General features: G+C 66.3%; 61 protein-coding genes, 1 tRNA gene and 1 riboswitch. Of the genes, 30 read left to right on the plus strand and 32 right to left on the minus strand.

Annotation, left to right across the window (positions count from 1 at the left end; genetic code table 11):
• The coding region (locus tag LXM94_RS11070; RefSeq protein WP_235771334.1) for a LysR family transcriptional regulator at positions 1–867 on the minus strand (867 nt) is incomplete at its 3' end.
• 114 nt (positions 868–981) lie between these two features.
• Here LXM94_RS11070 and LXM94_RS11075 point away from each other — a divergent pair.
• A complete protein-coding gene (locus LXM94_RS11075; RefSeq protein WP_235771335.1) occupies positions 982–1179 on the plus strand; it encodes a hypothetical protein in 198 nt (65 codons plus the stop codon).
• Positions 1180–1287: 108 nt separating this feature from the next.
• Positions 1288–1488, plus strand: coding sequence for a hypothetical protein (locus LXM94_RS11080; RefSeq protein ID WP_235771336.1), 201 nt, complete (start codon positions 1288–1290; stop codon positions 1486–1488).
• A gap of 83 nt (positions 1489–1571) precedes the next feature.
• Here the strand turns inward: LXM94_RS11080 and LXM94_RS11085 are convergent, their stop codons facing one another.
• Positions 1572–2174 (minus strand): GNAT family N-acetyltransferase, encoded by a 603-nt coding sequence (locus LXM94_RS11085; RefSeq protein WP_235771406.1) that lies wholly within the window; start codon positions 2172–2174, stop codon positions 1572–1574.
• Between the two features lie 383 nt (positions 2175–2557).
• Here LXM94_RS11085 and LXM94_RS11090 point away from each other — a divergent pair, with 383 nt between their 5' ends.
• Positions 2558–3574, plus strand: coding sequence for a GlxA family transcriptional regulator (locus LXM94_RS11090; protein WP_235771337.1), 1017 nt, complete (start codon positions 2558–2560; stop codon positions 3572–3574).
• 32 nt (positions 3575–3606) lie between these two features.
• On the opposite strand, the gene LXM94_RS11095 is transcribed toward LXM94_RS11090, so the two are convergent.
• From LXM94_RS11095 to LXM94_RS11135, 9 genes are all read right to left on the minus strand, one after another.
• Entirely contained in the window at positions 3607–4848 is a 1242-nt protein-coding gene (locus LXM94_RS11095) for a GGDEF domain-containing response regulator (RefSeq protein ID WP_235771338.1), read from the minus strand.
• 247 nt (positions 4849–5095) lie between these two features.
• A complete protein-coding gene (locus LXM94_RS11100) occupies positions 5096–5923 on the minus strand; it encodes a response regulator (RefSeq protein ID WP_235771339.1) in 828 nt (275 codons plus the stop codon).
• Positions 5924–6163: 240 nt separating this feature from the next.
• Positions 6164–6361 (minus strand): hypothetical protein, encoded by a 198-nt coding sequence (locus tag LXM94_RS11105; protein WP_408015623.1) that lies wholly within the window; start codon positions 6359–6361, stop codon positions 6164–6166.
• Positions 6362–6542: 181 nt separating this feature from the next.
• Positions 6543–9044 carry a DUF3772 domain-containing protein gene (locus LXM94_RS11110; RefSeq protein ID WP_235771340.1) on the minus strand — a complete coding sequence of 834 codons (2502 nt, stop codon included), beginning with the start codon at positions 9042–9044 and terminating at the stop codon, positions 6543–6545.
• A 69-nt stretch (positions 9045–9113) separates the two neighbouring features.
• Entirely contained in the window at positions 9114–9671 is a 558-nt protein-coding gene (locus tag LXM94_RS11115; RefSeq protein ID WP_235771342.1) for a DUF924 family protein, read from the minus strand.
• A 62-nt stretch (positions 9672–9733) separates the two neighbouring features.
• Entirely contained in the window at positions 9734–10741 is a 1008-nt protein-coding gene (locus LXM94_RS11120; protein WP_235771343.1) for a FecCD family ABC transporter permease, read from the minus strand.
• Positions 10742–10812: 71 nt separating this feature from the next.
• Positions 10813–11766: an ABC transporter substrate-binding protein gene (locus tag LXM94_RS11125; RefSeq protein WP_235771344.1), complete on the minus strand. Its 954-nt coding sequence runs from the start codon at positions 11764–11766 to the stop codon at positions 10813–10815.
• Positions 11767–11781: 15 nt separating this feature from the next.
• Positions 11782–12567 carry an ABC transporter ATP-binding protein gene (locus LXM94_RS11130; RefSeq protein WP_235771345.1) on the minus strand — a complete coding sequence of 262 codons (786 nt, stop codon included), beginning with the start codon at positions 12565–12567 and terminating at the stop codon, positions 11782–11784.
• Positions 12568–12580: 13 nt separating this feature from the next.
• Positions 12581–12949: a DUF1636 family protein gene (locus LXM94_RS11135; protein ID WP_235771346.1), complete on the minus strand. Its 369-nt coding sequence runs from the start codon at positions 12947–12949 to the stop codon at positions 12581–12583.
• Positions 12950–13057: 108 nt separating this feature from the next.
• Positions 13058–13274, minus strand: a riboswitch (cobalamin riboswitch).
• 172 nt (positions 13275–13446) lie between these two features.
• Between LXM94_RS11135 and LXM94_RS11140 the strand changes: the two genes are divergently transcribed.
• From LXM94_RS11140 to LXM94_RS11175, 8 genes are all read left to right on the plus strand, one after another.
• Positions 13447–14859 (plus strand): M10 family metallopeptidase C-terminal domain-containing protein, encoded by a 1413-nt coding sequence (locus tag LXM94_RS11140; protein WP_235771347.1) that lies wholly within the window; start codon positions 13447–13449, stop codon positions 14857–14859.
• 112 nt (positions 14860–14971) lie between these two features.
• Positions 14972–15295, plus strand: a complete 324-nt coding sequence (locus LXM94_RS11145) for an ArsR/SmtB family transcription factor (protein ID WP_235771409.1) — start codon at positions 14972–14974, stop codon at positions 15293–15295.
• Positions 15292–15702 carry an SRPBCC family protein gene (locus LXM94_RS11150; RefSeq protein ID WP_235771348.1) on the plus strand — a complete coding sequence of 137 codons (411 nt, stop codon included), beginning with the start codon at positions 15292–15294 and terminating at the stop codon, positions 15700–15702. Before LXM94_RS11145 ends, LXM94_RS11150 begins: the two co-directional genes overlap by 4 nt.
• Before the next feature lie 68 nt (positions 15703–15770).
• A complete protein-coding gene (locus tag LXM94_RS11155; protein ID WP_235771349.1) occupies positions 15771–15992 on the plus strand; it encodes a hypothetical protein in 222 nt (73 codons plus the stop codon).
• Positions 15993–16002: 10 nt separating this feature from the next.
• Positions 16003–16494, plus strand: coding sequence for a DUF1801 domain-containing protein (locus tag LXM94_RS11160; RefSeq protein ID WP_408015624.1), 492 nt, complete (start codon positions 16003–16005; stop codon positions 16492–16494).
• 12 nt (positions 16495–16506) lie between these two features.
• Positions 16507–16944: a DUF1801 domain-containing protein gene (locus LXM94_RS11165; protein WP_235771350.1), complete on the plus strand. Its 438-nt coding sequence runs from the start codon at positions 16507–16509 to the stop codon at positions 16942–16944.
• A 185-nt stretch (positions 16945–17129) separates the two neighbouring features.
• A complete protein-coding gene (locus LXM94_RS11170) occupies positions 17130–17615 on the plus strand; it encodes a hypothetical protein (protein WP_235771351.1) in 486 nt (161 codons plus the stop codon).
• A gap of 91 nt (positions 17616–17706) precedes the next feature.
• A complete protein-coding gene (locus LXM94_RS11175; RefSeq protein WP_235771353.1) occupies positions 17707–17907 on the plus strand; it encodes a hypothetical protein in 201 nt (66 codons plus the stop codon).
• Positions 17908–18962: 1055 nt separating this feature from the next.
• On the opposite strand, the gene LXM94_RS11180 is transcribed toward LXM94_RS11175, so the two are convergent.
• From LXM94_RS11180 to LXM94_RS11195, 4 genes are all read right to left on the minus strand, one after another.
• A tRNA-Lys gene (locus tag LXM94_RS11180) sits at positions 18963–19038 on the minus strand.
• A gap of 119 nt (positions 19039–19157) precedes the next feature.
• Positions 19158–20075, minus strand: a complete 918-nt coding sequence (locus LXM94_RS11185; RefSeq protein WP_235771413.1) for a PhzF family phenazine biosynthesis protein — start codon at positions 20073–20075, stop codon at positions 19158–19160.
• An 81-nt stretch (positions 20076–20156) separates the two neighbouring features.
• Positions 20157–20903: an NUDIX hydrolase gene (locus tag LXM94_RS11190; protein ID WP_235771355.1), complete on the minus strand. Its 747-nt coding sequence runs from the start codon at positions 20901–20903 to the stop codon at positions 20157–20159.
• The gene (locus LXM94_RS11195) at positions 20900–22006 is read right to left on the minus strand and encodes an endonuclease/exonuclease/phosphatase family protein (protein ID WP_235771356.1); all 1107 of its coding nucleotides are present in this window, start codon (positions 22004–22006) and stop codon (positions 20900–20902) included. The genes LXM94_RS11190 and LXM94_RS11195 overlap by 4 nt, the downstream gene beginning before the upstream one ends.
• Positions 22007–22194: 188 nt before the next feature.
• Between LXM94_RS11195 and LXM94_RS11200 the strand changes: the two genes are divergently transcribed.
• Entirely contained in the window at positions 22195–23808 is a 1614-nt protein-coding gene (locus LXM94_RS11200; protein WP_235771357.1) for a hypothetical protein, read from the plus strand.
• Positions 23809–23840: 32 nt separating this feature from the next.
• A complete protein-coding gene (locus LXM94_RS11205) occupies positions 23841–24221 on the plus strand; it encodes a DUF4189 domain-containing protein (protein ID WP_235771358.1) in 381 nt (126 codons plus the stop codon).
• A gap of 12 nt (positions 24222–24233) precedes the next feature.
• On the opposite strand, the gene LXM94_RS11210 is transcribed toward LXM94_RS11205, so the two are convergent.
• Genes LXM94_RS11210 through LXM94_RS11220 form a run of 3 tightly spaced genes read right to left on the minus strand, consistent with a single transcriptional unit; the run spans position 24234 to position 27939 of the window.
• Positions 24234–25268: an ABC transporter ATP-binding protein gene (locus tag LXM94_RS11210; protein WP_235771359.1), complete on the minus strand. Its 1035-nt coding sequence runs from the start codon at positions 25266–25268 to the stop codon at positions 24234–24236.
• A complete protein-coding gene (locus LXM94_RS11215) occupies positions 25256–26950 on the minus strand; it encodes an ABC transporter permease (RefSeq protein WP_235771360.1) in 1695 nt (564 codons plus the stop codon). Before LXM94_RS11215 ends, LXM94_RS11210 begins: the two co-directional genes overlap by 13 nt.
• An 8-nt stretch (positions 26951–26958) precedes the next feature.
• Positions 26959–27939 (minus strand): ABC transporter substrate-binding protein, encoded by a 981-nt coding sequence (locus LXM94_RS11220; protein WP_235771361.1) that lies wholly within the window; start codon positions 27937–27939, stop codon positions 26959–26961.
• A gap of 243 nt (positions 27940–28182) precedes the next feature.
• Here LXM94_RS11220 and LXM94_RS11225 point away from each other — a divergent pair, with 243 nt between their 5' ends.
• Complete coding sequence (locus tag LXM94_RS11225; protein ID WP_235771362.1) at positions 28183–29832, plus strand: M20/M25/M40 family metallo-hydrolase; 1650 nt, start codon at positions 28183–28185, stop codon at positions 29830–29832.
• A 2-nt stretch (positions 29833–29834) separates the two neighbouring features.
• On the opposite strand, the gene LXM94_RS11230 is transcribed toward LXM94_RS11225, so the two are convergent.
• From LXM94_RS11230 to LXM94_RS11245, 4 genes are all read right to left on the minus strand, one after another.
• Positions 29835–31067, minus strand: coding sequence for an aminotransferase-like domain-containing protein (locus tag LXM94_RS11230; RefSeq protein ID WP_235771364.1), 1233 nt, complete (start codon positions 31065–31067; stop codon positions 29835–29837).
• 95 nt (positions 31068–31162) lie between these two features.
• Positions 31163–31495, minus strand: a complete 333-nt coding sequence (locus LXM94_RS11235) for a hypothetical protein (protein WP_235771366.1) — start codon at positions 31493–31495, stop codon at positions 31163–31165.
• Positions 31453–32472 carry a ketol-acid reductoisomerase gene (gene ilvC, locus LXM94_RS11240; protein ID WP_235771367.1) on the minus strand — a complete coding sequence of 340 codons (1020 nt, stop codon included), beginning with the start codon at positions 32470–32472 and terminating at the stop codon, positions 31453–31455. The genes LXM94_RS11235 and ilvC overlap by 43 nt, the downstream gene beginning before the upstream one ends.
• 45 nt (positions 32473–32517) lie before the next feature.
• Positions 32518–33171 carry a TetR/AcrR family transcriptional regulator C-terminal domain-containing protein gene (locus LXM94_RS11245; RefSeq protein WP_235771369.1) on the minus strand — a complete coding sequence of 218 codons (654 nt, stop codon included), beginning with the start codon at positions 33169–33171 and terminating at the stop codon, positions 32518–32520.
• A gap of 277 nt (positions 33172–33448) precedes the next feature.
• Between LXM94_RS11245 and LXM94_RS11250 the strand changes: the two genes are divergently transcribed.
• The 4 genes from LXM94_RS11250 (at position 33449) to LXM94_RS11265 (ending at position 35069) form a co-directional block, all read left to right on the plus strand.
• Entirely contained in the window at positions 33449–33829 is a 381-nt protein-coding gene (locus tag LXM94_RS11250; RefSeq protein ID WP_235771371.1) for a BRA0787 family protein, read from the plus strand.
• 134 nt (positions 33830–33963) lie between these two features.
• Positions 33964–34266 carry a hypothetical protein gene (locus LXM94_RS11255; RefSeq protein ID WP_235771373.1) on the plus strand — a complete coding sequence of 101 codons (303 nt, stop codon included), beginning with the start codon at positions 33964–33966 and terminating at the stop codon, positions 34264–34266.
• 16 nt (positions 34267–34282) lie between these two features.
• Positions 34283–34660 (plus strand): DUF4087 domain-containing protein, encoded by a 378-nt coding sequence (locus LXM94_RS11260; RefSeq protein WP_235771374.1) that lies wholly within the window; start codon positions 34283–34285, stop codon positions 34658–34660.
• Between the two features lie 199 nt (positions 34661–34859).
• On the plus strand, positions 34860–35069 hold the full coding sequence (locus LXM94_RS11265; protein ID WP_235771376.1) for a cold-shock protein: 210 nt from the start codon (positions 34860–34862) through the stop codon (positions 35067–35069).
• Between the two features lie 102 nt (positions 35070–35171).
• Here LXM94_RS11265 and LXM94_RS11270 read toward each other — a convergent pair whose 3' ends face one another.
• Positions 35172–36440 (minus strand): NAD(P)/FAD-dependent oxidoreductase, encoded by a 1269-nt coding sequence (locus tag LXM94_RS11270; protein WP_235771378.1) that lies wholly within the window; start codon positions 36438–36440, stop codon positions 35172–35174.
• 85 nt (positions 36441–36525) lie between these two features.
• On the minus strand, positions 36526–36993 hold the full coding sequence (locus tag LXM94_RS11275) for an Lrp/AsnC family transcriptional regulator (protein ID WP_235771379.1): 468 nt from the start codon (positions 36991–36993) through the stop codon (positions 36526–36528).
• A gap of 166 nt (positions 36994–37159) precedes the next feature.
• On the opposite strand from LXM94_RS11275, the gene LXM94_RS11280 reads away from it, so the two are divergent.
• Both LXM94_RS11280 and LXM94_RS11285 read left to right on the plus strand, forming a co-directional pair.
• Positions 37160–37873, plus strand: a complete 714-nt coding sequence (locus tag LXM94_RS11280; protein ID WP_235771381.1) for an aspartate/glutamate racemase family protein — start codon at positions 37160–37162, stop codon at positions 37871–37873.
• A gap of 57 nt (positions 37874–37930) precedes the next feature.
• On the plus strand, positions 37931–38902 hold the full coding sequence (locus LXM94_RS11285; RefSeq protein WP_235771382.1) for a bifunctional helix-turn-helix transcriptional regulator/GNAT family N-acetyltransferase: 972 nt from the start codon (positions 37931–37933) through the stop codon (positions 38900–38902).
• Here LXM94_RS11285 and LXM94_RS11290 read toward each other — a convergent pair.
• Entirely contained in the window at positions 38884–40134 is a 1251-nt protein-coding gene (locus LXM94_RS11290) for an FAD-dependent oxidoreductase (protein WP_235771383.1), read from the minus strand. The two genes, LXM94_RS11285 and LXM94_RS11290, sit on opposite strands and share 19 nt — an antisense overlap.
• A 7-nt stretch (positions 40135–40141) precedes the next feature.
• Positions 40142–40549, minus strand: a complete 408-nt coding sequence (locus LXM94_RS11295) for a winged helix-turn-helix transcriptional regulator (RefSeq protein WP_235771384.1) — start codon at positions 40547–40549, stop codon at positions 40142–40144.
• 146 nt (positions 40550–40695) lie between these two features.
• Between LXM94_RS11295 and LXM94_RS11300 the strand changes: the two genes are divergently transcribed.
• Positions 40696–41583 carry an SDR family oxidoreductase gene (locus LXM94_RS11300; RefSeq protein WP_235771385.1) on the plus strand — a complete coding sequence of 296 codons (888 nt, stop codon included), beginning with the start codon at positions 40696–40698 and terminating at the stop codon, positions 41581–41583.
• 55 nt (positions 41584–41638) lie between these two features.
• Here the strand turns inward: LXM94_RS11300 and LXM94_RS11305 are convergent, their stop codons facing one another.
• Positions 41639–42391 carry a pyridoxine 5'-phosphate synthase gene (locus LXM94_RS11305; protein ID WP_235771387.1) on the minus strand — a complete coding sequence of 251 codons (753 nt, stop codon included), beginning with the start codon at positions 42389–42391 and terminating at the stop codon, positions 41639–41641.
• A 286-nt stretch (positions 42392–42677) separates the two neighbouring features.
• Between LXM94_RS11305 and LXM94_RS11310 the strand changes: the two genes are divergently transcribed.
• Together LXM94_RS11310 and LXM94_RS11315 are read left to right on the plus strand one after the other, a co-directional pair.
• Positions 42678–43763, plus strand: coding sequence for a hypothetical protein (locus LXM94_RS11310; RefSeq protein WP_235771389.1), 1086 nt, complete (start codon positions 42678–42680; stop codon positions 43761–43763).
• 255 nt (positions 43764–44018) lie between these two features.
• Positions 44019–44702, plus strand: a complete 684-nt coding sequence (locus LXM94_RS11315) for a MerR family transcriptional regulator (RefSeq protein ID WP_235771414.1) — start codon at positions 44019–44021, stop codon at positions 44700–44702.
• A gap of 90 nt (positions 44703–44792) precedes the next feature.
• On the opposite strand, the gene LXM94_RS11320 is transcribed toward LXM94_RS11315, so the two are convergent.
• Entirely contained in the window at positions 44793–45920 is a 1128-nt protein-coding gene (locus LXM94_RS11320) for an ATP-dependent DNA helicase (RefSeq protein ID WP_235771390.1), read from the minus strand.
• A 189-nt stretch (positions 45921–46109) separates the two neighbouring features.
• Between LXM94_RS11320 and LXM94_RS11325 the strand changes: the two genes are divergently transcribed.
• The 4 genes from LXM94_RS11325 (at position 46110) to LXM94_RS11340 (ending at position 48976) form a co-directional block, all read left to right on the plus strand.
• A complete protein-coding gene (locus tag LXM94_RS11325; protein WP_235771392.1) occupies positions 46110–47177 on the plus strand; it encodes an AbrB family transcriptional regulator in 1068 nt (355 codons plus the stop codon).
• Between the two features lie 107 nt (positions 47178–47284).
• A complete protein-coding gene (locus LXM94_RS11330) occupies positions 47285–47653 on the plus strand; it encodes a COG4315 family predicted lipoprotein (RefSeq protein WP_235771394.1) in 369 nt (122 codons plus the stop codon).
• A complete protein-coding gene (locus LXM94_RS11335; protein ID WP_235771396.1) occupies positions 47637–48191 on the plus strand; it encodes an RNA polymerase sigma factor in 555 nt (184 codons plus the stop codon). The genes LXM94_RS11330 and LXM94_RS11335 overlap by 17 nt, the downstream gene beginning before the upstream one ends.
• The gene (locus tag LXM94_RS11340) at positions 48188–48976 is read left to right on the plus strand and encodes an anti-sigma factor family protein (protein WP_235771398.1); all 789 of its coding nucleotides are present in this window, start codon (positions 48188–48190) and stop codon (positions 48974–48976) included. The genes LXM94_RS11335 and LXM94_RS11340 overlap by 4 nt, the downstream gene beginning before the upstream one ends.
• Before the next feature lie 3 nt (positions 48977–48979).
• On the opposite strand, the gene LXM94_RS11345 is transcribed toward LXM94_RS11340, so the two are convergent.
• From LXM94_RS11345 to nthA, 3 genes are read right to left on the minus strand one after another with little or no spacing between them, the layout of a single operon-like run.
• Positions 48980–49348, minus strand: a complete 369-nt coding sequence (locus LXM94_RS11345) for a nitrile hydratase accessory protein (RefSeq protein ID WP_235771399.1) — start codon at positions 49346–49348, stop codon at positions 48980–48982.
• Positions 49335–49994, minus strand: a complete 660-nt coding sequence (gene nthB, locus LXM94_RS11350) for a nitrile hydratase subunit beta (protein ID WP_235771400.1) — start codon at positions 49992–49994, stop codon at positions 49335–49337. Before nthB ends, LXM94_RS11345 begins: the two co-directional genes overlap by 14 nt.
• A complete protein-coding gene (gene nthA / locus LXM94_RS11355; RefSeq protein WP_235771401.1) occupies positions 49991–50629 on the minus strand; it encodes a nitrile hydratase subunit alpha in 639 nt (212 codons plus the stop codon). The genes nthB and nthA overlap by 4 nt, the downstream gene beginning before the upstream one ends.
• Positions 50630–50793: 164 nt before the next feature.
• On the opposite strand from nthA, the gene LXM94_RS11360 reads away from it, so the two are divergent.
• Entirely contained in the window at positions 50794–52083 is a 1290-nt protein-coding gene (locus LXM94_RS11360; RefSeq protein WP_235771402.1) for an SDR family oxidoreductase, read from the plus strand.
• Positions 52083–52562 (plus strand): DUF2269 family protein, encoded by a 480-nt coding sequence (locus LXM94_RS11365; protein WP_235771403.1) that lies wholly within the window; start codon positions 52083–52085, stop codon positions 52560–52562. The genes LXM94_RS11360 and LXM94_RS11365 overlap by 1 nt, the downstream gene beginning before the upstream one ends.
• Here LXM94_RS11365 and LXM94_RS11370 read toward each other — a convergent pair.
• On the minus strand, positions 52554–53147 hold the full coding sequence (locus LXM94_RS11370) for a LysE family translocator (protein ID WP_235771404.1): 594 nt from the start codon (positions 53145–53147) through the stop codon (positions 52554–52556). The genes LXM94_RS11365 and LXM94_RS11370 overlap by 9 nt on opposite strands.
• Positions 53148–53283: 136 nt before the next feature.
• Here LXM94_RS11370 and LXM94_RS11375 point away from each other — a divergent pair.
• Positions 53284–53575: aldo/keto reductase (locus LXM94_RS11375; RefSeq protein ID WP_235771405.1), on the plus strand; the 292-nt coding region annotated here is incomplete at its 3' end.

Raw genomic sequence — 53575 nt, forward strand, 5'->3', positions numbered from 1 at the left:
GGCGGCGCGGATATAGTCCGCGACGGCGAGCGCCGGCGCCTCGGCTTCGTCGGAAACCACCATGCCGATATGATAGTGGCCGAGGTCCGGCAGCCCGTCCTTCTCGCTGAGCGCCACCATGTCGTCGCGCACCAGAAACCGGGCGAGCGGCGCGACCGCGAGGTCCGCGCGGATCGCCGCCTGCTGGCCCATGTGATGGGCGCAGAAATAGGCGACGCGGAACTCGCGGCCGGAACGGCTCAGTTCTTCGAGCGCCTTGCCGCGCCAGATGCAGCCCTCCTCCCAGACCGAGACCGGCAGCGGGTTCTTCAGGTGGGCCGTGCCGCAGTTCTTGCCGACCCAGACGAGCTGCTCCTTGAGCAGGATTTCGCCCGGCACGGTCGCCTCCGGATTGGACGAATTGAAGATCGCGAGGTCCAGCCGCTTTTCGGCGACCGCCCGGCGCAGGGCGTTGCTCGATTCGATCGAGACGTTGACGGCGATCGACGGGAAGCTCTCGGCGAAGCGCTTCAGCACCTCCGGCAGGATCAGTTCGCCGACGTCGTCCGGTGCGCCGAGACGAACGACGCCGTTCATGTCGGGCATCATGAAGCGCGAGACGGCCTCGTTGCTGAGCGCGATGAGGCGTCGGGCATAGGAGAGGAGCACTTCGCCATGATGCGTCAGCACGACGGAGCGCGCATCGCGGCGGAACAGCGTGCAGCCGAGCAGTTCCTCCAGCTTCTTGATCTGCATCGACACCGCCGACGGCGTTCGATGGACCGATTCCGCGGCCGTCGTGAAATTGCCCGTCTCGGCAATCGCCACGAAGGTCTTGAGGATGTCGAGTTCCAGCAGCGGGAGCGATTGGCGCAGCATCAGGTTCATCGGTTCCTCCAAGATCAGATTTTTTGACTTAAAGAGTTATTTCATTTCGTTTGATTGAACCATCCATTGGAGCGATAGTCAATCTGCAATTGGACGGAAGAAAGGAGAAGTGAGATGAACAACAAGAGGTCGCAAAATCCCCTCGCCGTGCGCGTGTCGGGCCAGGGCTTTCGCTTTGCAATCCGCTCGATGGTTGATGAGGTTCTTCGCCGCCGCCGGCAACGGCGCGCCCTCGACGAACTGAACAGCCTGTCACCGGAAATCCAGCGGGACATCGGCTGGCCGGTCCGCGCAACACATGAAAACCGCTGATGCATCCAATCAAATATATTCGTTTGATTGATGAATGAGGTTGCGGCATTCTCTTCACAAGGTCGCGACCTTTCGATCAAGCCTCCCAAGCTCGAAAGGAACCCTGAGATGGCTAGCATAACATTCGAACATACGACCGGCCCGGCACACTCGGTCTCCCTGCCGCTCCGCGCGCTCTTTTCGCGGATCGCGGACGCATGGCGCCGCCACAGCGCCGAACAGGCGCTCGAAAGCCTGCCCTTCGACGTCATGAAGGATATCGGCTATCCGTCCGTTGACATCAGCGACCGGCAGCGGACGGCGCGATGAATTCGGACAGTCCCGCCCGAAAACACCGAGTAGACCAAGGCCGCCAGCTGTGATCCCGAGGGATCCGCCGGCGGCCTTTTCATTCAGCCGGTGACGATCAGCGGCACGTGCGGCGCCGCGTCCCGCGGCAGAAGGCCGGAAAGGCGCGGATCGTCGAAGACCTCGATCTGCCGCTGATAGGGCACGAAGCCGGACCGGATGTAGAAGCCAAGCGCCGACGGGTGGTCGATGCTGCAGGTATGCACCCAGAAGCGGCGAATCGACCTCGACCAGGCGCGTTCGATCGCGCGGTTCATCAGCCAGCGCCCGGCACCTTGGCCGATGATCGCCGGCGTCAGCCCGAAGAAGGCCAGTTCGCAGCTCCCCGCCTCACGGAAGTCGAGTTCCAGCAGGCCCTCGGCCTTTCCCTCCCGCAGCACGGCCCAGACTTCGACCGCCGGATCGGCAATGATCGACGTCAGTTCCTCCGCGGGCATCACGAGGCGCGACACCCACAGCCACTCCGTACCGATACGGCGATAGAGATCGCGATACCAGTCCGTCGCCGGCGCGGCGACATGCCGGAGCGTCAGACCGGGCTGCTCCGGATCCCGGCCCTTGCCGGGCCGCTCCCGCATTTCAAGACTGGTGACGACAGCCGCCAGCTTTCCCGGCGGCACATCCGTGTAACCGTTCCCCAGCATGATCCACCTTCAAAGACTCAACCCGGCCATCCTGACATCGCGACACCGTGAAAGCGACCGGTTGACCGGTCCATGGCGACGGCGGAGACCATTCTGTCCACAAATCGTTGCCGCACGGCCCCATCCCGCCCGGGAGCGTTGCCAGCCGCGCCACGCGGATTCGCAATCAGAACAGTGCCGTGACCGGACAAGCACAGGATGTGTCGCAATTGGCAACTCCCATCCAGCATTGCCAAAATGCCAGAGATCATGCGCAACGAATTGAGTTGCAAGGCCAAACGAGCGCTTCACAGTCGTGCTTATCCATGCCAATGTCGCAAACAGGAAAGCGCGACACCGGGATTCCAAGCGACGCTGGACCATAGGCACCCAACGTGGACCCTCCGATGAACAAGACACAGGTCAAAAAGCGTTCCCTCGTCTTCTTTCTTGTGCCCAACTTCTCCATGCTGCCCTTCTCGGCCGCAATCGAAACGCTCCGCATCGCCAACCGCATGCTGGGCTACGAGGCCTATAGCTGGCGCCTGGCGTCGACAGACGGCCTGCAGGTGCTGTCGTCGAGCGGTATCGGCATCGAGGTCAACTCGTCGCTCGCCGACGAGCGCAAGTTCCTCGGCGGCGAGGCCCGCCCCTCCATGCTGCTCGTCTGTTCCGGCATCTATGTCGAGGATTTCTACAACAAGTCGGTGAATGCATGGCTGCGCGAGGCCTATAATCGCGGCGTCTCCGTCGGCTCGCTCTGTACGGGCGCCCATGTGCTGGCGCAGGCCGGCCTGTTGTCCGGCAAGCGCTGCGCGATCCACTGGGAGAACCTGCCGGGCTTCGCCGAAGCCTTCCCGCAGGCCGAGGTCTATGCCGATCTCTACGAGATCGACAGCAACATCTACACCTGCGCCGGCGGCACCGCGTCGCTCGACATGATGCTCAACCTGATCGACCAGGATTTCGGCGAGAATCTTGTCAACCGCGTCTGCGAGCAGGCGCTGACCGACCGCGTCCGCGGCCCGCACGACCGCCAGCGCCTGCCGCTGCGCGCCCGGCTCGGCGTGCAAAACGCCAAGGTTCTGTCGATCATCGAGCTCATGGAGAGCAATCTCTCCGAGCCTCTCTCGCTGCTGGAGATCGCCGAAGGCGCCGACCTGTCACGCCGGCAGATCGAGCGGCTGTTCCGCCAGGAGATGGGGCGTTCGCCCGCCCGCTACTATCTCGAGATCCGCCTGGACCGCGCCCGGCACCTGCTGGTCCAGTCCTCCATGCCCGTCGTCGAGGTCGCGGTCGCCTGCGGCTTCGTGTCGGCGTCGCATTTCTCGAAGTGTTATCGCGAACTCTACAACCGCTCGCCGCAGCAGGAGCGCGCCGAGCGCAAGCTGACGCTGGCGACGGCCGCCGCCGCCGCCCGCTGATCCCGCCCTGGCGCCTTGTCTGAAGAGGGTGACTATACGGCGAGCGCCGTCATCAGAGACAGTTCGGAGAAGACCCGGTTCCGGCCGGCGTGCTTGGCCATGTAGAGAAACTGGTCCGCCGCGTTCAGGTAGTTGTCGAAGGTCTCCCGCCCGGAAATCTCCGCAAGACCGATCGACACCGTGATGGTCAGCGGTTCGCCGTCCGCGTCGATCGGTTCGGCGGCGAGCTGTTCGCGCAGTCCCTCGCTTTCCTCCAGCGCATGATCGAGATCGACGCCCTGGAAAATCACGCCGAATTCCTCGCCGCCCAGCCGGGCGAGCAGGAAGCGGTCGCCGATGCGCGCCTTCAGGCGCCGGGCGACGACCTTCAGCACCGTGTCGCCCACCTCGTGGCCGTAGGTGTCGTTCAGGCGCTTGAAGTGGTCGATGTCGAGGATCGCGATGGCGACCGTCTCACCGCGCCGCAGCGACTGGTCAACAAGACGCTGGCCGGCCTCGAAAAAGTACCGGCGATTGTAGATGTCGGTCAGAAAGTCGCGCGCCGCTATATGCTGCAGCTCCTGCACCCGCTTCTGGATCGCCGCCAGATGCTGGATCCGGCTGTTGAACTCCTCGACCAGGAACGGCTTCTGGATGAATTCGTCGCCGCCGGCCCGCAGGAACCGCGCCGCCACGATCCGGTCGGGGTCGTCACAGACGCCGACCACGCGGATGCGCTCGTCGCCGTGGCACTGGCGGATCGTCGCCAGCAGTTCGAGTCCGTCCATGTCGGCAAGCCGGAGGTCGGTCACGACCATGTCCGGCTGCTCTGTGCAGTCGAGCAGCGACAATGCGGCCGCGCCGTTCCCGGCTTCGCAAACCGAGAACTGCTGCGCACGCAGCAGCGACACGAGTTCGGCGCGCGCCTCGTCGCTGCTGGAGACGGCAAGCACCGAGGTCCGTCCGCCGGACAAGATCTTGTCGACGGCGACGACCAGTTGCTGGATTGCGGACGGATTGTCCTTGAGCACGAAGTCGAGCACGTTCTTGGCAAGAACCGTCTCGCGCGTCGTGCCGTTGAAAGCGCCGGTGAAGACCAGCGGCGGAATGCCCTTGTCGAGGATGTAGTCGAGCGCCTCGCCGTTCGGCGCGCCGGGCAGGTTGAGGTCGAGCACGGCGATCGCGAAGTCGGTCGTACCCTCCAGCAGCTGCCTGAGGCTCGTCATGTCGCCGCAATGGGTGACCGAAAGCCCCAGTTCCTGCTCGAGGCGGTAGCGGATGGCGGTGGAAAACATGCGGGAATCTTCGACCAACAGCATGCGGCGCCCCGAATGACGCCTGGATGCAGTAGCTTGCTGCGGATCGTTGTCCACGCCCACGCCTTTTTCAACCTTTATAGCGTTCCCGTCGATGCGCATTACAACCCACGGGGCTTTACCAAGCCGTTAACATGCGTCGCAAATCACCTCACGCAGGGTGAGGTTTCCGAAACACCGGAATTCCGGCCCCGATCCCCCCGGAAATTTCCAGACCGACGGCCTCTCAGGCAGCGATCCGCGCCTGTGCCGACCTGATCTGCGTCAGTGTGTCGAGGTTCTGATTCACGCGGCAGTAGAATTCCTCGTCGATGAACGGCCGCATGATGAAGTCGTTGCCGCCGGCCTTCAGGAACCGTGCCGAAAGCATGCGGTCGGTCGAGGAGGAGACGCCGATGATGCGCAGCTGGTGCGAGCCGATGGTACTGCGGATGCGGCGGGTCAGTTCGAAGCCGTCGATGTCGGGCATGTTGTAGTCCGTCACCATCAGGCCGATGTCGGCATGGGTCTTGAGCAGCGCCAGCGCCTGCGCACCGCTCTCGGCGATGCTGACGCGGAAATTGTATCGCCTCAGACGCGTCGAGAGCAGTGCTCGGGCGGTCGGGCTGTCGTCCACGATCAAAACGTGATGGCGATGGTTGGTGAGGAAGCGGCAGACCGATTCCGCCAGCATGTCCACGGCGAAGATGTTGTCCTTGATGATGTAGTCGACGATCTCCTTGGAGAGCAGCTGGTCGCGCGTCTTCTGCTGGAAGGTTCCGGTGAAGACGATGGTCGGAATGCTGAGGTCGATCAGATATTCGAGCGCCTCGCCCTTCTCCGCGCCCGGCAGGTTGATGTTGGAGATCGCCAGCGTCACTTTCTCGGAGGACTTGTCATAGGCAAGCTCAAGGTCCTCGAAGCTGCGGCAGATCTCCACGTCGATGTCGAACAGCTCCTTGAGGCGCTTCGAGATCATGGAGGTGAAGACGTTCGAGTCCTCGGCAACGAGTATGCGGTGATGCGAAAGGGATGCGCCGGAATACTGCATTCCGGAAATACCGATGAACGACATGGCTACCTTCTGAAAAAACAATTCCCCTGCGTAAACAGGTAGCCGCAAGCCTTTGCGAAAGCGTTAAATTTAGAAGGCATGAAAACATGGGGCCGCCGGGCCGGCTCGCCGAATGCGATGCGGAGCGGCCGGACAATCGCCTTTGCCGCGCCGGCTGAATGAACGCCGCCCGACAGGTGAATTGAGGACGATGCCGGCGGTCAAGCGAAAGCGCCACCAGCGCGCGCGGCAAGGGCCGCGCTACTTGACCGAAGCCGTGCCGGCGTCGAGCTCCACGTTCTCGCCGCCCGTGAGGCCGAGGCGGTCGCCGTTCGGCAGCGTCACGAAACAGCCTTCCGGGCAGATGTTCTCGGTCGCGCCCGGATCGATCGCGACCTCCATCCGGCTGCCGCCCTCGACCACCACCAGGACGGCGGTATCGGGGCCTTTGTTGGTCACCGTCGCCGCCGAAGCCGCCGCGGGGAGAAAGGCAGTCGTCAAAAGGATCGTCGTCAGTCGCAACATGTCAGCCCGGCGCATCGCGCGCCGCCCTCTCAAAGCCCGGAGCAACACTATCGCTCCTCGCAGGCTTTGCACAGGGTTTAAACCGCCATGGCTGAATGCGGCGTGAATGTGGCGTTCAGGAGCCTGCAGCCCGATCCGGCGGCATGCCGGTCTCCGCCGACGGCCCGGACGTCCCGGCGGCGAAAGGCGCTGCCGCCCGTTCCAGCAGGGACGACAGAAGGGCCGCCCCTTCCGGACTGATCTTGACCGGAACCTCCGCCGCCGCGGGGCCGGAGAGCGGAATCTCCTCCTGTCTCAGCCGTTCCAGGATCGAGGCCCTCAAGTCCGTGCGTGCGGTCGTACCGTTGAGCACGTCGGCGACGAAGGCCCTGACCTCGAAGTCGAGGGTGAGCGGCGAAAAGGCGAGAAAGACGACGAGCGGCTCGGGGTTGCGCAGCAGCATCGCATGGTTTCTCGCGACATCCGCGAGGATCTCCATCACCCGACGCGGGTCGTTGCCGCCATGCACGCTGATCGCGAGGTCGACGCGGCCGAACTTGTTGCGATGCGTCCAGTTGCCGACTTGTCCGTTGATGAGGACCGAATTCGGCACGATGACGGACTGCCGCTGGAAGGTCTCGATCTCGGTGGCGCGCACGGAGATGCGCCGCACGAAACCCTCCGTCGTCCCCGCCACCACCCAGTCGCCCACCTTGAAGGGCCGCTCGGCGAGCAGGATGAGCCCGGAGACGAAGTTCGAGACGATGTTCTGCAGGCCGAAACCGATGCCGAGGGAGAGCGCACCGGCAACGAGCGCGAAGCTCGACAGGTCGATGCCGGCCGACGATATGCCGATCAGACCGGCAATCGCCACCCCCGCATAGCCGACGGCCGTGCGCACGGAATTGCGGACGCCGGGATCCACATGGCTGCGCTCCATCACGTTGCCGTCCACCCAGCGCTGGAACCAGCGTGTCAGCAGCAGGCCGAACGCGAAGACCAGGATGCCGGCGACGATGCCGACGAGCGAGATCGAGAAATTCCCGATCCGGATTTCGGTGAACATCCGATAGGCCCAGGCCTGGATGTCGCCCACCTGGAAGCCCCAGAGCAGGAAGATGATCGGCAGGCCGAACAGCAGGACGAAGAAGTAGATGCCGAGGCCGAAAACGAGCGCCACCTGATCGAGTGCGATCGGCGAGAGCTTGTAGTGCTCGGCCAGATGCCGGCCGAGCGACGTCTCGACGAAGGCACCGGGCTTGGACACGGCCTTGCCGGCGAGGATGCCGATATACATGGTGATCAGCATCGCACCGGTGATGACGATCTGCGTCGCGACGAAGCGCGCCAGCCCGACATAGCCGAAGAGCGCCGCCCCGATGAGCAGGAGGCCCGTCAGCAGCAGCGCGACCGAAAAGGCGCGCGGCCAGGGCCGGCCAGCGACATGGGGATCGCCCCCCTTCTCGACCATCGGCTTGATGCGCGACATCCAGATGAGGATCAGGCCGATGACGACGGCCGCGAGCAGGCTCTTGATCACCGTCACGATGATCGGCGAGCCCATCGCCTCGCTGATGCCGCCGAACATGTAGTCGAGCGCATTGGCGATCACCATCGCGAAGATGGCGAAGCCGAGCAGGCGCGCGCCATGGTCCGAGACGTTTACCAGGCGCCATTGCGCCCGGTCCGGCGCCAGGACGGCGCGGCTGAGGCTGGTGACGAAGACGACGCTGACAAGCATCGACAGCGTGATCGAGATGATCGGCGCGATGTCCGGCCGGAGGATGTTCAACCCCTCGAACAGGCCGTAGGTCGCGACGACGAAGACGGTGAGCGCGAAGGTCGGCACGGTTGTCGAGAAGAAGGCGACCGTCAGGCGGCGGGTGAAGGTCGGTCGCTCGGTCGTCGCGTGATGGCGCGCGATCAGCGGACCGAAAAGGCGCCGCCCGCCGGCATAGAAGGCGAGCCCGAGCAGGATCGATATGGAAATGGCCGTGTAAAGGGCGCTGCGCTTGTAGGCCCAGACGAAGCGAAGCCAGCTGCCGACCGCACGGCGCAGCGTATCGCCCTCGCTAACAAAAGCGTCGCCGGCATCCGACAGCATCGTCGGCGTGATCTCCGTGCGCCGGAAGAGCGTGTTGGTGAAGAGATCGCGGCGGATCCGCGTGATCTGGTCGGACAGTTGCGTCGCATCGATCGACAGGCTCTCGGCATTGCCTGTCACCGCATTGATCTCGGCACGCTCGGCCGTCAGCCGCTGCCGCTCCGCGTCGACCACCGCCGATTCGGGGGCCGCCCCGTCTGCCGGCGCGGGTCCGAGTTCGTCGAGACGCCCCTTGATCTGGTTGAAGCGCTCGCGCGTGCCGACCGAAGCGTTGATGATGTCGCGGGTCAGCGCCTCCACCTTGACCTTCAGCTCGGCAAGTTTCGGCTCGTCCTCGCGCGCGGCCTCGACCGCCACCCTCAGATCGGCGAGTTGCCTGCGCGCGCCGTCAAGCTTGGTGATGGCGTCTGCCGCGACATTGGTGACGACCGTTTCGTCCGCGGCCGCGCCGGCGTCCTGCGCCGGCGCCGAGGTCGCGAACAGGGCCGTCAGCAAGAGCAGGGACAGCAGGAAATAACGGATCGTTCGCAGCATTCACCGCCTCGCAGACAGAATCGCATGGGCAAAATATGAGGAGGGAGCGGCGATTGAAAGGCGCCGTATTCAGAAGCCCGAACCGGGCTGGGCGAGATAGGCCACCTCCGCCGGCGTGGACGGCCGGCCGAGATAGTCGTTGCGATGCGGAAACCGCCCGAACTCCCGGATCACGTCGCGGTGGCGCAGGGCATAGTCGAGATACGTTTCATCGCCGAAAGCCTCGAATAGGGCCACCGCCTCGTCCTGCGCGGCAAGGTCCTCGGCATGTTCGAACGGCATGTAGAAGAAGTGGCGCCGGTCCTGGCCGACGGCGCGGTCCGCGCCGAGGTCGATCGCGAGTCGCGCCTCGCGGAGCGCCATCCAGTCGGTCGCGAAGGCCAGCGGCGACGCCCGGTACATATTGCGCGGGAACTGGTCGAGCACGATGACGGCCGCAAGTCGGGCTTCGGGCGTCGCGTGCCACTCGGCCGTCACCGCCCGCGACAGCGCGACATGGGTCGCTGCGAAGCGATCGCGGATATGCGCGTCGAATTCCGGGGACGAACGGAACCAGTCCTTCGAATCCAGGGTCTCGCACCAATAGCCGATGACGTCGGCGGGCGAGACGATTTCGGCGGACCCCATGCAAGCTCTCCTCGGTGGCACAACCGTCCAGATAGGTCCTGCGATGCTCCGGGGCAAGGTCGTCAGCGGCGGTTGAGGATGACGACGAAGGCGATGCCGCCGACGAGCCCCGTCACGATGCCGATCGGCATGTCCTGCGGCGCCATGACGAGCCGGGCGACGACGTCGGCGCCGATGAGCAGGATCGCACCGACCGCCGCCGACAGCGGAATGACGCGGGCATTGTCGCTTCCGGCGAAAAAGCGGACGAGATGCGGGACCATCAGCCCGACGAAGCCGATGGCACCGGAAAAGGCGACCATGACACCGGTGACGAGTGCCGTGACGACGAAGAGCGAGGCGCGCAGTGCGCCGACGTGCACGCCGAGCGTCAGGGCCGTTTCATCGCCCATCGCCAGCGCGTTGATCTCGCGGGCCTTGAGGCAGAGCCAGGCGAGCGAGGCGGCAAGGACCAGCGCGGGATAGACGAGATGGCTCCATTGCGCGAGCCCGAGTCCGCCGAGCATCCAGAAGACGACCGTATGCGCCGCCCTTGGATCGCCGAGGAAGATCAGAAGGTTGGCGAGCGCGGCGACGACGGAGGAGACGGCGACGCCGGAGAGCACCAGCCGGTCGGCCGTACCGCCCGAGAAGCGCGTCACGCCGAAGACGACCGCCGTGGCGGCAAGGGCGCCGGCGAAGGCGAACAGCGGCACCGTCAGGAGGCCGAAGACCAGGCCGGTGTGCAGCAGCGCGAAGATCGCTCCGAAGGCGCCGCCCGACGAAACGCCGAGCAGATGCGGATCGGCGAGCGGATTGCGCGTCACGGGCTGGAGCACCGCACCGACGGTCGCGAGCCCGGCGCCCACGAGGCCGGCCAAAAGCGTGCGCGGAAAGCGGACATCCCAGACGATGCTTTCCCGTCCCGCGCTCCACGTTGCCTCGAATGTCCCCGGCACGATCTTGTTGACGACGATCGACCAGACCGCGGTGACTGCGATCGGCGTCGCGCCGAGCGAAACGCCGGCGGTGATCGAGGCGAACAGCAGGAGGACAAGAACGATCAGCAGGGGATAACGGCCGCGCGCCATGGAGTATCGCAGGACTTGAGGGAAGGAAACGCACGGGCGCCGGAGAGCGCCCGTGCCGCAACGGTGGCGTGTCACATGTTGCGCGGATGCAGCGCATCGGCGAGCCGGGCGATGGCCTGGATGTTGCGCGGGCCGGGCGTGGCCTCGACATATTGCAGGATGACGAAACGGTCGTTCTTCACCGCGTCGATGTTCCTGAAGGCCGGGTTTTCCCTCATGAAGGCGATCTTCTGTTCCGCCGTCACCTCGCCGTAGTTGACGATGACGATCACTTCGGGATTGCGCTCGATGACCGGCTCCCAGGAGACCTCCGTCCAGCTCTTCTCGACGTCGTCCATGACGTTGACGCCGCCCGCAGCCTCGATCATCGCCGTCGGGATGCCGAAGCGGCCGGAGGTGAAGGGCTTTTCCTCGCCCGAATCGTAGACGAACACCCGAACAGGTTTCGCGATCGCGCCGATGCGCCTGGTCGTCGCCTCCAGCCCCTTTCGATAGCCGGCGACAAGCGCCTCGGCCCTGCCCTCGACGCCGAAGATCCTGCCGAGGTTGAGGAGATCCGTGAACATGTCGTCCATGCTCGGCTTGCCCTTCCGCATGATGTGGATGCAGCTTTCGCTCAGTTCGTAGACCTTGATGCCGAAGGACGAGAGCGTCTCCGGCGTGACCTCGCCGCCGACCTTCATGCCGTAGTTCCAGCCGGCGAAATAGAAGTCCGCGTCGGCGCCGAGCAGCACTTCCCTGCTGGGATATTGCGGCGAAAGCTCCGGCAGTTCCCGCACGCCCTCGCGCAGCGTCTCGTCCAGCGTCTTCCAGCCGGACACGCCGGTATAGCCGACCATGCGGTCCTGGAGCTTCAGGGCGAGCATCATCTCGACGAGATTGACGTCGTTGGCGATCGCCCGGGACGGCGCCGCGTCGAAGGTGACGTCGCGGTTGCAGCTCCTGACGGTCACGGGATGGGCGAGCGCCGGGGCGGTGCTCAAGAGCAGCAGCGCCAGGGAAAGGCGCAGCAGAGTGGCAGGCATCGGAATTCCTCTCGTTCAGTTGGCAATGGTGAAATGGAACCGGCGGGTGCGGTCGGCGGATTGCGCGACGGCGGAGACCCCGAAGACGTCGGAGAGCAGCGCGGTGCCGAGCACCGAATCCGGCGTGCCGAAGGCCGCCAGGCGGCCGTCCTTCAGGACCGCGACCCGGGTCGCGAAGTCGGCCGCGAGGTTGATGTCGTGCAGCGTCGTGACGATCGTCAGTCCGAGTTGCCGCAGGAGTTCGAGCAGTTCGAGCTGGTGGCGGATGTCGAGGTGGTTCGTCGGCTCGTCGAGGATGACGATGCGCGGCTCCTGCGCGAGCGCGCGGGCGACGAGAACGCGCTGCTTCTCGCCGCCGGACAGCGTCGCGAACTGTCGGCCGGCGAGCGACGCAAGGCCCAGGTGATCGAGCGCATGCGCGACCGTCGCGCGGTCGCGGTCGGTCCAGCCGGCAAGGCCCTCGCGATGCGGGATGCGGCCCATCATGGCCACGTCGCGCACGCTGAAGGGAAAGTCGGCCGGCATTTCCTGCAGAACGACGGCGATCCGGCGTGCCACGTCGCGCGCCGCCAGTCCGTTGATATCCTCGCCATCGAGATGCACCGTGCCGCGCAGCGGGCGGTGGGCGCGGTAAAGGCAGCGCAGCAGCGACGACTTGCCCGCGCCGTTCGGGCCGATGATCGCCATGCGGTCGCCGGCCGCAATCGAGAATTCCACGTCGCGTACGAGGAGGAGCGACGGCCTGGGCCCCCAGGAGAGACCGGTGGCGCTGAGCTCCGCGCCATTCGAAAGGCAGGTCATGACCGTCTCCCCGCTAGGCGGCCGGAGCCGGCGCGATGCGCGCCCGCGTCTTGCCCCGCAGCAGGGCCGGACGTTCGGCCTCCCGCGTCAAGCCGTCCGGCCGCAGCACGTAGAGCGCCACGAATTCGGCGAGCGCCGGCACGTCGCCGTCGGCCGAGATCGCCTGGAACAGATAGGTCGTCCGCCCGGGCGACTGGATAGAGACAGCCGCAGGTGCGTCGCATGCGGCCATGCAGCGGCCCTCGACGACGTGCACGCGCATCGCCGGCCGTATCAGGGCGGCAAGCGCATCGCCGATTAGCCGGCCCGGTCGTGCGCGCGCGCCCTTCCGACGGCAGTCGGCGCAGACCGTGATGGTGATGTCGGAATTGTCAGATGCCATGGTCGACCTCCTGCGGATTTTCCGGGAGGCCTGGCAAAATCTCTGAACCGGAACCCTGCGGTTCCGGGCAAAAGCCCATGCGCGTCCATCGGAACACCCCGTCCGCTGTGGTTTCAAGGATCGATGGCAGGTCTCCTGGCTCGCGGGTCTCGGCACGTCCGCGCCTTCCCGGCCCTTCGGCCAGTGGCACGATGCGAACGCACTTTCCGCTTACAGTTGCGGGGGCAGCCACGGTCTCGGCCCCTGATGGGTAGTCCTCACCGTGTTCCCTTTTCAGCAGCGCCGGATTCTCTCCCGGCACCGCACCATCGCCGTCCGACATGCCACAAACTTCCACAGCCGACAATCCGAAAGTCGAACGAGCGTCCGACGCAATCTGTAATGTCATAACGTTACACAATAGATCAAGCAATTTTATTGCGGTCGGAGAGGTGGTCTTTACCTCTTGGCGGCTAGGATCGTTTTCGCACACTCGCGACTGGAACGGAGCGCAGGCCTTGCTCAAGTGGAACCGGATCACCGACGGGAAGCGCTACGACGCCTTCGCCTTCGACCTCCTCGTCGGCCTCGAAGGCTCGACGAAACGGGCCTATCTGGATGCGGCCAGCGATCCCGCACCGACGATCGGCATCGGCTTCAACCTCCGCTACAATCTCGAACCGGTGCTGAGAGCGATCGTCGGGGATGCCCATTGGGACGCGACGCTCGAGGAGCGGTTGCAGTCCGTCATCGACCGTAGTTATGCGAGCGGCGAGACGTCGCTGCTCAACAGCCGGCTGGATGCCGTCATGCGCGCCTGGCGAAGCGACGAGGACGCGACGGTACCGGCCAGCTTCACGTTCTCCTCAGACGACGAGATCGCGGCGGCGCTCGACGCCATCGCCCCCGCCTACGACGCGATGATCGACCGCTGGATCGCCGCCATCCCGGAATCGCGCGAACGCGCCGTGCTGTTCAGCATGACCTACAACGCCCCCTCGCTGCTCGGCCCCAAGCTGAAAGCCGCGGTGCTCTCCGGCGACCGTGCCGAAGCCTGGTACGAGATCCGCTTCAATTCCAACGGCAGCGCCATTCCGGGCATCGCCAACCGGCGGTATGTCGAGGCGGAGCATTTTCGCCTGTTCCGCGACGAGGACACGGCGACCAGGAAGGAAGCGCTCGACGCCGGGCGCATGTATGCCGATCATCGCGGCCACATCCTCTGGTACGAGGCGACCTACGATCCCGACGCGGCCGGTGCGATCAAGGGCCTGCCGGGCGTCGACGCGATGCTGGCCGAATACGCCCCGGCGATTGCCAGGCTGAAGGCAGTCTACGACGTCGGCAAGGCCTTCGGATCGGAGGAGCTGCAGGTGGCAACCGCCGCGCGCACCAGGCTCGAAGGCGACGGGACCTCGGCCGGCTCGAAGGCTGACGACGCGGATTTGCTGATCGGCGCAGCGCAGGCGAACCGGTTGCTCGGCGGCAAGGGCGCAGACGCTCTGATAGGGCTGGGTGGCGCCGACATCCTCAAGGGCAGCACGGGCCAGGACTGGCTGCAGGGCGGCATCGGAGCCGACAGGCTTGCGGGCGGCGGCGGCGCCGACCGTTTTGTTTTCCGCTCCGCCGCGGAAATCGGCGGCACGGCGACGGGCGGCGACGTCATCCTCGATTTCGTCCCGGGACGCGACGTGATCGACCTTTCGCCGATCGACGCAAACCGCAGCCTCACCGGCCATCGTTTCCTGTGGCTCGACGACGAAGGGGCGGCCTTCTCCGGCGAGGCCGGCGAACTGCGCTGGTACCATGACGCCGCCGGCGGGCGCAGCGTGACGCGTGTCGAGGGCGATCTCGACGGCGACGGCCAGGCGGATTTTTCGCTGCAGCTACAAGGCAGGCTCGTCCTGACAGCCGACGACTTCCTGCTGTAGCGGCCTGGTCGCGGCCTGACAGGCCGCCGAGATTCCGGTCACCATTGACGCTTGACGCTTACATAGCTCACCGGCTATATATAAATTCATAGCCAACGAGGTATCAATGGACATGTCGGACGGTCAGGACGTGCTTTTCAGAACGCTTGCCGATCCGACGCGCCGCGCCCTGTTCGAACGCCTGTGCCGCGAAGGAGAAAAGACCGTCGGCGCCCTGACCGCCCGGGCCGGCGTGTCGCAACCCGTCGTCTCGAAGCACCTCAAGCTCCTCAAACAGGCGGGACTGGTGAACGACCGGCACGAAGGCCGCCAGACGCACTACAGCGCCCGCCTCGCCGCGCTCTCGCCGCTGGTCGACTGGACGAGCGAAATGACCGGATTCTGGCAAAACCGCTTCGACGACCTCGAGGATCTGCTGAAAAGGATGGACCAATGACCGCCACCGCCGCCGAAACGCTTTCCGTCGTCATCGAGCGCGAAATTCCGTTTCCGCCGGAGAAGATCTGGCGCGCGCTGACGCAGCCGCACCTGATCGCCGAATGGCTGATGAAGACCGACTTCATGCCCGTCGTCGATCACCGTTTCAGCTTTCGCGCCGACTGGGGTTCGGTCGACTGCCAGGTCCTGACGGTCGAACCGGACAGGACGCTGGCCTATAGCTGGGGCGACAGCCGCCTCAGCGGCGTCGTCACCTGGACGCTCACCCCGACCGGCAACGGCACCAGCCTGCGGATGGAGCAGACGGGCTTCCGGCCGGATCAGCCGCGCTACTACCAGGGCGCCCGGAGCGGCTGGCCGACGTTCCTCGCAAATCTCGATCAGGTGCTGGCACGGATGGACTGACCGCTGCCACGCGCGGAAGCCGCCGATCGATCACCGGCCCGCGACGTTTGTATTTGGAGGAGGTTTTCATGAACTGGAACATAGGGATCCGCCGGTTTCATCGCTGGCTCTCGATGGGCTTCACGCTGGCGGTCGTCGCCAATCTCGTCGCCATGGGACAGGAACAGTCCGCCCTCTGGGTGGGGCTGCTGGCGCTGCTTCCGCTGATCCTGCTGCTCGTCACCGGTCTCTATCTGTTCGCACTGCCCTATGCGGTCAGATGGCGAAGCGGCCGTGCCGCCCGCGGATAGGAGGGCCGGGATGACCGACGGGACGGGCGCAAAGCCCCGGAAAGGCGCAACGAAGAGCCCGGCCGACCGCAAGGCGTCGAAGGAACCCGCGATGCCCGGCGGCGTGGTCCTGCTTTCCGGCGGCAATCCGCAGATCGCGAAGGGCTACGGCGACGCCCCGGTGCAGGCCTATCTCGCGGCGATGCCCGGTTGGAAAAGCGCGGTCGGGCGCCGCATCGACACGCTCGTCGTGAGGGTGGTTCCCGACGTGCAGAAGGCCGTCAAGTGGAACTCGCCCTTCTACGGCAAGGAGGGAGACGGCTGGTTCCTCAGCTTTCACTGCATGACGAAATACGTGAAGGTGGCCTTCTTCCGGGGCGCGTCGCTCGACCCGCCGCCGCCAGGCCCGTCCCGGCAGAAGGACGTCCGCTACCTCGACGTCTACGAAAATGCCCCGTTCGACGAAGCACAGTTCACCGACTGGGTGAACCAGGCGAGCCGGCTGCCCGGCGAAAAGATGTAGACGACCTGCACCATGATGAAAGGGACATCCGCCATGACGACAAGCGGTTCGACCGACGAACAGTCCGCCTCCCGGCTGATCGACGTGAAAATCAGGGAGCTCGCCGGCTGGCGGGGCGAAACGCTTGCCCGTCTCCGGACCCTGATCCGGCAGGCCGTGCCCGACGTCACCGAGGAATGGAAGTGGCGCGGAGTGCCGGTCTGGTCGCATGGCGGCATCATCTGCACCGGAGAGACCTACAGGTCCGCCGTGAAGATGACGTTTGCCAGGGGCGCGTCGCTGGAGGACCCGGCGGGCCTGTTCAATGCCAGCCTCGAGGGCAACACCCGGCGCGCCATCGACTTCCACGAGGGTGATGAAATCGACGAGGAAGCGCTGAAGGCGCTTGTCCGCGCCGCTGCGGCACTGAACGCATCGGCCGGGCCGCGAAAGCCCTCGCGGGGCACGTGAGCCAGGCCGCTCAGCGACGGCGCATCGCCGGAGACCGACCGATATCCGCTCGCGACGCCGGCATTCCCCCTGACAAACGCCAAGAATAAGCCGAAACGGAATACTTTCCGAAAAACAGTAAATTTACAAAACACAAGTTTCGGGGTCTATTGCGACCGGTATCACCTTAGCGGAGACTTCCGGCCATGATCTTCGGTATGACGCCCTTCACGCTTTTTCACGTCGTGCTCAGCCTCGTCGGCATCGTCAGCGGCTTCGTCGTGCTCTACGGCTGGCTGCATTCGGACCGCATGTCCGGCTGGACGGCGACCTTCCTGTTCACGACGGTCGCGACCGTCGTCACGGGTTTCCTGTTTCCCTTCAGCGTCTTCACGCCGGCGATCGGCGTCGGCATCATCACCGGCCTGTTCCTGATCGGCGCACTGGTGGCGCTCTATCGCTATAGGCTCGCCGGGCGCTGGCGCGCCGTCTTCATCCTCTGTTCCACCGTGTCGCTCTACTTCAACACTTTCGTCCTGGTGGTGCAGTCCTTCCTGAAGATCGATGCGCTGAACGCGCTGGCGCCGAACGGCAACGAGCCGCCCTTCGCCATCGCCCAGGCGATCGTGCTCCTGTTTTTCGTCATTGTAGGCCAGCAGGCGCTGAAGCGCTTCCATCCCCTGCCCGCCTGAGTCCAGGCCAAGGACAAACGAACATGTGATTTGGCGCCGGCGCCCGTGCCGGTTAGCCTCTCGGTCGCACCATCAGCCAAGGAAACAGACGATGAAGACAGTTCTCGTTCTCGCATCCGCGATCGGCTTTGCTGCGTCCGCGGCCTATGCCGAATGCAGCTATCACTCCAAGGTCAATGCCGCCGTCGATACGGAGACGACCACGGCCAGCATCTCGAAATCCGAAACGGAAACGGCCGAGGCCGACGAGGACCTCATTCTCGACCGGAAGGCCGAGGAAGCCAGCGAATAATCCGGCCCGCATGCGCTGACCCGGGATCATGCCGCCCGTCGGGCCGCGCGATCGTGCGCGGCCGCGAAACGCATCAACGCCCCACACGCAGCGCGAACGGCCGCCCAGCAGATTGGCTTCTGCCTCGAATGCCGCAGCACCGCCAATCCGGAAAACGAATTAAAATCAGATAGATAAAAACGAAGTGGTGTCCACGAGAGGATTCGAACCTCCGACCCCAGGATTCATACCACTTCGGCTTTCGCCGCCGCCCGAGGACGTTCGTGGTCTGGACTGTCCCTTCACCCTGGACCGAAGTCTTTAGGCGCTGCCCGTCCAGTCTCTACACCTTCGCCGGATTTCTCCGGCGCTTGGCTCGGGATCGGCAGCCGCGTGCGGCAGAGCTTTCCCCGACTTTGAGCAGATCGACTGCAGAGTTTCCCGCTGCAGCCCCCAATTTTCTTTAGGAATCCTGTGCTCTATCCTGCTGAGCTACGTGGACATTCTTCGTGCGTCCCTCCCTTATCCGAGTGACGCTGATTCATCAACACCTTTGGCGTCGCCGCGAACCCGAACGGGCTGCCGGATGTCCCGCCCCTCCATCGCCCTCCTGTCGACGGTTTCGAACCGTCGAGGGCACGGGCGGGGTAGCGCATGTCGCACGGCGTCGTCACGAACGGGGCACCGGCCGCAATCTCGGCCGCAGGGGTCCGGCAGCGTCTTCGCCGTATTCATCCGCGTCGGCACGTCGTCCCCGGCAAGCAGGATGCGCGGGCGTACGGGCGGGGGCGCCGACCTGCGGCAGGCGCTCCGGATGCCCGCCCTCGTCGCAGCCCGCCTCCAGACCGAACAGGGTCAACACGGCACAAGCGGCAGACTGCCCCAACCTGCCATAACCGCCGTCATGCGAAACCTCGTCGTACGCGCGAACGCCCTCCTCGAGACGCACCGGACATCGATGTCCAAACCGGCTTGACCAAGACGGCCGCGCCAGCCGCGCACGGTCTGTAGATCGCGACAAACGATCTGCAACGTCATTGGCGTTAAAGGAAAATTTTGGAAAATCAGCGGATTAATGGTGGGTGATCACGGGCTCGAACCGTGGACCCGCTGATTAAGAGTCAGCTGCTCTACCAACTGAGCTAATCACCCACACAACCGCTCCGGCGGTCTGGAGGGGCGTATAATGGCCTTGCCGCAGCTTGTCTACCCATTGCAGCAAATTTTCTTCGGTTAACGCGACGGCAAGGCGGCGATCGCGCGCCGCGGCCTCAGAGATCGAGGGTGCCGCGCGCGATCCGCACCGCCTGGCCGCCGATGCGCGCCGTGGCGATCTGCCCGCCTGCCACGTCGAGATGCAGGTGCAGGAACGAGGGGCGCCCCATCTCGACTCCCTGCTCGATCAGGAACGGGTGGTGGCCGTCGACGGGCCCGTCGAAGAAGCCGATCGCACCGGATAGCGCCGCCACGGCCGAGCCTGTCGCCGGATCCTCGACGATCCCCATTTCCGGCGCGAACATGCGGGCGTGAAACCGCGCGACGTGGTTGACGCCGCCGCGGCAGTAGATGTAGGCGGCGGCAAGCCGGCCGTCCGCGAAGGGCGCGCAGCGCTCCCACAGCATCGGGTCGAAATCCACGGCGGCCGCCGCCGCCAGATCATGCACCGGCACCAGGACGAAGGGCACGCCGGCGCTCCAGAGCGACGGCACATGATTCTCAAAGCCGATCTGCGTCGACTTCAGCCCGAAAGCGTCGGCCAGCGCCTGCCGGTCGAGCGTCGCGTCGAGCCGGGTGGACTTTCGCGGCAGGTCGAACTCGGCGAAGGAAGCGCCCTCCGCGGCAAGGCGAACGGCGCAGCGGACCGGCCCGACCTTCTCCTCCAGGACACTGACGAGATCGAGCGGGCGCGCCCGGTCGCCGTGCAGCCGCTCGGCGATCGCCACGGCAGCACCGACGGTCGGGTGTCCCGCGAAAGGCAGCTCGCGCGCCGGCGTGAAGATCCGCAGCCGCGCGGCATGGGCGCCGTTCCCGGCAGAGGACACGAAAACCGTTTCCGACAGGTTGAACTCCCCGGCAATTGCCTGCATCGCCGCGTCCGTCAGCGCATCGGCCTCGAAGACGACGGCGAGCGGATTGCCCGCGAGCTTGCGTTCGCTAAAGACGTCATAGATCGCATAGGGATGCGACACGGCACTCACTCCCGTTTCCCTCTGCCTGCTGCAGCAACGATCGGACCGTCGCATGGCCGGGACGGCCGCGGCAAGCCGTAATCAGCGTTTCTCACGATCGAAGAACCAGGCAAGGACCGGCGGCATGAAGGCGGGATAGGCAAAGGCGTCCGGGCGGGCGTCGCGGATCGCCAGAGCCTGGTCGATCTCCTGCTCCTCGGCATGCAGGATATGTGTGGCGATGCCCGCGAGCAGTTCGTCCGCCGTCGAGCCGAAACGATAGACGCGCAGCACCGTGACGGCGCGGTCGACGCGCACGGCATGAACCGTCGCGTCGGCCCGGGCATCCGCGAGCACGAGCCCGATCTCCTCGTGCACCTCCCGCGCCATGTTGGCGAAGAGGTCAACCCGGCCGTCGGCGACGTCGTTCGGCTCAAGCGAGCCGGCGGCACAGTAGACCTTGCCGGGATTGGCCGTATGGCGGGACATCCGCACCGCGATCAAAGCCCCGTCGGACGAAACGACGAGCGGAAGGCCGAAGAGATGGAAGCCCTTGCAATCGGGTTGGCGCCGGCGCCAGAGCAGAAAGGTGGCATAGGGCGTCACATGGGCGTTCGCGGCAAGCACGCCGGCCGCGAGAACCGGCGCATCGATCAGCAGCATGTCGCCGTTGAAGAGAGCCGGATTGGCGGCGATCTCCGCCTGCCAGTTCGCCGCCGCCGCCACATGCTCGGCGGCGTGAAAGGGATGAGGCCCGGCAGCCAGCCGGATCGCCAGCCCGGCGAGCGGAAAGACCTGCCCCTCCGCCGGCCAGCCGGCGAAAGGATCGTCGGCCGGTGCATCGATCATATGTCGAGGCTCATGACGACGGGACAATGGTCCGATGCCTTCGGCCGGTCCCAGCCGATCCTCGGATAGCGCTCCACCTCCTGGCCGGGCGGGAATGGCGTGCGGAACGGCTGGCCGCCGCGCACGATCTCCGGCATCGCCGTCGCATTGCGCGCCGCCAGCGCCGGCGACAGCCAGATATAGTCGAGCTGGCAGAGGTGGCGCTCTTCCGGTCCGCGGCTGTGGAAGAGCGTCCAGCGATCGTCGACCGGCCGGCGCAGCACGGCGTTCTCGACGAAGCCGTCCTGGCTCAGGACATCGAGCGCGCTTGCCGCCTCGTCGACCGCGCGGAACCGATACCCGTTGCGCCGGTCGCCCTCCACGACGAGCTTCTCCTGGTAGTCGTTGAAATCGCCGCAGATGACGAAGCTCTTGTTTGCCGTGTGTCCCGCTCCGAAGCGGTTCTCGATGATGCGCCGGACCGCCTTGGCCTCGGCGACGCGGATCGGCATCGTCGCGGCGCGCCCGTCGAGGTCGTCGCGACCCGGCCCCATCGATTTGAAATGCACGACATAGAGCGTGACGGGCCGGTTGCCGATCCTCAGGTCGAGTTCCAGGCAGTCGCGCTTGAAGATGCGGTCGTCCTGGTTCAGCGACGGCGCAAGGTCCGACGTAAAGAGGCCGAAGTCGCGGTAGGTGATGCCCGCGTGGCTGCGCACGTCGACGCATTCGATCTTCTGGCCGTCGCGTGTCTCCTCGCGCATCAGCACGGCGACGTCGATGCCGCGCGTGTCGTTGCCCTCGATCAGGTAGTGCTGGCGGTAACCGCTGCCGACCATCTTGAAGAGATAGCCGTATTCGAAGGCGCGCAGCGATTCGAGGTTGTCGACCTCCTGCAGGCAGAGGATATCGGCATCCGCATCGGCGATCGCCAGCGCCGAATGCTGCCGCGCATCGTCGGTCAGCGCGATCGTGCGCGCCTCCTCGAGCCGCTGGTATTCCGCCTCGTTGCGGATGTCGAAGAGCCTCAGCACCCGGTCCTGCCGCACCTGGTTGCGAAAGCCGGTGAAGTCGAAGCGGGTGAGCAGGTTTTCCACGTTGAAGGTGGCGATGCGGAGCGTCATGGGCAGCGGAATTCCGGGATGCGGCTGCGCGGAGTTTATCCGCTGGCTGCCGATTGGAAAGACGCTTTCGTCACCGGCCGGAATGAATCGGGCGGAGCGATCCGGGCGAATAAACGCGCTTGCCGGACCGTCACGAGACAATCATCATGACAGGGCTCCGGCAATGCGTTGGCAGCGGGGAGAGACTCATGACGTGCGGCCGGTCGGGTGGCGGTTTCACATTTGTGCTGATCTGCATCGCCTTCCTGCTGTCGGGCGCGGCGGCGCAGGCGGCCGACTCCTATATCGACGCGCCGGGCAATGCCGCACGCGCTGTCGCGACGCTCGTCGACGAGATGGGGCGGCAGCCTCTCGTCCACTCGATCCGGATCACCGACGACGAAATCGCTCTGCGCGTTTCGGGCCAGACGCGGCCCGGCGATCTCGACGAGTGGACGATCGGCAATGTTCGGCGCTTCTTCCTGGATTTCGAGGTCACCGCCGGCCCCCGCGCCTTCCGCTCGCAGGGCCTCGTCGCAAACGAAGCCGCCGGCCTCTTCCCGCTGGCCGATCTCGCGCTCGGCCAGGTCTCGCAGATCGCCGCGAAGGCGAAGGCCTATGCCCGCCTTGAGGGCCAGCCGACGGTGCAGTCGATCGAGATCGGCAAGCAGATCAGCATCCTGCCGCAGCCGGAATACGGCGACGTCCGCTGGGCGATCTACATCACCACCGACCGGGAGAGCGCGACGGTGCGCACGGACGCCGCCGGCAACATCGTGAGCGCCGACCTCTCGAACACCAACCGTGCCCGCCTCATGGACATGGTGATGGACGACGACTGGCCGAAGGAGGAGGCGCTCGCCGACCTCGCGGCCGTCATCGGCCCGGCGCCGCGCCTCCGGGAGTTCAGCATCAGCCCGAAATCGCTGAGCCTCAAGGTGGACCACGCCACCCTGCCCGACCAGGTGCAGACCTACGGCTGGACGATCTCCGGCGTCACCGGCGACCCGGTCCTTTTTCCGCTCTTTCCCGGCACCAGCGACGCGGAGCGCTTCTCCCTCGTCGACGTCGACCTTTCGAAGCTCGCGGCGGTTCGGCAGGCGGCGCTGACGGCCTGGGACTACCCGCAGGCGCGCATCAACTACATGGCGCTCAAGCGGTTTTCCAACGCAGCGAACGGGCCGGAGCTGCGGTGGGTCGTCAGCCTCATCGACGTGGGCGTGAAGGACGCCCTGTTTGCCGGCACCGGAACGGTGGAGGTATCGCCCACAGGCTCCGTGCGTACGATCAATCTGCCGCGCTACCGGCAGAAACAGCAGGATTTCCTGACGCCCACGTCGCTCGAAAGCCTGATCGACCGGCTGCGCAGCGAACTCGGGTCAAAGACACGCTTCGCCGAGATCACCGTCCATAAGGACAGGGCCGACGTCCGCGCCGAGGACCAGGCTCAACCCGGAAAGCTCGCGAGCTACAGCGTCGACGGTTTCGAGATCACCCGGTCGACCCCGCTGATGCCCTGGTCCAGCCAGTTGCAGGAAGACCAGCTCTTCTCGCTCGACGACCTCGCCTTCTTCAAGGCCGTGGCGCTCGGAGAACTGACGCGGCAGACCTACGAGCGGCTCGGCGTGCGCACGGACGACATGGCTGTGTCGCGCTACACCTTCTCGGTCGGCCAGTTGCCGATGCCGGACGGCGGCTTCATGCTGCCTTCGCCCGACGGCAAGGTGACGCTGGAAATCCGCCTCGAGGCGGCGGACGGCTGGAAAGGCGGGCGCGTCACCTACAATTCGCACGGCGAAGCCTTCGACATCGTGACGCCGTAAGAGCACGGGAGAGCAACAAGGGACAGGAAGGGATGTTGGGGACTATCGGTTTTCGTCACGCCGCGTTTGCTGCGGCGGTCTTTCTCAGCCTGGCGCCGGCCGCCGTCGCCCAGGACAAGTTCGGCGCCATCGCCTATTCGCCCCAGACCGGCGCGCATGGCTGGTCCGAGGCCTTCGCGACACAATCCGAGGCGGAGGAGGCCGCGCGCGTCAGCTGTGCCCGGCATGCGAGCGACTGCCGCACGGCGGCCTGGTTCAAGAATGCCTGCGGCGCGCTCGCGACCGGCCCGAACGGCTGGGGCGCCGACTGGGGACGCAACACGGCCGAGGCGCAGGCCAAGGCGATCGATGCCTGCGTGCCGCATTCCAAACAGTGCCGCATCCTGAAGTGGCTCTGCACGGGCATGGACTAGGCGGACATCCGCTCAGGGCGTGAGCAGCCAGGCCTGGTCGACGACGACCGGCGCGCGGGCGCCGATTGCCAGGCGCAGCGCGGAGAAGGCCCGGAGCGGCTGCCCGTCGCACAAGGCGAGGTCGACGACGAACCGCTCGCCGGTAAAGACGCAGGCCGTCACCGAGGCCGGCATGCCGGCGGCGTCGAAGCGCACGGATTCGGGGCGGACCAGGACCGGCCGCGCGGCGCTGCGGGCACCGTGCTGCAGCGCCGCCGCGATTTCCGGCCAAAGGAGCGATCGCCCGCCGCCGTCCGGCAGGCGGAGCGACAGGATGCGCCCCTGCCCCACCAGCGCTCCGACCACGGTTCCTTCCGGCCGCTGGTAGATTTCCTCCGGCGGCGCCATCTGCTCGAGCCGGCCCGCTGACAGCACCGCCACATCCGTGGCAAGCGCCATGGCCTCGCTCTGGTCATGCGTGACATAGACCATGGTGGCGCCCGACTGCCTGTGGAAATCCCGGAATGTCTCCTCCATCGCGGCACGCAGGTGCCGGTCGAGGTTGGCAAGCGGCTCGTCGAGCAGCACGACGCCGGGCGATGCGACCAGGCAGCGCGCGAGCGCCACGCGCTGGCGCTGGCCGCCCGAAAGTTCGGCCGGCCGGCGCTCGGCGAAATCGGCGAGCCGCACGACGTCGAGCGCGTCCATGATCCTGCCGCGCAGGGAGGCACCCCTCATGCCACGCAGGCGCAGCGGATAGCCGACATTCCCGGCAACGGTCATGTGCGGCCAGAGCGCATAGGACTGGAACACCATCGCCATGTTGCGCTCTTCCGGCGGCAGGACACCGGACGCGGTGGAGATGAGCCGGTCGCCGAGCGTGATCGCGCCGTCCGTCGGCTGCTCGAAGCCGGCGATCATGCGCAGGATCGTCGTCTTGCCGCAGCCGGAGGGGCCGAGAAGCGCCAGGAATCCACCGTCGCGCACCGTCAGGGAAACGGCGTCGACCGCCGGCCGCGCGGTGCCGGGAAAGACCTTCGTCAACCTGTCGAGGGTCAGCTTCGCCACGGCAGCGCCCCCCGCGGCATGTAACGCGACAGCGCCTCGAGCATCGCCATCAGGAAGACGACCATCAGCACCACCAGCACGGAAAGCGCTGCGGCAAGGTCCGAGCTGCCGCTGTCGTCGAGGTTGAAGATCGCGACCCCGAGCGTCTGGGTGCCGGCCGACCAGAGCAGCGCGGAGACGGTCAGCTCGTTGCAGGCCGTCAGGAAAACGAGCACGAAGGCGGCCCCCGCGGCCGGTGCGACGGCGGGCAGCAACACCTCCCGCAGGCGGCGCCAGAAACCGGCACCGGACAGCCGTGCCGCTTCCTCCAGCGCCGGATCGAGCTGGCGGAAGGCACTCTCCATCGGCTTCAGGCTAAGCGCGAAGAAGCTCGACAGGTAGGCGATCAGGATGATCCCCAGCGTGCCGTAGAGCGAGATGCCGAGGATCGGCAGGGGCGCGGCAAGGAGCAGGATGAAGCAGACGGCGAGCACGATGCCCGGCAGCGCATAGGGAATCTCGATCAGCGTCGCAATCACCACCGTCGCCCAGGCGCCCTGCCGCGTCATCAGATAGGCGGCCGCCGATGCGAACACGAGCAGCAGGCCGGCGCTCACGGCTGCAAGGACGAGCGAGTTCGCGAGCGCCGAGCGTGTTACCGCCTGCCGGAAGAGGATGTCTGCATAGGCGCCGAACGACACCGTGTCCGGCGTCAGCGCCACGCCGTAGGCCGGCACCAGCGAACTCGCCACGAGCGCGAGCAGCGGCGCGACCAGAATGGCGAGGAGGACGAGCCAGAGCAGGCCCTCGACGACGAACCGGATCCGGCCGAGCGGAAAGGGTGCCTGCCCGCCGGAAAGCCCGGACATGCGATAGTCCCTCCCCCGCATGGCGCGCTGCTGCACGACGATGCCGGCGACCGAGATCAGGCCGATCAGCATGGACAGGACGGCCAGATCGGCAAAGGTCTGCGCTCCGAAGCTTGCAAGCCGGCTGTAGACGAGCGTCGGCAGCGTGAAGATCGAGGCCGGAATGCCGAGGATCGCCGGAATGCCGAAATTGCCGACGCCCGAGACGAAGGCGATCGCCGCGCCGGCGATGACACCGGGCATGGCGAGCGGCAGCACGATGTCGAGAAAGGTGCGGAAGGGCGTGGCGCCTGAAAGCCTCGAGGCCTCCACCAAATCACGCGGCACCGAGGCGAGGCCGGCGCGCAGCGCCAGGAAGACCAGCGGCGCATGCTGCACGCCGAAGAGCAGCGCGATGCCGCCGATGGAATAGAGCGGCTGCGGGCTGCCGAGCGGCGGCGCCAGCCTGAGCGTCTTCAGCAGCGGGCTCGCCGGACCCGACATCTCCACCCAGGCAAGCGCGGTGATCTGCGGCGGGATCATCATCGGCAGCATGAACAGGAAGCTCAGCAACCGCTTGCGGCCGATGTCGGTGAGGCTCGTCGCAAAGGCGAAGGTGGCGCCGATGAGCATCGAGACCACCATGCCGAGGAGCGCGGTGCTCAGCGTGTTGCGCACCGCGTTCCAGGTTCCGCGTTCCGCAAGCACCGGCGGCAGGCCGCCCGCCTCCAGCGACGCTTTCAGTCCGGCGAGCAGAAGCCTGCCGAGCGGCAGCGCGCTCAGCAGGAAGACGACGACGAGGACAGACGGAAACAGCCAGCGGGGCTGGCTGTTCGCTTGCGGCAGGCGCGGCATCGGACGCGTCAGTTGGTGCCGAAGATGTCCGAGAAGGACCTGATGTCGGCTTCGGTGTTTTTCACCGCCGCGGCGGCGTCGAGCGGCAGGACGTTGATCGCGTCGCGCGCCGGATAGCCTTCGGGCATGGCGATGCCGTTGCGGGCCGGGATATAGCCCATGGCGAGCGATACTTTCTGGCCCTCTTCGGACAACAGGAAGTCGACGAATTTCCTGGCGTTCTCGGCATTCTTTGCGCCGGACAGGATCGCGACCGGCTCGGTGACGGCCGACACGCCTTCCGTCGGGAAGACGAACTCGACCGGTGCGCCCTTCGCCTTCTCGCGGATCGCCATGAAGTCGACGATCATGCCGTAGGCCTTCTCGCCGGTCGCGACCGCCTTCAGGACACCGCCATTGCCGCCCGACGCGGCAGCGCCGTTTGCCTGCAGCGCCTTGTAGTAGTCCCAGCCGAAACCGTCGAGGCCGGTCAGTACCTGCGCGTGGATGAGGGCGGCGCCGGAGGTGAGCGGGCTCGGCATCATCACGAGGCCCTTGGCCTCGGGCGCAACGAGGTCCTTCCAGCTCGCCGGCTTCATGCCGGCCGACGTGTTGTAGACGATGCCCGTCGTGATGAGCTTGGTGGAGTGGTAGGCACCGTCGGCATCATAGAGCGACGCGTCGAAATTCGCGGCTTCCGGCGACTTGTAGGCGAGGAGCTGGCCGGCCTCCTTCATGCGCTGCAGCGTCACGGTATCGGCGATCAGCAGCACGTCGGCAACCGGATTGCCGGCGGCGATCTCGGCCTGCAGCTTCGCCATCAGCTTCGTCGTGCCATCGCGCACCCACTCGACCTCGACGCCCGGATTGGCGGCCTTGAAGGCGTCGACGGTCGCCTGCGCGTCCTCGTTCGGTTGGCTCGTGTAGAGCACCAGGTCGGCGGCATTGGCCGAAAGCGCGAACAGGCCCGCGGCGGCAAGCGCGGTGAAGGCGGTGAGAAGCTTCTTCATCGGATCGTCCCTCGTTGAAAATGGGGCGATCCATAGTCCTGCCGCTTGACAGGCATGTGACAGTTTCCGGCCACGGCGAACCCGGCGGCGGAAGCAGGACCTGACGGTTTTGACAATCCGGCTGACGGAGCGGCCAGAAATGCCGGCCCATTTTCCGGAATAAATCCATTTCACCTGCAATCCGACTTGGCTAGCGTCACGTCGTCCGGCAAGAACCGGCCGAACCGCGCCAAGGAGCATTGCATGACATCCGCGCCCACCGCCGATCGGGCCGCCCGCGCCCGGGACCTGACCCTTGCCATGACCCGCTGGCAGAGCGTGACCGGCAGCGCCGGCGAGGCGGCCTTCGGCGAGCGGCTGCGGTCGCTTCTCGCGGATCTCCCCTGTTTCCGCGCCAATCCCGATCACCTGCTGGCTTTCGACAGCCACGGCGAACCGGCGACGAAGAATGTCGTCGCGCTCGTGCGCGGCAGCGGCCGGCGGACGATCGTGCTCGCCGGCCACTTCGACACCGTGTCCATCGCCAACTACGGCACGCTTGCCTCCCTTGCGACGGAGCCGGATGCGCTGCTTCCCGCCCTCCTTGCCGAACTGCGCGGCCGTGTGCGCAACGCCGCGGAAGACAGGGCGCTCGCGGACCTCGAAAGCGGCGATTTCCTGCCGGGCCGCGGGCTGCTCGACATGAAGAGCGGTATCGCCGCCGGCATCGTCGCGCTCGAACGGTTTGCGGCATGCGATGACGCCTACGGCAACCTTCTCCTCGTCGCGACGCCCGATGAGGAGGCGCTTTCGAGGGGCATGCGCAGCCTGCGGAGCGTCCTTCCCGACGTCGCCGATCGCTTCGGCCTCGACATCATCGGCGGCATCAACCTCGATGCGTCGAGCTGCGAGAAGGACGGCGAGGAGGGACGCGCGGTCTATCTCGGCTCCGTCGGCAAGTTCCTGCCCTTCGCCTTCGTCGTCGGCCGGGCGACCCACGCGGGCTATCCCTTCGACGGCATCAGCGCCCATCGCATCGCGGCCGAGATCCTGCGGGCGATCGATACCGACCCGCACCTGCGTGACGAAGCGCACGGCGAGACGTCGCCGGCCCCGGTCTGCCTCGAAATGAAGGATCTGCGCGATACCTATGACGTGACGACGCCGGACCGCGTCTGGCTCGCCTTCAACTGGCTGACCCACCGGCGCAGCCCGACGACGCTGCTCGACGACTTCCGGGCGATCGTCGCAGCGGCAGCCGCCGCGGCGCTTCACCGGCAGGCGGAGAACCGCTCCGTCGCGACCGGCACGCCGCAGGTCGACGTGCAGGCGGCGGTGCTGACCTACGAGGCTCTGCTGCAGCGCGTCGCCGCGCGGGGCGGGCCGGAAGCGGCCAACCGCCTCGCGGCGCTTGAAGCCGAACTTTCGAAGATCGACAACCCACTCGAAATCACCCGCCGCCTCGTCGATGCGGCCGTGACGGAAGCCGGCCTGGAAGGTCCGGCAATCGTCGTCGGTTTCGGCAGTCTGCACTATCCGCTGGTGCATATCGACCGGTTCGGGGCGACGGGCGAAGGCATGCGACGATCGCTCGCCCGCGTCATGGCGGAGGTCGCCGCCCGCCATGCCACGACGATCAGGTTCAAGCAGATCTTCGCCGGCATTTCCGACATGAGCTATCTTGGCCACCGGCCGGAGATCTCGGATGCGGCGGCGCTCAAGGCGAACACGCCGGCACGCATCTTCGCCGACGACGTGCCGCCGGGCCTGCTCGCCTTCCCGGTGGTCAATATCGGCCCCTGGGGCCGCGACTATCACCAGAAATGGGAGCGCGCGCACACGCCCTACACGTTCGGCGTGTTGCCCGACCTCGTCTTCGAGGCGGCGCGCGCCTGCCTCAAGGAAACGTCATAACGTCAGGCCGCGGCCGCCGTCATCTCCGAGCGCACGAGCCGGCCGAGCCGGGAGATCCCCTCCTCGATGGTCGGCGCGTCGGCGCAGGAGAAGCTGAGGCGCAGCGTGTTGGCGCCCGAGCCGTCCGCATGGAAGGCCCGGCCCGGCACGAAGGCGACCTTCTCCGTCTCGATCGATTTTGCGAGCAGCGCGGTGCCGTCCATGCCCTCCGGCAGCGTCACCCAGACGAACATGCCGCCCTCCGGCTTCGTCCAGCGCGTGCCCTCCGGCATGTGCCTGCCGAGCGCCGCCAGCATGCTGTCCCGGCGGTGGCTGTAGGCCTTGCGGATCTTGTCGACCTGCGCGTCGAAGCCGCGCTCGGCGACATGGGCGATCGCCATCTGGTTGATCGTGGAGGAATGAAGGTCCGCCGCCTGCTTCATCAACACGAGCTTGCGGATGACCCTGCTGCTCGCGACGATGTAGCCGACCCGCAATCCCGGCGCGAGCGTCTTTGAAAAGCTGCCGCAGTAGATCGTGCGCGCAGCCTCGATGTCGCCGCCGTTTGCCGCAAGCTCCAGCGCGAGGATCGGCGGGATTGCCTCGCCGTCGTAGCGCAGCGACTGGTAGGCCGCGTCCTCGATGATCGGAATGTCGAGGTCCTCGGCGAGCGCGATCAGCTTTTCGCGCCCTTCCCGGTCGATCGTCTCGCCCGTCGGGTTGGCGAAATCGACGGAGAGATAGGCGAACTTGACCTTGCCGCCGTTCGCCGCCGCGGCGAGGCGATAGGATTCCGGCGTGCGGTTGCCGGTCACGGACAGCTTGTCGTAGGCGGGCTCATAGGCATTGAAGGCCTGCAGCGCGCCGAGATAGGTCGGCCAGGTGACAAGGGCGGTGTCGTTCGGCGACAGGAAGAGCTTGCCGAGATAATCGAGCCCTTGTTGCGAGCCGGAGACGATGAAGACGTTCTCCGCCGCGCAGGCGACGCCGAGCTTCGCCATCTCGCCGGCAAGCCAGCTGCGCAGCGGCCCATAGCCCTCGCTCACCGAATATTGCAGCGCGGCGTTGACGGCCGGTCCGGAGAAAATCTCGGCATAGGCCGCCTTGAAATCCTGGTCCGGGAAAAGCGCGGGATCGGGAATGCCGCCGGCAAAGGAGATGATGTCGGGGCGGTCGAGCAGCTTCAGGAGCTCGCGGATTTCCGACGCCTTCATCCGCGACGAACGCGTCGCGAATATGTGGTCCCAGTTCAACATGGATGTTTCCTCGGCAAGTGTTTGCCGGACCACATCACGAAACCACAATTATGTCAATAATGCTGACCTAATTTCGACGCAAAAAGAGAACGAAATCACTTGGCGGCGTAGTTGTCGTAAAGACTGCACAGAAGCAAAGCAACAATGCCGCACAGGATGAGAAAGTCCATAAAGGCGAAATATTCGAGAATTGCCGTCATCGCACGATCCTCCCGATGGCGAAACGAGACGGCGAGGATTCTGTTCCGCGACCGCGCATCGCGCAACACTATTGTTTGCGGCAATGCAGCAATTTTCGCGATGCGACGCGGCAACACTCGCGGGGCGGCAAAGAAAAGAGCCGGGCGGTCGCCCGCCCGGCCCAGATTTTCGTCTTGGGAGTATCTTAGTTGACGGCCTTGTCGACCAGCTTGTTCTTGCCGATCCACGGCATCATGCCGCGCAGCTTAGCGCCGACTTCCTCGATCTGGTGGCTGTCGTTGACCCGGCGGATGCCCTTGAAGCGGGCCGCACCCGAACGGTATTCCTGCATCCATTCCGAGGTGAACTTGCCGGTCTGGATGTCCTTCAGGACGCGCTTCATCTCGGCCTTGGTCTCCTCCGTGATGATGCGCGGGCCGGTGACGTATTCGCCCCACTCGGCCGTGTTGGAGATCGAGTAGTTCATGTTGGCGATGCCGCCCTCATAGATCAGGTCGACGATCAGCTTCACCTCGTGCAGGCACTCGAAATAGGCCATTTCCGGCGCATAGCCGGCTTCGACCAGCGTCTCGAAACCGGCGCGGATGAGTTCGACGAGACCGCCGCAGAGAACGACCTGCTCGCCGAAGAGGTCGGTTTCGCACTCTTCCTTGAAGTTGGTCTCGATGATGCCGGACCGGCCGCCGCCGACGCCGCAGGCGTAGGAGAGCGCGAGATCAAGTGCGTTGCCGGATGCGTTCTGGTGAACGGCGACGAGGCAGGGGACGCCGCCGCCCTTCTGGTATTCGCCGCGCACCGTGTGGCCCGGGCCCTTCGGCGCGATCATGACGACGTCGACCGACGCCTTCGGCTCGATGAGACCGAAATGCACGTTGAGGCCGTGCGCAAAGGCGATCGCGGCGCCGTCGCGGATGTTGCCGGCGATCTCGGCCTTGTAGATGTCGGCCTGCAGCTCGTCCGGCGTCGCCATCATCAGCAGGTCGGCCCACTTGGCGGCCTCGGCGACGGTCATGACCTTGAAGCCGTCGGCCTCGGCCTTCTTGACGGTCGGCGAGCCGGCCTTGAGCGCGATCGCCACGTTCTTGGCGCCCGAATCCTTGAGGTTCAGCGCATGGGCACGGCCCTGCGAACCATAGCCGACGATGACGACATTCTTGGCCTTGATGAGATTGAGATCGGCATCACGATCGTAATAGACGCGCATTGATGTTTCCTTCCCTTGCTTGTCCAGGTTTCCTCGGCAGGCGTTCTACGCCCCTGCCCTCACGTTATCCACGCCGGCAAGCGCGAGAAAGGCGGTCACCGCCCTTTCCGCCCGGCCGGCGAATTCCGTCTTCAGCGGCGCCGGATCCTCGCCGAGCAGCATCCTCAGATGCAGGTCGGAGACGATCAGCCCGTAGAGCATTCCATAGGCCTCCTCCGCATCGGCGAAGGCAATCAGCCCAGCGGCGCGCCCGGCCTCGAGCAGCGACGCCGCGCGCCGGCCGATCTGCCGGCGGCCGCGCTCCTGCAGCATGCGGCCAAGCTTCGAGCCTTCGCGGCTCGCCTGCCCGATCGCCAGCCGGTTCAGCGCCAGCGACACCTCGCCGGAGAGCACGTCGAGCAGGTCGCGCGCGAAGGTCACCAGGTGCGCCCGGAAGCTTCCCGCACCGAGCGCCGATGCATCGACGCCGACGGTGCGCACCTTGCCGGCCTGGTGGCCGATCATCGCGGACAGCAGTCCGTCGCGGTCGCCGAACCACTTGTAGAGGCTCTCCTTCGAGCAGTTCGCCGCCCGCGCGACGCCGGCCGTCGTCAGCGCACGCTCGCCGCCCTCGACCAGCAGCGCCAGCGCGCAATCGAGCACGGCGCTTTGCCGCTCGGTCAGGTCGTTTTCAGCAATGCCCCGGATCTCGGCCAGCACCCTCGAACCATCTCCCAATTTGCGTACCGTACGGTACGGTTCTGTCGTATAGGCGTTTGCCTGAGCATCGTCAAGCGGGCGACGGGAGAACGGCACCGGTTGCTTGACCGCCGGGGACATTGGGCCGATCATGGGCCTGCCGGCGACGCAGAGGAAATGCGTCCGGAGAGTGCCGATTGATTCGGCGTCCCGTCGATTCGCGGACAAGTCCGCCGAGCCTGCTGTTTTACGACCCCCGCCAGGAGAGCCCGCACAGCCCTTTGACAGGAGACGGAAAATGATGAATTTCCTGCCTGCCCTTCACGAAGGACATGCCCCGATTGCTCTGCAACACCTGTTCCGCGACGCGCTGGAAGCGTTCGACGACTGGGAAAACGGCGCCCCGGAACCGACGGTCGCGTTCGACGACCGGCCGCTGCCGATCAGCATCGTGTTTCAGGAAATGCGCCGGTGCACCGACATCGTGCCCCATGCGATGATCGGCATCGTGCTCGACAGCATGAAACGCTCCTGGCAGGGCGAGGACCCGTTCGACCGGATGTCGTTTTCGACCGCCTCGCGCATCATGGGTGTGCTGATCCGCAAGCGACGGCTCCATGGAAAGGCAGGTGCAGCCGCCTTCATCGCGCACCGCCGCCCGGACCGCAGCCGGCATTGATCTCATTGCAAAAGCACGCGTCCCGCCGGACCACCGGGCGGGACGGGCGAAGAAGGAGAATAAGGCAGGAACCTGATCCGTCTCAGGCAGGCGGTCGCCGGTCGGCAGCCGCCGAAATTCGCTTGGGAGATTTCATGATCCGGCCCCTGTTTTTCACCGCCGCCCTTCTGGTCGCGGCCCCGACCCATGCCAGGGATGAAATCCCCTATGTCGGCACCTGGGACTGCGAGGTCGCCACCTTCGTTTTCACGGCCGACACCTACGATGCCGGCGAAGGGCCGATGCCGATCCTCAGGAGCACCGAGGAAAACGGCACGCACACGCTGTCCTTCAAGGACGACTACCGCATCAGCCTCTCCAACGTCACGGAAACCGGGATGGACTGGTTCTCGGAAGCGAGCGGCGACGGATTCCATTGCAAGAAGATCGCCGACTGACGGCAGGGAAGCAACCATGACGAGAAGTGTAGCACTGCTGCCGGCCGCTGCTTCGGCCGCGATCGCCCTGTTCCTCGCCGGCCCCGCGAATGCATCCGAGATGCGCTGCGGCTGGCTGCAGAACCCGACACCCGGCAATTACTGGCTGACGGATCGCGACGCCTCCTGGACGCTGCTGACACAGGGCGGCGCCGAGGAACCCGCCGGCATCGAACACCTGCCGGATCTCTCGGCCGGCGACTATGTCCGGACCAACGGCAACTACGGTTATGCCTGCGCTTGCATGCGCGTCGACACCGACGCGGCGGAAAACCGGATCCTGGCGATCCATTCCGTCGAACAGATCGCCATCGCGCGCTGCCGGAACGACGCTTCCTTGCTGACGCCGGAGTGAGTTTTCTCGACCGACTCCTTGACCTTAGAAAGCGAAACGCCTATTTGACTTCGCATCGAGATTTGAACGTGACTTGTGCTTTCGCGCCTCCTGGGGTGCAGTTTGACGATCTACTCCTTCAAATTCGACCAAGACTGATCATCGCGGCCTATTGCGCTGGTCAATGATTATATGCCGACAGAAGGAAAGGTTTTTCGTCATGGCAACTGGTACCGTCAAGTGGTTCAACACCACCAAGGGTTATGGCTTCATCGCTCCCGACAATGGCGAGCCCGATGTATTCGTGCACATCTCCGCCGTTCAGCGCGCTGGCCTCGCCGGCCTCAATGACGGTCAGAAGGTGAGCTTCGAACTCGTCCGTGACCGCAAGTCCGGCAAGATGTCCGCTGACCAGCTCAGCGCATCCTGATCGCGACGTTTCCAGGCTGTTGACCACGGATGAAGTGGCAGCGGCAGGAAATGAAGGAAGGCCGGCGGTTTCGTCCGGCCTTTTTCTTTGCCCGCACGGCGCCTATCGCGGCGGGTTCTGCGCCTCGCCCTGGGTGATCAGCCGGGCGCTGTGCTGGCCGCTGAGATAGGTCCAGAGCCAACTCCAGGCGACCGCGAACCGGCTGCGCGTGCCGATCAGGAAATAGATATGGGCAAGGCCCCATATCCACCAGGCAAGCGTTCCCTTCAGCCGGATCCGTCCGAAGTCGACGATCGCCGACCGCCGCCCGATCGTCGCAAGATTGCCCTGGTTGCGATAGCGGAAACCGGCGGGCGCCTCGCCGCCCTCAAGCCGCGCGCGGATGACACGGGCCACGAAGGCGCCCTGCTGCTTGGCCGCGGGGGCGACGCCCGGTACAAGCTTGCCGTTCTCCTGGGCGACGGACGCCGTATCACCGATCACGAAGACATCCGGCAGCCCCGGCGCCGTCAGATCCGCCTGGACGATCGCCCGCCCGGCCCGGTCGGCCGGGATGCCGAGCCATTGCGCGGCGGGCGACGCCTGAACGCCCGCCGCCCAGACGATGGTCCGGCTCGCGATCGCACCCTCGCCGATCGTCACGCCCTCGCGGTCGCAGTCCGTGACGCGGGTCTCGGTCAGCACCTCGACGCCAAGCGCCTTCAGCGCGCGCTCGGCATAGGCGGAGAGATCTTCCGAGAAGCCGGCGAGGATACGGGAGCCGGCCTCGATCAGCACAACCCTCGCCTTGCGGGTATCGATCCGCCGAAACTCGCCGGGAAGGATCTGGTGGGCGATCTCGGCGATGATGCCGGCAAGCTCGACCCCGGTCGGTCCGGCGCCGACGATCACGAAGGTCAGCAGCGCCTCGCGGCGCGCCGCATCCTCTTCCAGTTCCGCCCGTTCGAAGGCCGTCAGCATGCGGCGGCGGATCGTCGTCGCGTCCTCGAGCGTCTTGAGGCCGGGCGCGACCGCCTCCCATTCGTCATGGCCGAAATAGGCATGTGTCGCACCCGTAGCAAGCACGAGCGTGTCGTAGGACACGGCGCCGCCGCCGGACAGCAGGACGGTCTTCGCAGCCGGATCGACCCCCGTCACTTCCGAGAGCAGGGTCGTCACATCCGCCCGATCGCGAAAAAGCCGGCGGATCGGCCAGGCGATCTCCGATGTCGCGAGGATCGTGGTCGCCACCTGGTAGAGAAGCGGCTGGAAGAGATGGTGGTTCCTGCGGTCGACAAGGGTGATCCTGACCGGCGCCCCTTCGAGATCCTTGACGAGCTGCAGCCCGCCGAATCCGCCGCCGACGACGACAAGGTGATGGGGCTCAGCCATTGCACTCTCCGATCTGCCGCTTCCTTTTCCGCAGATAAAGGCTGCCCCGCCGCATTCAAGGCACCGGTTCGAAAGGCTGATGCGTCTATTCTGCATAGCCGACCGGCACGGCCGACCCGCTTTTCAGCACTTCCATGGAAATGGAAGCCGAAACATCGAAGAGTTCCACCTTGCGCACGATCTGCTTGTAGATCACGTCGTAGTGCTCGACCCGCGGCAGCACGATCTTCAGGATATAGTCGTGGTTTCCGGTCAGCCGGTGCGCCTCGACGATCTCGGCGATGTCGCCGATCGTCTTGCGGAAAAGCTCGATCCAGTCGTCGCTGTGATGGGCCGTCTTCACGAGGGCGAAGACCGTGGTCGGCACGCCCATCCGCTCCGGGTCGAGGAGCGCGACCCGCCGGGCGATATAGCCGTGCTCCTCCAGCCGCTGGATGCGCCGGGCGCAGGCCGAGAGCGACAGGGAGACCTTTTCCGCAAGATCGGCAACCGAGGTCGCGGCATCCCGCTGCAGCAGGTCCAGCAGCTTCCGGTCGCGTTCGTCGAGAGTCATGGCGCAAATCTCCGCATTCACCTCATAATGCGCACTTCAATCGCGCAAATAAACAGTACGGCGCAAAATATTTGCAAAACTATAGCGAATTGCAGCGATATTCGGGAGCCTTTGGCGCGCCGCCCGGTCTAGCATCTGGCATCAGTCAATTTGGCGAGGACAGAACATGAAGACGATCGGCCTCATCGGCGGCATGAGCTTCGAAAGCACGGCGGTCTATTATAGGATGATCAACGAGATGGTGCGCCAGCGCCTCGGCGGCCTGCATTCGGCGGAGCTTCTGCTCCACTCCGTCAACTTCGAGGAGATCGTGCGCCTGCAGAAGGCCGGCGACTGGGCGGCGGCGGCACGCCGGCTCGGCGCGGTCGCGGCCGGTCTGGAGACGGCCGGCGCGGGCTGCGTGCTCATCTGCACCAACACGATGCATCTGGTCGCCGACGCGGTGCAGGGCTCGACCGGCGCGCACCTCATCCACATCATCGACGAAACCGCCGCGGCGCTGAAGGCAGCCGGCAAGCATCGGCCGCTGCTGCTCGCCACGCGCTACACGATGGAGCACGGCTTCTATGCCGACCGCATGGCGGCGCTCGGCATCGATGTGATGGTGCCGGACGCGGACGGGCGCGCCCTCGTGCATGATGTGATCTTCAACGAACTCTGCCAGGGCAGGATCGTCGCCGCGTCGCGTGAGCGGCTCATCGCGCTGATCGAGCGGGCGAAGGCCGCGGGCGCCGACAGCATCATCCTCGGCTGCACCGAAATCTGTCTGATCCTCGACCCGGCGGACCTGCCGCTGCCGGGCTTCGATTCGACCGCCATTCATGCCCGCGCCGCCGTCGACTTCGCCCTTGGCGCAGATCATGCCATCAAGGCGGCCTGAACAATATAGTTGACTCCGTCAAATAAATTCCGATCATGGTGTCTGCAGGAGAACACCATGATCGCACCCGCCTTTGCCGAAATCGGCGCGGACACCATCGAGGCCGTCCGCGCCTTCAACCGCTTCTATACGAACCGCATCGGCGTGCTTGACCGCGCCTATCTCGATACGCCCTATACGCTGACGGAAGCGCGCGTGATCTACGAACTCGCGGCGCAGGGAACGACCTCCGCGTCGCGGCTCACGGAGGAGCTGTCGCTTGACCCGGCCTATCTCAGCCGCATGCTCAAGGGTTTTTCCGACGCCGGCCTTGTCGAAGCCTGGCGCGATCCGGCCGACGGCCGCGGCCGCATCCTCTCTTTGACGCTGCGGGGTCGCGCGGTCGCCGCCGAACTTGCCCAGCGTTCGCGTGAAAGCATCGGCACACTGCTCGCCCCGCTCGGCGACGGCGCGCAACGGGATCTGACGGCGGCGATGCGCACGATCGAGACTGCGCTGTCCGGCCGCATCGTCTCCCCTCCCACCACGATCCGCCCGCATCGCATCGGCGACATGGGTGAGGTCGTCGCCAGCCAGGCGAAAGCTTATGCCGAGGCCTATGGCTGGAACGCGGACTACGAGGCACTCGTTGCCGAAATCTGCGCGACGTTTCTCCGCCAGTTCGATCCCGCGCGCGAACACTGCTGGATCGCCGAGATCGACGGACGGCTTGTCGGCAGCGTTTTCCTCGTCCGCAAGGACGACAGAACCGCAAAGCTTCGGCTCCTGCATGTGGAGAATGCGGCGCGCGGCCAGGGGCTGGGGACACGGCTCGTCGACGCCTGCATCCGCTTTGCGCGCGAGGCGGGCTACGAGCGGCTGGAACTCTGGACGAACGACATCCTCGTCGCCGCACGCCGCATCTACGAGGCGGCCGGTTTCCGGCTGGAAAACGAGGAACCGCACCACAGCTTCGGCAAGGACCTCGTCGGCCAGACCTGGGCGCTCGACCTTCGGGTGGAGAGGCCCCCTCACGCCTCGGCCGGCTGAAGCCCCCGCTCGGCCCAGCGGCATTCCCGCAGACCCGCGGCTTCGAACGGGTCGACGAGCGTTCCCGAGACGATCGATGCCAGGATCTGCGGCGCGGGCGGCACCCGGGCGATCGTCGCCACCAGCCGGTCGCGCAGCCACGCGATCGCCCGCGAGTCGGACTGGTAGAAGGGCGTGAAGACGTAGGACAGCAGCTGGAAGAGCCGCACGTGCCGCTGCCTGGCCGCGGCATAGGCGGTGAGCGCGGCGTCGATCGTCGCCTGGCCGGCCAGCGCATGGGCGAGCGCGGCAGCGTCAAGCAGCGCCATGTTCGCCCCCTGCCCCAATTGCGGGCTCGTGGAATGGGCGCTGTCGCCGATGAAAGCGATGCCGTCGGCATAGGGCGGCAGCGTCGTTCGATGGGCATAGCGCGCGAGCGTCAGCTGGCCCCAGTCGCGGATCTGGTCGAGGAAGGGCGCGGTCTCCGGCCAGCAGTCGCGCACACGATCTTTCCAGCGCTCGAGGCCGGCCCGGCGAAGTGCATCCGCCTCCGCCACCTTCAGGCTCCAGAAGAAGGCGGCCTTGTCGCCCTCCCCTTCGCCCGCCCGTCCCACGGGCAGGATGCCGACCATCACTTTCGCCGCGTCATACCGCTGAGTCAGCGCGCTGCGTTCGTGCGGCACGGTCTCGCAGTCGAGCGTCGCCCAAAGCGCACCCCAGGCGAGTTCCTTCACATGCGGCGCGACGATCGATGCCGCCGCGAGCGGCGAGCGCGCGCCGCTGGCGTCGACGACCAGATCGTAGTCGCCGACGATCTCGCCGTCCGGGTCGTGCAGCACGGTGCGGTTCGCCCGCGTCTCCGCCTTGGCCACCGTGATGCCTGTCCGGATGGCGATCCCCTCTGCGGCAACAGCCTCGTGCAGCGTGGCGAAGAGGGCGGCCCGATGGACCGCGAGACCATAGCGCCCGCCCGGCAGGGCGTCGTAGCGAACGTCGAGCACCGTGCGCCCGCTCACGGCATCCCTGCCGCAAAGCCGGTCGATGCGGTTGCCCAGCCGGTGGATGCGGTCGGCAAGGCCCAGCGCATCGAGCACGGTCAGGCCCGTCGGCTGCATCATCAGGCCGGAGCCGACCGGCGACGGCCTGTCGAAGCGCTCGACAATCTCGACCGCGTGCCCCGCGCGGCTGAGGAAAAGTGCTGCGGCAAGGCCGGCAGGGCCGGCGCCGGCGATACCGATATGAAGCCCCCGCATGCCGCCTTCAGCCCTGTTCCTCGTCGTAGGCGGCGCGCGCCGCGCGGATCGCCGCATGGTTTTCCGCCGACCAGTGCACGAAAGGATGCAGCACGGTGAGGAACGAGCGGCCGAGATCGGTCAGCCGGTATTCGACGCTCGGCGGCTGGGTCGGATAGACGGTGCGCGTCAGGTAGCCGTCGCGCTGCAGGTCGCGCAGCGTCTGCGTCAGCATGCGCTGGGAAATATCCGGAATCAACCGCCGCAGCTCGGAGAAACGCCTCGGTCCATCCGCGAGCGCGAAGACCATCAACGAACTCCACTTGCCGCTGATCTTGTCGAGCACGTCGCGCACCGGACAGTCGCTCATCGAGAGCACCCGTCCGTCGATCACCATCACGCGCTCGCCCTGCGCCTTGCCCGCGACCTTGTTCATGACCGGTTCCCTCCAGGTAACCACGGCAGGAAAAACTGCCTCCTTTACAGGCTCTAGCAGATTACCGGATAAGAGCAACTCTCAAAAAGAGACCAACTTGGCAGATGGCACCGGATAACCCGGGCCCTTCAAAAAAGGAAGAAACCATGTCGGACACCCTTCTCGTCACCGGTGCCTCGGGCCAGCTCGGCCGACTCGTGCTCGACGAACTGCTCGCCTCGGGCAAGGTCGCCCCCTCCTCCGTCGTCGCGGCGACCCGCGACGTTTCCAAGCTCGCCGCCTATGCCGACAAGGGTGTCGCGGTCCGCACGGCGGACTTCGACGACGACGCATCGCTGGAGGCCGCGTTTGCCGGCGCCGGCAAGGTGCTGATCATCTCGACCGATGCACTCGGCGAGCCCGGCAAGCGCCTTGCGCAGCACAAGGCCGCGGTCGCCGCGGCGCAGCGGGCCGGCGTCAAGCACATCCTCTACACCTCCATGCCGCAACCGGACGATTCGCTCGTCACCTTCGCCGGCGACCATCTCGGCACGGAGGAGGCCATCAAGGCGAGCGGCATCCCCTACACGATCCTGCGCAATGCCTGGTATGCGGAAAACCTCTTCCTTGCCCTGCCGCATGCGCTCGAAACCGGCACGTGGTACTCCTCGGCCGGCGCGGGCCCGAACGCCCATGTCCGTCGCGCCGACATCGCAGCCGCGGTAGCCGCGGCGCTGCTCGACGCGGGAAGCGAAAGCCACACCTACACGCTGACGGGTCCTGCGAAACACACGACGGACGAAATCGCCGCCATGGCTTCTAAAATTACCGGCAAGCCGCTTGCGGTCGTCCACATCACGGACGAGCAGCTTGCGGAAGGCCTGAAGGCCGCCGGCCTGCCGGCGTTCCTCATCCCGGCACTCGTTTCCTTCGACGCCAACACGCGCGCCGGCAAGTTCGATCTGGTGACATCGGACGTGGAGACACTCTCCGGCCGCAAGCCGCAGGATCTCGCGAGCTTCCTTTCGGAAAACAAGGCGGCGCTCGGCGCCTGACGCAAAGGCAAATGGCGGCGGCCGTCGGGGCGCCGCCATTTGCCTCCCGGCCCGCTCAGACGTCCTGGCCGCAGGCGCGGCGGAAGCGGCGCACCGTTTCCGCCATGCCGTATTCCAGCGCATCGGCCGTCAGGCCATGGCCGATGGACACTTCGGCGAGACGCGGGATGCGCCGCGCGAGTGCCGGCAGGTTTGCGACGGTGAGGTCGTGACCCGCATTCACGGCAAGCCCCAGGTCCTCGGCCATGTCCGCCGTCCGGCCCAGTTCCTCGACGATCGCCAAGGCCCGCTGCGGATCGTCGTAACAGCCGCCGTAAGGACCGGTATAGAGCTCGATGCGATCGGCACCGACGTCCCGTGCGATCGAAAGCGCCTCGCGGTCCGGAGCCCCGTCGGCGAACAGCGAGACCCGAATCCCCCTGTTCTTGAGGCGCCCGACGATCGTCCCGAGCAGATTGTGGTTCCTTCGGAAATCCCAGCCATGATCGGACGTCGCCTGCGCCGGATCGTCCGGCACCAGCGTCACCTGTTCGGGGCGGGCTTCCTCGACGAGGCGCAGAAAGCCCTCGTCCGGATATCCCTCGATGTTGAACTCCGCCGTGGGGAATTCCTCATCGATCAGCACGCGGATCGGCTCGAGGTCGCTGAAGCGCACGTGGCGCTGGTCGGGTCGAGGATGCACGGTGAGCCCGCCCGCGCCCGCGCCGAGTGCTACTCGACCGAGGCCGGTAACGCTCGGCCAGGGCAGGTCGCGCCTGTTGCGCAGCATGGCGATCGCGTTGAGATTGACCGAGAGACTGGCGGGCATGGGCGAAGCTTTCCGGTTGCGATGCCCGACCACTAGCGCTTTGTTTCCGCGAGAGCAATCGTTGCGGCCCGTCGATTTCGGACGGCCTTGCAACGGTGGCGCCTCCCTCGGCGCCTCCTTCCTTCCGAGAAGGAATTTTAACACCTGCTGCCTATCGCGGGGTTGCGGGGGAGCGGGAATCACCGGTAACCTGTTTTGTATGATTTTTCCGTCACGGCGGCAGTGAGCCGCGACGAGCGGGCCATGGAGCGGCAGTGACGATGAATCCGCAGGGTACAGCCGCAGCATGACAGCGTTGGGTCGACCCGATGCCGAGGCCGTCCGGGCCAGCCTGGCGCGCGTCCTTGCGAGCGAGACGTTCTGTCGATCGGAACGCCTGCGCTCCTTCCTTGCCTATGTGGTTGAAAAAGAACAGACAGGGCTTGGCCACCAGCTCAAGGGTTATACGATCGGCATAGACGTCTTCGCCCGGACCGCCGCCTTCGACGCCGGAAGCGACCCGCTCGTGCGCGTGCAGGCCGGCAAACTGCGCAAGCTGCTCGACCAGTATTACGAAACCGAGGGGCGGTCCGATCCGGTTCGAATCTATGTTCCGCGCGGGAGCTATGTGCCGGAGTACCACATGTCCAGGCACGCCGACGCCGCGCCCAAGCACCGGGCTGCCGGCGGACCGGCACTGGACAAGCACCACGCCGGGCGCGCCTCATGGCTGCCGGCCCCGGTGTCATCGCCTCTGGCGCTTGCAACGCTGCTGCCGCTGCTCTTTCTCGTTCCGGACGCCTATCCGGACGCCGCGACCATCGGCATCGCCAACGCCAAGCTGGTCATCGCCAGCACTCGCGGCGTGGCGGCCGAGCGCGATGCGCTGCCGCGCCTGACGATCCAGAGGTGCTGGCCGGGCACCGTCGAATGCCTGGCGCTCGCCTCGGCGATCGGCAGGGCGGCGCTCTACTACGATACGATCAGCCTGCGGCCCGAGAGGGACTCCTCCATTTCGGGAGCGCGCGACTATTCGATCCGCGTCGAGAGCCGGCGCGACAACCTTGCCGTTTATGCCCGGCTGGTGCACGACGAGAGCGGCGAGACCGTGCATGCGGAATATTTCCGGCGCGAAGAGCTTTCCGACGAACCGGACGTCGTCTACGAGGCGGTCGCCTTCGCGGCACGCACGCTTGCCGCAAACGGCCGCATCTACCGCCATGCCGCACAGGCGGGAACCGCAAGCGAACGAATGAAATGCCTCGTCCGGCAGGCGGCGCGCAAGGGAAAACCGCAGAGACCTGCAGATGCGGAGGATCGGTGTTCCGAGGGGGCAGAACTCGCCGGCGCGCTCGTGCCGTTCGGCATGAACGGCCGCAATCAGCTCCGGTGATCGCCACCTCGGCCACACCCAATTCCCATCGACGAGAACCTCCGGAAATACATCCCTAGATATAGGGGTATAAAACGAATCGCAGCCGAATTACTCTTTATCTTGTCCCGAGCAAAGGTGTGGCGTGCGATCGGGGCTTTCGCAACCGACCGTAACCTCGATGCCGGCCAAGACGGGCAGCGAGGTTGCGTCAGGGTCGAGGCACACGGGGGATATGGTGGCGATGGGCATTCTGATTGCGGGGCTGTTTGCATGATGGCAGGCGGAACCAAGAAGATTTCGAGTTTCTCGCGAACGCAGGGCGGCAAGGCGATACGCTTTCTGCCGCAGGCGCCGCTGCCGGAAAACCTGCCGGACGGACGGCTGGCGATCGCCGACATGGCGAATGCCTTCGGCGTCACGCACCGCACACTGCATTTCTACGAGGAAAAGGGCCTGCTGACGGCCGCCAGGGTCGGTCCGATGCGGGTCTACGGCCCGCAGGAAATCCAGCAGATGGCAGTCGTCAACACCTGTCGCGAAACGGGCATGCCCGTTGCGGTGATCCAGGAACTGCTCGATGCGCTCGGAGACGCCGGAAGCCAGGAAGAGGCCGACACGATCTTTCGCGGCGCGATGATCGCCCGCCGGCGCGAACTGACGGCACAGCAGTCGACGATCCGCAGGCAGATGCAGCAGATCAACGAGCTTCTCGAATTCAGCTCCGCCTCGGAAATCGAGACGAACGACAACACACCGCCGGGCAGCCTGACGGACGTGGAACTGCGCTGCCTGTCGCTGATGGCGGAAGGCTATCCCACGACGCGCATCGCGCGCGCCCTTGACCTCGATCCGGGCGAGGCGCAGGTGATCGAGCGGGAAATCGTGCGCAAGTTCAACGGCAACAACCGCTTCCAGGCGGTGGCAAAGGCCGTGCTTCTCGGCATCATCGGCCACTGACCCCCGTCTCTCTCCGAGCAGGAGCTCCGGCAGACCGGCAATAATTTTGCAAATCCGCTCCCTGAAAAGCGGGCGATCGTGCGCTTCCCATCAGCGCACGATGGTGAGCGTCTCCGCGGCGCGCGTGATGGCCGTGTAAAGCCAGCGTTCACGCGTGTCGCGGAACGCCCAGCTCTCGTCGAACAGCACCACATTGTTCCACTGCGAGCCCTGGGCCTTGTGCACCGTCAGGGCATAACCGTAGTCGAATTCGTCGTAGCGCTTGCGCGTCGACCAGGGAATTTCCTCGTCGAGATTCTCGAACGCCGCCTTCAATAGCTTTATCTTGGCCGCGCCGCGGTCCATGTCGTCGTCTTCCGGCCGGATCATCAGGTTGATGCCGGGCTTCACCGTCTCCTTGGACGAGCTCATCACCTGCCAGAGCGAGCCGTTGAGCAGGCCCTTGGCCGGGTCGTTGCGCAGGCAGACGAGCTTGTCGCCGGACTGCGGATACTCGGTCTGAAATCCCTTCAGCTCCCGGAGGCGCTGGTTGTAGCGCCGCCGCGTCCGGTTGGTGCCGACGAGCACCTGGTCGGCGTCGAGCACGAGCGGCTGCGTCACCTCGTTCTTCGAGATCACCTGCGCCGTTCCCCAGTCGCCGTGCATGATCTCCTTGCCCTCGCGCACATGCATGGCGAGCTGGATGATCGGGTTGTCACGCGCCTGGCGGTGGATGTCCGTGAGAAGGTAGTCCGGCTCCTCGTTGGTGAAGAAGCCGCCGCCGGAGACCGGCGGGAGCTGACCGGGATCGCCGAGCACGAGGATCGGCGTGCCGAAGCTCATGAGGTCTCGCCCGAGCGCCTCGTCCACCATCGAACATTCGTCGACGACGATGAGGGCCGCCTTCGCCACCGGGCTCTGGCGGTTGATAGAGAACATCGGCGCGATCGAGGTCTTGCCCGTCTCCTCGTCCGATACCTCCTCCTCGCCGCGCGGCCGGTAGATCAGGGAGTGGATCGTCCTGGCATTGGAGGCGCCCTTGGAGCGCAGCACCTGTGCCGCCTTGCCGGTAAAGGCCGCAAACAGCACCTCGCCGTCGACATTCTCGGCGAAATGCCGCGCGAGTGTCGTCTTGCCGGTGCCGGCATAGCCGAAGAGGCGGAAGAGCGGCGTGCGCCCCTCCTTCAGCCAGCGGCTCACGGCCTTCAGGGCCTCGTCCTGTTGCGGTGCGAATTCCATGCCCGGACTTGGCAGGATTCGGGCGGACGAGGCAAGCTGAAATGGACGGGCGGCGAGGCGACGGGACGGCGGTCGGGACGATGTGCCGCCCATGGCCGGCAATCTCCACTGCCCCTCATTTTGGCCATGGATAATTTCGCTGCAATGCGGTAGGCGCTGCGTCTGTCTGCCCCGGGAAGTCATCTGCCGATGGACGATCAGCAAAAACAGAGGTCGCTCCTCGCGCGGTTCCCGCCGGTCCTGCAATGGGTCTTGCTGGCGGCCCTGTCGCTGGTGATCGCGGTTCCGCTCGAATATGCCGATTTTCCCGCGGCGCTGCTGATCGGTCCGATGCTCGCGGGCATCCTCGTCGCGGTCGGCGGGGGAAGCATCCGCCTGCCGGCGCCCTTCTTCTTCTTCGTGCAGATCGTGCTCGCGATGATGATCGCCGGAACGGTCTCGCCCGAACTCGTCGGCACCTTTGCGGCGAACTGGCCGCTCTTCCTCGCCGTCGTGCTCTCGGTGATCGCGATGAGCACGCTCTGCGGCTGGCTGCTCGGCCGCACAGCGATCCTGCCGGGCACCACCGCCATCTGGGGCTCCTCCGCCGGCGCCGCATCGACCATGCTGGTGATGGCCGATGCCTATGGCGCCGATGTGCGCCTCGTCGCCTTCATGCAGTATCTCCGCGTCGTCATGGTGGCGAGCCTCGCGACCGTCGTCGCCCACTTCGCCGCACCGCAGACCGCGGCGCAGGACGTCCCGTGGTTCGGGCCCTTCGAACCGGCCGCCCTGGCGCTGACGCTTGCCGTCGGCATCGGCGGCGGATTCCTCGGCACGATGCTCCGCGTGCCGGCCGGCGCGTTCCTCATGCCCTTCGTTCTCGGCGCAGCGCTCAATTTTTCCGGCCACCTGACCGTCGAGCTGCCGCAGTGGCTTCTTGCCCTGTCCTTCGCCCTGCTCGGCTGGCGGATCGGCCTCGGCTTCACCCGCTCCATCCTGCTGCATGCCCGCCGTGCCCTGTTTCCGACCTTCGCCTCGATCGTCGTGCTGATCGGCTTTTGCGGCACGCTTGCCCTGCTTCTGATCGTCCTCCTCGGCGTCGATCCGCTGACCGCCTATCTCGCGACCAGCCCGGGCGGCCTCGATTCCGTCGCCGTCATCGCCGCCTCCAGCGATGTGGACCTGTCCTTCGTGATGGCCCTGCAGACGAGCCGGCTCGTGATCATCACGCTCATCGGTCCCGCCGTCGCCCGCTTCGTTGCCGACAGGACGTGACGACGGCGGGGAATTTTCGCGCGCCATGGAATAAACTCGCCGCCGGGCGTGTCCAATCGCCGTATCCGCATGATGCGCATACGCCGGGACCACGAAAGGCACCTCCGATGAAACGACTTATTCTGCTTGCCGCCGCCGCGCTCGTCGCCGCGCCGGCCCTCGCCGCCCCCGTCAAGTCCGTCGAGACCGCCAAGGGCGCTGTCGTCGCGGCGGAAAACGGCATGACGCTCTACACGTTCCGCAAGGACAAGCCGGGCGTTTCCAGCTGCTACGACGCCTGTGCGGCCAACTGGCCGCCCTTCATGGCGGAGGCGAATGCCGCCGCGGACGGAGCCTATTCGCTGATCGAACGGAAGGACGGGTCAAAGCAGTGGGCGAAGGACGGCATGCCGCTGTATTTCTGGATCAAGGACGCAAAGAGCGGCGATACGACGGGCGACGGCGTGAACGGTGTGTGGGATGTCGTCAGGCCCTGAGCCATCCCGGCGCACGGACGAAGCCGGCTTCTCCTCGCCGGCTTCGTTCGAGGGCGCCCTGCTCGGCCTCGTGCCGCAGCTGCGCCGCTATGCGCAGAGCCTGTCGCGCTCCAGCGCCGACGGCGAGGACCTCTTGCAGGATTGCGTCGAGAAGGCGCTGGTCAATCGCGGCCAGTGGCGCGGCGTCAATCTGCGCGCCTGGATCTTTTCGATCATGACCAACCTGCACCGCAACCGCCATCGCGCCGCGGCCGGCCGCACGACGGTCGACATCGAGGCGGCCGAACAGGTCGCCGCCACGGAAGCGGGCGCAGACCCGCTCGAGGTCCGGCGGCTGCGCTACGCCCTGGACACCCTTGGCGCGGACGCCCGCGCCGTGCTGATGCTGGTCGTCGTCGAGGGTTACAGCTACCAGGAGACGGCCGATCTCGTCGGCGTGCCGATCGGCACCGTGATGTCACGCCTCTCCCGCGCCCGCCGGCAACTTGCCGAAGCGCTCGCGAAGGACAACATCGTCACGCTCAGGAGAGCGCCATGAGTGAAGACAGTCGGTCCGTGACCGAAGACGACCTCCACGCCTATGTCGACGGGCTGCTCGATGCAGCCGCCACGGCCCGTGTCGAGGCCTGGCTTCCGACGCATGCCGAGGACGCGGCGCTCGTCGAGATCTGGCGCACGCAGAACGGCCTGATCCGCACGGCCTTTTCCGCCGAACCGGCGCCCCGGCCGGGCGATCGGGACCTCGTCCTCGAGGCCGGCAGGGCATCGAACGCGCGGCAACGACCGCGCCGGGCGATGGCGGCTGCCGCGGTCCTGCTCTTTGCGGCGGGCGCCGTCGCGGGCGCGGTCGCCACCGGCATCCTGCGCGCACCGGACGAGAACGCCTCCCTCACCGTCGCATCCCTTCCGCAGCAGGCCCGCTCGGCCTATCTGATCTATGCGAGCGAGGTGCGCCACCCGGTCGAGGTGGGTGCGAACGAGAAGCAGCACCTGGCGCAGTGGCTCGGCAAGCGGCTCGACTACGACCTCACCGTTCCGGATCTCGCCGGACTCGGCTTCTCGCTGCTCGGAGGGCGGCTGGTGCCGGTCGACGGGCAGGCGGGCGCCCTGTTTCTCTACCAGAATGCCGAGGGCAAGCGCGTCGCGATCATGCTCGGCCGGGACGGCCGGAACCGCGAGACGAGCTTCCGCTATGCGAGCGACGGACCGGTGGAGACCTTTTACTGGATCGACGGACCGATCGGTTATGCCGTGACCGGCGAGGTGTCCCGTCCCGTGCTCGAAGCGATTGCCGAGGAATGTTACCGGCAGTTCGAGGGCTGATCGTCAGGCGCCGGCATTTTCCAGGCGGATCGGGGACCCGTGCGGCGTCGCCTCCGCCGCGCGGGCCCAGCGCTCGCTGAGCGCCGCCTGCTCCTCTGCGCCGGCGAGCCGCTTTTCGGCGACAAGCGCCGAAAGGGCGGCGACCCAGCAGTCGAAATAGTCGCTGCCGTCCTCCGCTCGTGCCGGCCGATGCACCTCCCGCGACAGTGCCTCGGCCCATTCGCCCCAGGTGAAGAGCCCCTGCTCGTGCAGCCGCACCGTCATCGCGAAGGCCTGCGCCTGCCAGGGTTCTGCGAAGACGGGCGCGCCATCGGCCGCGCGCGGCAGGCCGGGCGACAGGGTGACGTCGGAGGGGCTGTCACAGGCGCTCAAGATAACTCTCCCAGGCGTCGATCGACACGGTGAGGCCCGGCGTCGCATCCTCGCCCCAGATCTCCACACCGTCGAACACCACCGTATAGACCCATTGCGGGTTCTCGCCGCGCCCGTGGGCGTTGTCGTCCGGAAAGACGAAGGCGCCCTGCACCGCCTCGACGATGCCGGTTCTGGCACGCGCATAACGCGGCAGCCGCGTATGGGCCGGCGGGTTGACGTTGCGCGTGCGCACCCGGTCGCCGACGGCAAAGGCCGGCGCGGCCTCCAGAGGCCGGTCGCACGGACCACCCTTCGCGAGCACGCCCGCGACCATGTCCGCCTTCAGCACGCGTTTCGGCACGGCGCCCGGTCCAAGGCTGCGTCCGGCGGCGAGTTCATCCTGCGTGACGAAGCCGTGGCGGACGAGCAGCGTCTCCAGCGCCCGGGTCCATATCTCGTAGTAGCTCGCCGCGAGATAGGTGGCGGGCGGGATGTTCTCCCGTGCATGCCGGCTCTCGTCGATCGTCCAGGCGCCGAAGGCGCCGCAGGAGAGTGTGATGCCGAGCGCGCGCTTCTCCCAGTTGGCATGGAAATAGGGCTCGTCCGGCTCGGGCGCGACCGGACCCAGACCGTGCAGGCCGCCGAGGTCATGCGGCCCGTTCATCGCCTGTCCTCCGGCGAAAGCGCGAGCCCCGTGCCGATCATCGCATCGCGCGTGACAAGTTCGGCGAGCGCCGTCTCGTCGAGCCCCTCGGTCCCGGCCGGCCGCTCCGGCACGACGAGATAGCGCAATTCCGCCGTCGAATCCCACACGCGGATCTTCCTGTCCGCCGGCAGCGCGACGCCGAATTCCGCGAGCACGCCGCGCGGGTCCATGACGGCGCGCGACCGGTAGGCCGGCGCCTTGTACCAGACCGGCGGCAGGCCGAGAACGGACCAGGGATAACAGGAGCAGAGCGTGCAGACGACGAGGTTGTGGGTCTCGGGCGTGTTGAAGACGGCGCGCATGTGCTCGCCCTGCCGGCCGGCATAGCCGAGGCTCGCGACCGCCGCGGTGGCATCGGCCTTCAGCCAGGCCGCGAAAGCCGGGTCGGCCCAGGCCTTGGCAACCACCCGCGCGCCGTTGCGCGGGCCGATCCTCGTCTCGTAGGTCTCGACGATCGCGTCGATCGCCGCCGGGTCGATCAGGCCTTTCCCGGTCAGGATCGTCTCGAGCGCCTTCACCCGTGCCTCCATGGGCGAGAAATGATTGTCGTGGTGATGATGGCCGTCGTCGTGCGGGTGAGGATGGTCGTGCATGGGACTCGTCCGGAATGATGCTCCCCCTACATAGGCCTCCCCGCACGCCGCGCCAACCGCTTCCTGCGCACATCGGAGACGATGCGGGACGCGCCTGCCGGATTTGGCGTCCGGGATGCACGCGGCCCGCTTCCGCCTCCGGCGAACTGCGCTAGTCTGCCGCCATGAACATCCTGATTCTCGGTGCGTCCGGCTTCATCGGCTCGGCGGTCGCACGCAGGCTTTCGGCCGACGGACATGCCGTGACGGGACTGGGGCGCAACCTCGCCGCCATGCGTCGCCGCATGGCCTTCATCACCTGGCGCGAGGCGGATCTCGCAACGCTGGTTTTGCCGGCCAGCTGGCAGGCACATCTCGACGGTATCGACGTGGTGGTGAACGCCGCCGGCGCGCTGCAGGACGGGGCGCGCGACGACCTTGCGGCGGTGCAGGACCGGGCGATGCAGGCACTCTACGTCGCCGCCCAGTCCCGCGTCGAACCGCCCCTCGTCGTCCAGGTTTCCGCCCGCACCGACGGCCCGGGGTCGCACACTGCCTTCCTCGCCACCAAGCGCCGCGCGGACGAGGCCTTGAAGGCATCGGGCCTGCCGCACGTGGTCCTCCGCCCCGCCCTCGTGCTCGGCCGCAACGCGCATGGCGGTTCGGCGCTGCTCAGGGCGCTCGCCGCCATGCCCTGCGTGACGCCGCTCATTCACGCCGAAAGCCCGGTCGCAACCGTCGGGCTCGACGACGTGGCCGCCGCCGTCTCCGACGCCGTCGCCGGCACGATCCCCGCCGGCAGCGATCTTGAGCTCGCCGCGCCGCGACCGGTCGCCCTTGCCGACCTCGTCGCCCTGCACCGGTCCTGGCTCGGCCTGGCGCCCGCGCGCCGATGGTCTGTGCCGCTTTTCGCCGCCATCCCCGTCGTCGCCGCCGCCGACATGGCGGGGCGGCTCGGCTGGCGGGCCCCGCTGCGCTCGACGGCCATGCGCGTCATGCAGGGCGGCGTGACAGCCGCTGCGTCGGCGGAGGCACCCGGCCGGACGCTGCGGGATGCGGGCGCCGTGCTCGCCGCCAATCCGGCCGGCGTGCAGGACCTCTGGTTCGCGCGCCTCTACCTGCTGAAGCCGCTGGTCGTCGTCTGCCTGTCCGTCTTCTGGCTTGCCTCGGGGCTCGTGCCCTTCTGGAATTTCGCGCCGGCATACGCCCATTTCTCGCCGCTGATGCCGCCCGGATGGGCTGCGGCCGCAGTCATCGCCACCTGCCTTGCCGACATCCTTCTCGGCGCCGCCGTGCTCGCCAGAAAACACGCCCGCCGCGCGATGCAGGGCATGGTCGTGCTCGCCGCCGCCTATCTCGCCGCGGCCACCCTGGTCGAGCCGTCGCTCTGGCTCGATCCGCTCGGCCCGCTCGTCAAGGTGCTGCCGTCCGTCGTGCTTGCGCTGGTCGGGCTCGCGATCCTGGACGAACGCTGATGGACGCCGAAAGCCTGCTCCGCCTGCTCCACGTGCTCGGCGCCGCCGTGCTCTTCGGCACCGGCGCCGGCATCGCCTTCTTCATGGTGGCGGCCGAGAAGACGCGGGATGCACGGCTTGTCGCCCATGTCTCGAACACGGTGGTCGTGGCCGATACCCTCTTCACCGCGACCGCCGTCGTGCTGCAGCCGATCACCGGCTATCTGCTCGCCCGCGACGTCGGCTGGAGCCTTTCGGAAGGCTGGATCGTGCTGTCGCTGGCGCTCTACGTGCTGACCGGCCTGTTCTGGCTTCCTGTCGTCCGGATCCAGATCCGGCTGCGCGACCTCGCCCGCGAGGCCAGCGCGGCCGGAGAGCCCCTGCCGCCCGCCTTCGACAGGCTCTATCGCATCTGGTTCGCCTGCGGCTTTCCGGCCTTCCTCGCCGTCATCGCCATCTTCTGGCTGATGCTGACGAAGCCGGACATCGCCCTATTTTAGCATCGGCCAAAGGCTTGCGACGAGCAGCAGCGCCATGGTGACGTTGAACCACCGGAGCCGGACGGGATCGGAGAGCCATTGCCGGAGCGCCGAGCCGAAGCCGGCCCAGGTCGAGACGCTCGGGAAATTGACGAGCGCGAAGGCGGTGCCGACGATGAGCACGCTCACCGCATAGTTCGCCGCATCCGTATAGGTCGCCATGGCGGAGACCGCCATTATCCAGGCCTTCGGATTGACCCACTGGAACGCCGCCGCCTCAAGGAAGGTCATCGGTCGCGCGCCGGCCTTGCCCTCATCGAGGCTGCGCGACGTCGCGATCTTGAAGGCGATCCACAGCAGATAGAGCCCGCCGGCGATCTTCAGCGTCGTATAGAGCGCCGGCACCGTTTCGAGCAGCGCACCAAGGCCGAAGCCGACACCGAGCAGCAGCGTCAGGAATCCGACGCCGATGCCGCACATGTGCGGGATCGTCCTCACGAAACCGAAATTCACGCCCGATGCGAAGAGCATCATGTTGTTCGGCCCCGGTGTGATCGACGTGGTGAAGGCAAAGACGACGAGCGCCAGGAAAATCTCTATCTGCATGGATCGGCCTGCATATCCTGTTCATTTTTCCGACTGATAGCGCACGGCGTTGGAACAACCAGCCAATTCTTGTCATAAGGACATTTGAGTATGTGTCGTCCGGTACGTGACCGGTGCGGAAAGAGTGGAGTGCGGCATGAAGGCGGAACTTCCGGCAGTAACGTTTCCCGGCGGACGGCAGGTCGCGGCCCTCGGACTCGGAACGTGGCACATGGGCGAAAGCCCGGCACGCATGGCGGACGAGGCCGACGCGCTGCGCGCCGGCATCGACCTCGGCATGACATTGATCGACACGGCCGAAATGTATGCCGACGGCGGCGCCGAGAGCGTGGTCGGCGAGGCCGTCCGCGGGCGGCGCGACGAGGTTTTCATCGTCAGCAAGGTCCTGCCGTCCAACGCCAGCCGGACCGGCACCGTCGCGGCCTGCG

The sequence above is a fragment of the Rhizobium alarense genome (assembly GCF_021555155.1).
Lineage (GTDB): Bacteria > Pseudomonadota > Alphaproteobacteria > Rhizobiales > Rhizobiaceae > Rhizobium_D > Rhizobium_D alarense.

Coding starts and splice junctions, on each gene's coding strand:
- LXM94_RS11340 (WP_235771398.1), top strand. CDS start 48,188: ATGAGTGAAGACAGTCGGTCCGTGACCGAAGACGACCTCCACGCCTAT.
- LXM94_RS11115 (WP_235771342.1), bottom strand. CDS start 9,671: ATGGGGTCCGCCGAAATCGTCTCGCCCGCCGACGTCATCGGCTATTGG.
- LXM94_RS11110 (WP_235771340.1), bottom strand. CDS start 9,044: ATGCTGCGAACGATCCGTTATTTCCTGCTGTCCCTGCTCTTGCTGACG.
- LXM94_RS11320 (WP_235771390.1), bottom strand. CDS start 45,920: ATGGAATTCGCACCGCAACAGGACGAGGCCCTGAAGGCCGTGAGCCGC.
- LXM94_RS11120 (WP_235771343.1), bottom strand. CDS start 10,741: ATGGCGCGCGGCCGTTATCCCCTGCTGATCGTTCTTGTCCTCCTGCTG.
- LXM94_RS11295 (WP_235771384.1), bottom strand. CDS start 40,549: ATGAACAAGGTCGCGGGCAAGGCGCAGGGCGAGCGCGTGATGGTGATC.
- LXM94_RS11305 (WP_235771387.1), bottom strand. CDS start 42,391: ATGCCCGCCAGTCTCTCGGTCAATCTCAACGCGATCGCCATGCTGCGC.
- LXM94_RS11135 (WP_235771346.1), bottom strand. CDS start 12,949: ATGGCATCTGACAATTCCGACATCACCATCACGGTCTGCGCCGACTGC.
- LXM94_RS11285 (WP_235771382.1), top strand. CDS start 37,931: ATGATCGCACCCGCCTTTGCCGAAATCGGCGCGGACACCATCGAGGCC.
- LXM94_RS11260 (WP_235771374.1), top strand. CDS start 34,283: ATGACGAGAAGTGTAGCACTGCTGCCGGCCGCTGCTTCGGCCGCGATC.
- LXM94_RS11195 (WP_235771356.1), bottom strand. CDS start 22,006: ATGACGCTCCGCATCGCCACCTTCAACGTGGAAAACCTGCTCACCCGC.
- LXM94_RS11290 (WP_235771383.1), bottom strand. CDS start 40,134: ATGCGGGGGCTTCATATCGGTATCGCCGGCGCCGGCCCTGCCGGCCTT.
- LXM94_RS11325 (WP_235771392.1), top strand. CDS start 46,110: ATGGACGATCAGCAAAAACAGAGGTCGCTCCTCGCGCGGTTCCCGCCG.
- LXM94_RS11080 (WP_235771336.1), top strand. CDS start 1,288: ATGGCTAGCATAACATTCGAACATACGACCGGCCCGGCACACTCGGTC.
- LXM94_RS11190 (WP_235771355.1), bottom strand. CDS start 20,903: ATGATCGATGCACCGGCCGACGATCCTTTCGCCGGCTGGCCGGCGGAG.
- LXM94_RS11360 (WP_235771402.1), top strand. CDS start 50,794: ATGAACATCCTGATTCTCGGTGCGTCCGGCTTCATCGGCTCGGCGGTC.
- LXM94_RS11170 (WP_235771351.1), top strand. CDS start 17,130: ATGATCTTCGGTATGACGCCCTTCACGCTTTTTCACGTCGTGCTCAGC.
- LXM94_RS11205 (WP_235771358.1), top strand. CDS start 23,841: ATGTTGGGGACTATCGGTTTTCGTCACGCCGCGTTTGCTGCGGCGGTC.
- LXM94_RS11310 (WP_235771389.1), top strand. CDS start 42,678: ATGACAGCGTTGGGTCGACCCGATGCCGAGGCCGTCCGGGCCAGCCTG.
- LXM94_RS11200 (WP_235771357.1), top strand. CDS start 22,195: ATGACGTGCGGCCGGTCGGGTGGCGGTTTCACATTTGTGCTGATCTGC.
- LXM94_RS11075 (WP_235771335.1), top strand. CDS start 982: ATGAACAACAAGAGGTCGCAAAATCCCCTCGCCGTGCGCGTGTCGGGC.
- ilvC (WP_235771367.1), bottom strand. CDS start 32,472: ATGCGCGTCTATTACGATCGTGATGCCGATCTCAATCTCATCAAGGCC.
- LXM94_RS11330 (WP_235771394.1), top strand. CDS start 47,285: ATGAAACGACTTATTCTGCTTGCCGCCGCCGCGCTCGTCGCCGCGCCG.
- LXM94_RS11155 (WP_235771349.1), top strand. CDS start 15,771: ATGAACTGGAACATAGGGATCCGCCGGTTTCATCGCTGGCTCTCGATG.
- LXM94_RS11125 (WP_235771344.1), bottom strand. CDS start 11,766: ATGCCTGCCACTCTGCTGCGCCTTTCCCTGGCGCTGCTGCTCTTGAGC.
- LXM94_RS11270 (WP_235771378.1), bottom strand. CDS start 36,440: ATGGCTGAGCCCCATCACCTTGTCGTCGTCGGCGGCGGATTCGGCGGG.
- LXM94_RS11230 (WP_235771364.1), bottom strand. CDS start 31,067: ATGTTGAACTGGGACCACATATTCGCGACGCGTTCGTCGCGGATGAAG.
- LXM94_RS11315 (WP_235771414.1), top strand. CDS start 44,019: ATGGCAGGCGGAACCAAGAAGATTTCGAGTTTCTCGCGAACGCAGGGC.
- LXM94_RS11265 (WP_235771376.1), top strand. CDS start 34,860: ATGGCAACTGGTACCGTCAAGTGGTTCAACACCACCAAGGGTTATGGC.
- LXM94_RS11250 (WP_235771371.1), top strand. CDS start 33,449: ATGATGAATTTCCTGCCTGCCCTTCACGAAGGACATGCCCCGATTGCT.
- nthB (WP_235771400.1), bottom strand. CDS start 49,994: ATGAACGGGCCGCATGACCTCGGCGGCCTGCACGGTCTGGGTCCGGTC.
- LXM94_RS11150 (WP_235771348.1), top strand. CDS start 15,292: ATGACCGCCACCGCCGCCGAAACGCTTTCCGTCGTCATCGAGCGCGAA.
- LXM94_RS11225 (WP_235771362.1), top strand. CDS start 28,183: ATGACATCCGCGCCCACCGCCGATCGGGCCGCCCGCGCCCGGGACCTG.
- LXM94_RS11370 (WP_235771404.1), bottom strand. CDS start 53,147: ATGCAGATAGAGATTTTCCTGGCGCTCGTCGTCTTTGCCTTCACCACG.
- LXM94_RS11130 (WP_235771345.1), bottom strand. CDS start 12,567: ATGACCTGCCTTTCGAATGGCGCGGAGCTCAGCGCCACCGGTCTCTCC.
- LXM94_RS11220 (WP_235771361.1), bottom strand. CDS start 27,939: ATGAAGAAGCTTCTCACCGCCTTCACCGCGCTTGCCGCCGCGGGCCTG.
- LXM94_RS11335 (WP_235771396.1), top strand. CDS start 47,637: ATGTCGTCAGGCCCTGAGCCATCCCGGCGCACGGACGAAGCCGGCTTC.
- LXM94_RS11165 (WP_235771350.1), top strand. CDS start 16,507: ATGATGAAAGGGACATCCGCCATGACGACAAGCGGTTCGACCGACGAA.
- LXM94_RS11090 (WP_235771337.1), top strand. CDS start 2,558: ATGAACAAGACACAGGTCAAAAAGCGTTCCCTCGTCTTCTTTCTTGTG.
- LXM94_RS11215 (WP_235771360.1), bottom strand. CDS start 26,950: ATGCCGCGCCTGCCGCAAGCGAACAGCCAGCCCCGCTGGCTGTTTCCG.
- LXM94_RS11275 (WP_235771379.1), bottom strand. CDS start 36,993: ATGACTCTCGACGAACGCGACCGGAAGCTGCTGGACCTGCTGCAGCGG.
- LXM94_RS11160 (WP_408015624.1), top strand. CDS start 16,003: ATGACCGACGGGACGGGCGCAAAGCCCCGGAAAGGCGCAACGAAGAGC.
- LXM94_RS11145 (WP_235771409.1), top strand. CDS start 14,972: ATGTCGGACGGTCAGGACGTGCTTTTCAGAACGCTTGCCGATCCGACG.
- LXM94_RS11175 (WP_235771353.1), top strand. CDS start 17,707: ATGAAGACAGTTCTCGTTCTCGCATCCGCGATCGGCTTTGCTGCGTCC.
- LXM94_RS11100 (WP_235771339.1), bottom strand. CDS start 5,923: ATGTCGTTCATCGGTATTTCCGGAATGCAGTATTCCGGCGCATCCCTT.
- nthA (WP_235771401.1), bottom strand. CDS start 50,629: ATGCACGACCATCCTCACCCGCACGACGACGGCCATCATCACCACGAC.
- LXM94_RS11300 (WP_235771385.1), top strand. CDS start 40,696: ATGTCGGACACCCTTCTCGTCACCGGTGCCTCGGGCCAGCTCGGCCGA.
- LXM94_RS11255 (WP_235771373.1), top strand. CDS start 33,964: ATGATCCGGCCCCTGTTTTTCACCGCCGCCCTTCTGGTCGCGGCCCCG.
- LXM94_RS11280 (WP_235771381.1), top strand. CDS start 37,160: ATGAAGACGATCGGCCTCATCGGCGGCATGAGCTTCGAAAGCACGGCG.
- LXM94_RS11095 (WP_235771338.1), bottom strand. CDS start 4,848: ATGTTTTCCACCGCCATCCGCTACCGCCTCGAGCAGGAACTGGGGCTT.
- LXM94_RS11365 (WP_235771403.1), top strand. CDS start 52,083: ATGGACGCCGAAAGCCTGCTCCGCCTGCTCCACGTGCTCGGCGCCGCC.